Source organism: Aureispira sp. CCB-QB1, assembly GCF_000724545.1.
GTDB lineage: Bacteria > Bacteroidota > Bacteroidia > Chitinophagales > Saprospiraceae > Aureispira.
On sequence record NZ_JHBV01000004.1, the window covers coordinates 57,672 to 115,342 of the forward strand.

40 protein-coding genes (2 of these 40 cut by a window edge) are annotated in these 57,671 nt (G+C 36.3%); 22 read left to right on the forward strand and 18 right to left on the reverse strand.

Going from position 1 to position 57,671, the window contains the following annotated elements; translation table 11 throughout:
* From CG11_RS01150 to CG11_RS01170, 5 genes are all read left to right on the forward strand, one after another.
* On the forward strand, positions 1–3,408 hold the 3' portion of the coding sequence (locus CG11_RS01150) for a T9SS type A sorting domain-containing protein (protein ID WP_052592271.1). 1,815 nt of this gene lie to the left of the window's left edge; only the last 3,408 of its 5,223 coding nucleotides appear in the window; its start codon lies off the left edge, out of view; it ends in the stop codon at positions 3,406–3,408.
* A gap of 293 nt (positions 3,409–3,701) precedes the next feature.
* Positions 3,702–4,451 (forward strand): PrsW family intramembrane metalloprotease, encoded by a 750-nt coding sequence (locus CG11_RS01155; RefSeq protein WP_063832981.1) that lies wholly within the window; start codon positions 3,702–3,704, stop codon positions 4,449–4,451.
* A 202-nt stretch (positions 4,452–4,653) separates the two neighbouring features.
* Complete coding sequence (locus tag CG11_RS01160) at positions 4,654–6,108, forward strand: GH1 family beta-glucosidase (RefSeq protein ID WP_197043754.1); 1,455 nt, start codon at positions 4,654–4,656, stop codon at positions 6,106–6,108.
* The gene (locus CG11_RS01165) at positions 6,109–6,873 is read left to right on the forward strand and encodes an AraC family transcriptional regulator (RefSeq protein ID WP_052592273.1); all 765 of its coding nucleotides are present in this window, start codon (positions 6,109–6,111) and stop codon (positions 6,871–6,873) included.
* Between the two features lie 159 nt (positions 6,874–7,032).
* Positions 7,033–7,770: a transglutaminase family protein gene (locus CG11_RS01170; RefSeq protein WP_081909425.1), complete on the forward strand. Its 738-nt coding sequence runs from the start codon at positions 7,033–7,035 to the stop codon at positions 7,768–7,770.
* Between the two features lie 289 nt (positions 7,771–8,059).
* On the opposite strand, the gene recQ is transcribed toward CG11_RS01170, so the two are convergent.
* The gene (gene recQ, locus CG11_RS01175) at positions 8,060–10,273 is read right to left on the reverse strand and encodes a DNA helicase RecQ (RefSeq protein WP_052592275.1); all 2,214 of its coding nucleotides are present in this window, start codon (positions 10,271–10,273) and stop codon (positions 8,060–8,062) included.
* A 1,014-nt stretch (positions 10,274–11,287) separates the two neighbouring features.
* On the opposite strand from recQ, the gene CG11_RS01180 reads away from it, so the two are divergent.
* From CG11_RS01180 to CG11_RS01195, 4 genes are all read left to right on the forward strand, one after another.
* The gene (locus tag CG11_RS01180; protein ID WP_052592277.1) at positions 11,288–11,584 is read left to right on the forward strand and encodes a putative quinol monooxygenase; all 297 of its coding nucleotides are present in this window, start codon (positions 11,288–11,290) and stop codon (positions 11,582–11,584) included.
* Between the two features lie 406 nt (positions 11,585–11,990).
* The gene (locus CG11_RS01185) at positions 11,991–17,681 is read left to right on the forward strand and encodes a LamG-like jellyroll fold domain-containing protein (RefSeq protein WP_052592278.1); all 5,691 of its coding nucleotides are present in this window, start codon (positions 11,991–11,993) and stop codon (positions 17,679–17,681) included.
* A gap of 304 nt (positions 17,682–17,985) precedes the next feature.
* Positions 17,986–18,990, forward strand: coding sequence for a hypothetical protein (locus CG11_RS01190; protein WP_052592279.1), 1,005 nt, complete (start codon positions 17,986–17,988; stop codon positions 18,988–18,990).
* 84 nt (positions 18,991–19,074) lie between these two features.
* The gene (locus tag CG11_RS01195) at positions 19,075–19,995 is read left to right on the forward strand and encodes a TIGR01777 family oxidoreductase (protein ID WP_052592281.1); all 921 of its coding nucleotides are present in this window, start codon (positions 19,075–19,077) and stop codon (positions 19,993–19,995) included.
* A gap of 2 nt (positions 19,996–19,997) precedes the next feature.
* Here the strand turns inward: CG11_RS01195 and CG11_RS01200 are convergent, their stop codons facing one another.
* The 4 genes from CG11_RS01200 to groES all read right to left on the reverse strand — a co-directional run bounded on the left by CG11_RS01200 (position 19,998) and on the right by groES (position 24,871).
* On the reverse strand, positions 19,998–20,597 hold the full coding sequence (locus CG11_RS01200) for a hypothetical protein (protein ID WP_052592282.1): 600 nt from the start codon (positions 20,595–20,597) through the stop codon (positions 19,998–20,000).
* 147 nt (positions 20,598–20,744) lie between these two features.
* Positions 20,745–22,550 carry an N-acetylmuramidase domain-containing protein gene (locus CG11_RS29635; protein WP_081909426.1) on the reverse strand — a complete coding sequence of 602 codons (1,806 nt, stop codon included), beginning with the start codon at positions 22,548–22,550 and terminating at the stop codon, positions 20,745–20,747.
* A gap of 213 nt (positions 22,551–22,763) precedes the next feature.
* Positions 22,764–24,404, reverse strand: a complete 1,641-nt coding sequence (gene groL / locus CG11_RS01210) for a chaperonin GroEL (protein WP_052592284.1) — start codon at positions 24,402–24,404, stop codon at positions 22,764–22,766.
* A gap of 200 nt (positions 24,405–24,604) precedes the next feature.
* The gene (groES, locus tag CG11_RS01215; RefSeq protein WP_052592286.1) at positions 24,605–24,871 is read right to left on the reverse strand and encodes a co-chaperone GroES; all 267 of its coding nucleotides are present in this window, start codon (positions 24,869–24,871) and stop codon (positions 24,605–24,607) included.
* A gap of 331 nt (positions 24,872–25,202) precedes the next feature.
* Between groES and CG11_RS01220 the strand changes: the two genes are divergently transcribed.
* On the forward strand, positions 25,203–26,537 hold the full coding sequence (locus tag CG11_RS01220) for a leucine-rich repeat domain-containing protein (protein WP_052592289.1): 1,335 nt from the start codon (positions 25,203–25,205) through the stop codon (positions 26,535–26,537).
* A gap of 46 nt (positions 26,538–26,583) precedes the next feature.
* Here CG11_RS01220 and CG11_RS01225 read toward each other — a convergent pair whose 3' ends face one another.
* The 6 genes from CG11_RS01225 to CG11_RS01250 form a co-directional block, all read right to left on the reverse strand.
* Complete coding sequence (locus tag CG11_RS01225) at positions 26,584–27,441, reverse strand: STM4011 family radical SAM protein (protein WP_052592291.1); 858 nt, start codon at positions 27,439–27,441, stop codon at positions 26,584–26,586.
* 193 nt (positions 27,442–27,634) lie between these two features.
* Positions 27,635–28,954: an STM4012 family radical SAM protein gene (locus CG11_RS01230; protein WP_052592293.1), complete on the reverse strand. Its 1,320-nt coding sequence runs from the start codon at positions 28,952–28,954 to the stop codon at positions 27,635–27,637.
* A gap of 41 nt (positions 28,955–28,995) precedes the next feature.
* Positions 28,996–29,796, reverse strand: a complete 801-nt coding sequence (locus tag CG11_RS01235; RefSeq protein WP_052592295.1) for an STM4013/SEN3800 family hydrolase — start codon at positions 29,794–29,796, stop codon at positions 28,996–28,998.
* A gap of 123 nt (positions 29,797–29,919) precedes the next feature.
* Positions 29,920–30,579, reverse strand: a complete 660-nt coding sequence (locus tag CG11_RS01240) for an HAD family hydrolase (RefSeq protein ID WP_052592297.1) — start codon at positions 30,577–30,579, stop codon at positions 29,920–29,922.
* Positions 30,572–31,714: an STM4014 family protein gene (locus CG11_RS01245; RefSeq protein ID WP_052592299.1), complete on the reverse strand. Its 1,143-nt coding sequence runs from the start codon at positions 31,712–31,714 to the stop codon at positions 30,572–30,574. Before CG11_RS01245 ends, CG11_RS01240 begins: the two co-directional genes overlap by 8 nt.
* 17 nt (positions 31,715–31,731) lie before the next feature.
* Positions 31,732–32,664, reverse strand: a complete 933-nt coding sequence (locus tag CG11_RS01250) for an STM4015 family protein (protein WP_052592300.1) — start codon at positions 32,662–32,664, stop codon at positions 31,732–31,734.
* Between the two features lie 560 nt (positions 32,665–33,224).
* On the opposite strand from CG11_RS01250, the gene CG11_RS01255 reads away from it, so the two are divergent.
* From CG11_RS01255 to clpB, 7 genes are all read left to right on the forward strand, one after another.
* On the forward strand, positions 33,225–34,337 hold the full coding sequence (locus CG11_RS01255; RefSeq protein ID WP_052592302.1) for a GNAT family N-acetyltransferase: 1,113 nt from the start codon (positions 33,225–33,227) through the stop codon (positions 34,335–34,337).
* A gap of 115 nt (positions 34,338–34,452) precedes the next feature.
* Positions 34,453–37,104, forward strand: coding sequence for a hypothetical protein (locus CG11_RS01260; RefSeq protein ID WP_052592304.1), 2,652 nt, complete (start codon positions 34,453–34,455; stop codon positions 37,102–37,104).
* Between the two features lie 214 nt (positions 37,105–37,318).
* The gene (locus tag CG11_RS01265; RefSeq protein WP_052592306.1) at positions 37,319–37,849 is read left to right on the forward strand and encodes an STM3941 family protein; all 531 of its coding nucleotides are present in this window, start codon (positions 37,319–37,321) and stop codon (positions 37,847–37,849) included.
* Positions 37,850–37,853: 4 nt separating this feature from the next.
* Positions 37,854–38,033: a hypothetical protein gene (locus CG11_RS01270; RefSeq protein WP_052592307.1), complete on the forward strand. Its 180-nt coding sequence runs from the start codon at positions 37,854–37,856 to the stop codon at positions 38,031–38,033.
* 106 nt (positions 38,034–38,139) lie between these two features.
* Positions 38,140–38,847: an ATP-dependent Clp protease proteolytic subunit gene (locus CG11_RS01275; RefSeq protein ID WP_052592309.1), complete on the forward strand. Its 708-nt coding sequence runs from the start codon at positions 38,140–38,142 to the stop codon at positions 38,845–38,847.
* Between the two features lie 235 nt (positions 38,848–39,082).
* The gene (gene clpX, locus CG11_RS01280; RefSeq protein ID WP_052592310.1) at positions 39,083–40,348 is read left to right on the forward strand and encodes an ATP-dependent Clp protease ATP-binding subunit ClpX; all 1,266 of its coding nucleotides are present in this window, start codon (positions 39,083–39,085) and stop codon (positions 40,346–40,348) included.
* A gap of 418 nt (positions 40,349–40,766) precedes the next feature.
* Positions 40,767–43,391: an ATP-dependent chaperone ClpB gene (gene clpB / locus CG11_RS01285; RefSeq protein ID WP_052592312.1), complete on the forward strand. Its 2,625-nt coding sequence runs from the start codon at positions 40,767–40,769 to the stop codon at positions 43,389–43,391.
* 80 nt (positions 43,392–43,471) lie between these two features.
* Here clpB and CG11_RS01290 read toward each other — a convergent pair whose 3' ends face one another.
* Both CG11_RS01290 and scpB read right to left on the reverse strand, forming a co-directional pair.
* The gene (locus tag CG11_RS01290) at positions 43,472–44,017 is read right to left on the reverse strand and encodes a hypothetical protein (protein WP_052592314.1); all 546 of its coding nucleotides are present in this window, start codon (positions 44,015–44,017) and stop codon (positions 43,472–43,474) included.
* Positions 44,018–44,041: 24 nt separating this feature from the next.
* On the reverse strand, positions 44,042–44,605 hold the full coding sequence (scpB, locus tag CG11_RS01295) for an SMC-Scp complex subunit ScpB (RefSeq protein ID WP_231512746.1): 564 nt from the start codon (positions 44,603–44,605) through the stop codon (positions 44,042–44,044).
* Between the two features lie 482 nt (positions 44,606–45,087).
* Here scpB and CG11_RS01300 point away from each other — a divergent pair, with 482 nt between their 5' ends.
* From CG11_RS01300 to CG11_RS01310, 3 genes are all read left to right on the forward strand, one after another.
* Positions 45,088–45,498: a YbjN domain-containing protein gene (locus tag CG11_RS01300; protein ID WP_231512747.1), complete on the forward strand. Its 411-nt coding sequence runs from the start codon at positions 45,088–45,090 to the stop codon at positions 45,496–45,498.
* A 61-nt stretch (positions 45,499–45,559) separates the two neighbouring features.
* Entirely contained in the window at positions 45,560–46,360 is an 801-nt protein-coding gene (locus CG11_RS01305) for a PspA/IM30 family protein (protein ID WP_052592317.1), read from the forward strand.
* Between the two features lie 357 nt (positions 46,361–46,717).
* Entirely contained in the window at positions 46,718–48,250 is a 1,533-nt protein-coding gene (locus tag CG11_RS01310; protein WP_052592320.1) for a beta-propeller fold lactonase family protein, read from the forward strand.
* Between the two features lie 69 nt (positions 48,251–48,319).
* On the opposite strand, the gene CG11_RS01315 is transcribed toward CG11_RS01310, so the two are convergent.
* The 5 genes from CG11_RS01315 to CG11_RS01335 form a co-directional block, all read right to left on the reverse strand.
* The gene (locus CG11_RS01315) at positions 48,320–51,244 is read right to left on the reverse strand and encodes a CotH kinase family protein (RefSeq protein ID WP_052592322.1); all 2,925 of its coding nucleotides are present in this window, start codon (positions 51,242–51,244) and stop codon (positions 48,320–48,322) included.
* A 188-nt stretch (positions 51,245–51,432) separates the two neighbouring features.
* Positions 51,433–52,065: a polyphosphate polymerase domain-containing protein gene (locus tag CG11_RS01320; RefSeq protein ID WP_052592324.1), complete on the reverse strand. Its 633-nt coding sequence runs from the start codon at positions 52,063–52,065 to the stop codon at positions 51,433–51,435.
* A gap of 59 nt (positions 52,066–52,124) precedes the next feature.
* Positions 52,125–52,799, reverse strand: coding sequence for a DUF4956 domain-containing protein (locus CG11_RS01325; protein ID WP_052592326.1), 675 nt, complete (start codon positions 52,797–52,799; stop codon positions 52,125–52,127).
* Between the two features lie 390 nt (positions 52,800–53,189).
* Positions 53,190–53,702 (reverse strand): OmpH family outer membrane protein, encoded by a 513-nt coding sequence (locus CG11_RS01330; RefSeq protein WP_052592328.1) that lies wholly within the window; start codon positions 53,700–53,702, stop codon positions 53,190–53,192.
* Between the two features lie 111 nt (positions 53,703–53,813).
* The gene (locus CG11_RS01335) at positions 53,814–54,410 is read right to left on the reverse strand and encodes a hypothetical protein (RefSeq protein ID WP_052592330.1); all 597 of its coding nucleotides are present in this window, start codon (positions 54,408–54,410) and stop codon (positions 53,814–53,816) included.
* A gap of 441 nt (positions 54,411–54,851) precedes the next feature.
* Between CG11_RS01335 and CG11_RS01340 the strand changes: the two genes are divergently transcribed.
* On the forward strand, positions 54,852–56,930 hold the full coding sequence (locus CG11_RS01340; protein ID WP_052592332.1) for a T9SS type A sorting domain-containing protein: 2,079 nt from the start codon (positions 54,852–54,854) through the stop codon (positions 56,928–56,930).
* Positions 56,931–57,185: 255 nt separating this feature from the next.
* Positions 57,186–57,671: the 5' portion of a hypothetical protein gene (locus CG11_RS01345; RefSeq protein WP_156039616.1), read on the forward strand. Its footprint extends 858 nt past the window's final position; the window shows 486 of its 1,344 coding nt (coding positions 1–486); it begins with the start codon at positions 57,186–57,188; its stop codon lies beyond the right edge, outside the window.

The window sequence follows — 57,671 nt, forward strand, 5'->3', positions numbered from 1 at the left end:
ATGAATTTAGGACAGTTGTACATTCATCAGCGTCAATTTGATAGTGTGGAATGTCATTTGACTTACCACCGTGCCTATCCTTTTAGAGATTATGGCGGTTACCAACATGGTGTTTCTTATACAGGGACAACTACCTTTCATTTTTGGGGAAATAACAATTATTCGAATTGTAGCAATGTAACCAATGGTGATGGAAGAATCTATCTATATGGATCTTCTTGTGGGAATTGTACTGGTGCACAACCAGCAGCACATTTTCCAAATACAGTTTTTCATAGCCAACTATATGGTTTGGCGCATCATATGACTGTTCATGGTGATTTGACGATGTTGGAGGATGGAAATTTCCACTACTGGAATAGTAATCCTACTTATTATACACAAATAAGAGTATTGGGAGATCAGCCCAATGGACCATACAATGGTGATATGAATTTAACGGCAGGCAAAGAATACGTCTTTGATTCATATCGTTCTAATTATTATGCTCCTACGCATGCAAATGCAGGTTTAAATTCTAAAATAGAGGTCTTGGGAACATTAAATGCAGTTGGTGATTGTAGAGAACCGATTACGATTCGAACATTTAATGGAAACCCAATGACATTGAGTGTGGGAAGTTCCAATGTAGAGTATGCTTTTATCCAAGGAATGGACAATTCGGGTAACCCTGTTATCAATGCAGTGAATTCTGTTGATGGAGGTGGAAATTCTGCGATTAATTTTACGACTTCTCCGACAGCTACAACGCTATATTGGAGGGCACATTATGGTGATCCTGCTAATTTTGAAGGAGATTGGAGTGATCCAGGGCATTGGACCAGTAATCCTGCTAGTTTGGTAGGGGATAGTGTTTGTATCCCTTCTAGTGCTGATACCGTTGTTTTTGATGCGTTATCATTTTCTGGAACAAGCAATAGTTGTTTTATAGAAGGAGCTGCATTTTGTAAAACCATTTGGGTTAAAGCCGATATTCGATTGGCGAGTCGTAGTTTTACCGCACCAACAGGCAATCTGTTTATCAATGAAAGTTTATTGATTGATCTACCAATGACGCAGTATGATTATACGGGCAAAATAACGTTTATTGGAAGTGGAGGTATTGTTAAAACAAGTAATACAACGTTGATTAATAGCTATCTTACGTTTAGAGGAACAAATGGTGTTTGGGATTTGGTAGATGATTTTACACTGCAGAATGTTCACCGAGCTTGGCATGGTATCTTAGAGTTAAAAGAAGGAACCTTGAGAACCAACAATCACACGCTTAATTTGTATAATGCATTTTACTCTTATGGACAATCAGAGCGAGAATTAGACTTGGGAACATCTACTGTAAATATGCACTGTTTGGGACGTAATCCTGATAATGGTTATACCAATGTTTGGTTTATTCCCAATGGCCACCGCAATATAGATGTGAAAGGAGCCAATAGTACGATTAATTTTTATGATAATAATATAACCGCTTACAACTTGCGTATGTACATGGGGTACGACTCTTTAACTTGGCGTACGGTAAGAAACAGTGGTAGCTACGATGCCAATAGAATTCAATATGGGGTAGTTAACTTTATGGGAGCTAATGAGATTTCTAATATTACAAGTTATGCAGATTATCAACACCTCAATTTTTTAGGGACTGTTTACTTGAGAGGAGATAATTTGATGGATAGCATCGAGTTTGCAGGAGGGCATTTTTATTATTTATATCAAAATACAGAGCAACACCTCAAAGCCCCTCATGGACGAATTATATCCAATGGTTCAGGAACTAATTTTGTTAATATAGAAACCTATCCAAGTAGCCGAAAATCTTATTTCCACAAGGAGTGGGGCGATCATTCGTGCTTGGATTTTGTAAAAATAAAAGACAACGAAGCGACACGAGGAATCAACCCTAATACAGGTACGGCAGATAATGATCTGTTTTTCTATACAGGAACCAATAGTGACAATATCAATGGAACGGCTACAGGTATTTGGAACTTCTCGTTGTTATTTTCTACGCATACTGCACAAGCACCAATTGTAACGGTGTGTGATGGACAAGATAGTGTTGATATTACAGTTGCTATTACAGGAAATGATTTTTATGATATTCGTTACAATTGGTACGATAGCTTAGGCAATACAGGAGCCGATACCATTCAAGTAAACGATGATGACAATGACCCCAGCACACCTTATATCTTTAGCCTTCGTCGTCCTGTCGTTGCTTCTGGATTTTATGCCTTTGATATTGCGACTTATCGTTGTGACAACCGAACTGCTCCAGCGATAGATACAGCTTGGGTGTACAAAAATGTACCGAATACTTTAGTAGAGGTAGACCGAACTGCAAGTTGTTATCTAACCAATGCAGGAACATGGGTTGATTTTTACGATGATATTGATGCCAAACCAATTTTATCCATACAAGATTCTTTAAATGCTGGTGATGCAGACTCGTTACAAAATGTAGATGTATCTGTATTTTTTGAATCATCGGTACAGTACTATGCTGGTCGCCCTTATCTGCCTCGCCATTGGAAAATTACTCCTTCTAACAATGTGGGAGCTAAAGTACGCTTGTATTTTACTCAGGCAGAGTTGGATTCGTTGTATGTCAAAACGTTTCATGGAGTTAATGGGATGGCATTTGGTCCGAGCGATGCTTATTTGGAACTTTGGAAATTTGATGCAGTGCCACATATTAATGCGGCGATAGGATCTAGTGCACCAACTATTGTTCCGCATACGGTTATTCCATTGACAGGAGCCAACCGAAAAGCATTGACTTCTACAGCAGCTGTTTTAGCAATAGAGTTTGAAGTAGCTTCTTTTTCTCATTTTATTTTAACTGTTCGAGAACCTGTTTTATTACCCATAGATTTATTGAGCTTTGATGCCATTGCTAACGATCAAAAACAAGTCGATTTAACATGGGAAGTAGGAACAATTCAAGACTTAGATTATTTTGAGGTATTAAAAAGTACTGATGGTCAAGAGTTTGAATTTTTAGAAACAGTGTTGGCAAGCAATGCGTTGCATTATCAAACAACAGACAAAGCACCACAAGGAGGTTATAATTACTACAGGTTGCGTATTTATGAAACAGATGGAAGTTCTTACTTATCATCTATCCGAGTTGTTGACCTTCCTTCAACTCAAATTTTAGAGGTTTATCCGAATCCAATAAGAGAAGAGAACTTAACCATTCGTTTGTCTTCAGAAACAAGTCAACCGTTAATGGTAGAGTTGATTAATCCTCTAGGACAAATTGTACAAACGAGCCTACAAACAGTAGATAAAGGACAGAATATCTTCACATTAAATACTCAACCATTAGAGCAAGGTATTTATATTCTTAGAATTCGTCAAGGGCAAGTTTTAGTCGGGCAACGAAAAATATCTAAATTAGAATAACATTTCTACCGAATAGTAAACCTTATACCAATTGTTCTTTGACGATTTTATTAGAATGCCAACAAAATTCTAAGAATTGTCAAAGAACAATTTTATCGAAGAGCACCCTAAATGGGGCTCTTTTTGTGTTTTAGAGATAAAGAGTAGTGCAAAAAGAAATATAGTTTACTTGTTATTTTTTTGAACGATTACTTATATTAGCTAACAACGTACTAAGGCGTTTCTAAGTGATAACTGACACACAATCTTATATTGTGCACTCAAACTATACATTGTCCTAAAACAAGAAATCAATGAAAGCATTACTGTTGTTATTATCTATACTGCCAGGATTATTAATTGTATTGTATATCTATTGGCGAGATAGACACGATAGAGAGCCGATTATATACCTAACAATTTGCTTTGTTTTTGGGATGTTTAGTACTTATCCTGCCATCAAGATGGAAGAGTTTGGTATGCGAGATTTAGGAATCTACAATGCTATCAACGATCCGTTTATGACCTTTACTTTTACGTTTGCAGTAGTAGCCTTTAGTGAGGAGTTTGTGAAGTATATCTTTTTGCGATATTATATTTTCCCCAAAAAAGAATTTGACGAACCCATGGATGGAATTGTCTATTCTGTGATGATTAGTATGGGATTTGCAACCCTTGAAAATATTCTCTACGTAGTTGTGCGAGCTGCGAATATAGAAGTTGCCTTTCAGATTGGTTTGTTGAGAATGATCACCGCCGTACCAGGACATGCTATTTTTGCGATACTAATGGGATATTTTGTTGGTTTGGCAAAATTCTCAGAAGAAAAAGGCAATTTGTATTTGGTAATTGGTTTGGTGAGTGCCATTTTGCTACATGGAACCTATGATTTTTTTATTTTTATGCAAATGAAAGAATTCCTAGTTTGGTTTACCTTAATCTTTGGAGTTTTATCTTCTTTAATTTTTCTTCGCAGACACTCTAATAATTCTCCTTATGCAACAGGGAATAGCACCGAAATTGATTTAGATGCTTTTGACAAAGAGGAAGATGGAGGCATTTGAGGAACGAAGAACAAAGGCTTTTTACATTTCTAGTTAATGAGGCATAGCATTTGCATGGATATATTGTATAGAAAAAAATAGTACGCCTAATTTTTTTCTTATAGGCAGAAAATCAATATTTTATTAGACCCCAATCGGGGATCTAACTGCCCCCAAATATTATCATATCAATCAATAACAAAGAAGTAATATCCCCTTATATATGAATCGTAGAAATTTTCTTAAATTGTCTTCAACAGCCTTGAGTGCTGCTTTATTCTCTAATCCTTTAGACTTGTTAGGAATGCCAATGAATACCCCTAGTTTTACCAAAGCAGATTTTGGACCTGATTTTAAATGGGGAGTGGCAGCTTCTGCTTATCAAATAGAAGGCGCTTGGAACGAGGATGGGAAAGGTCCTTCTATTTGGGATACCTTTACACACAACAAACCCCATAAAATACGAAACAAACATAATTCGGATACTTCGTACAACTTTTATCATAATTATAAAGAAGATATTGCACTAATCAAAGCACTCAATTTTGATGTTTTTCGATTTTCATTTTCTTGGTCTCGAATATTTCCAGAAGGTATCGGACGTGTAAATCAAAAAGGAATCGACTTTTATCATCGAGTGATTGATCGTTGTTTAGAAAAAGGAATTGAGCCTTGGGCGTTGATGTATCATTTTGATCTGCCCCAAGCTTTAGAAGACAAAGGAGGTTGGGCAAATCGAGATATCATCAATTGGTTTGATGAATACGCTCAAAAAGTAACCACAGAATATGGGGATAAGGTAAAAACTTGGTTTGGACAGAATGAACCAATTGGCTTTACATTAGGAGGCTATTTGGCGATGTATCATGCCCCAGGTTATTTTGCCCCTCAAAAATTTTTGAAGGCTATTCATCATGCCTTGATGTGCCAAGCATCCTCTGGACGGATTATGCGAGAGAATGTAAAGGATGGTCAGGTTGGAGCAGCGCTTTCTTGTGCATATGTAAGCCCTAAAAACCAAAAAAAGAAACACGTAGAAGCGGCACATCGAATGGATATTCTCCTTAATAGATTGTGCATTGAACCTCATTTGGGGTTGGGTTACCCAACGGAACGCTTCCCGTTTTTAGATAAAATTCACCGTTATGTTCAAGAGGGCGATTTAGAAAAGTTGAAATTTGATTTTGACTTTATAGGCTTACAAAACTATACACAATTTGTTGCTAGGCATGCTTTGCTGCCTTGTGTTTGGGCCTTTGAGCAAAAGCCAGAAAATAGAGGGGTGCCACCAGAAATGATTACAGAAATGGGGTGGGAGGTTTGCCCAGAAGGTATTTACAAAATTATTAAGCAGTATGCTGCTTATGAAAATCTTCCTCCTATTATGATTACAGAAAATGGCTGTGCCATGCCCGATAAATTGGAAAATGGGCGGGTACACGATACACGTAGAATTGAGTTTTATAAGAGCTATCTAGAACAAGTGTTAAAGGCTAAAAATGAAGGGGTAGATATAAGAGGATATTTTGCGTGGACGATTATGGATAATTTTGAATGGGCAGAAGGTTTTGATCCTCGGTTTGGGTTGGTTCATGTCGATTGGGATACTCAAAAGAGAACGATAAAAGATTCTGGACTTTGGTTTCAGGAGTTTTTAAAAGATGAACTGTACGACTAGATGTTTGAGGAGGAACCTAAATTTTACATAGAGCAAAATTGGGGCGTGTTTTGGGGGCGTTTTATCAACAATGCGTTTCATAAGCATTATGCTATTCAATTGAGCTTTGCCGAAGAAATGCCAGTACAAGTGATGACAACAGATGGGCATAAGCATATTTATGATTGTACATTGGTCAAAAGTAACGTGACGCATCAGCTGGTTTGTAATGGGCGACATTTAATCCTTTTATTTAGTCCAATTACTTCTATGGGACAATTTCTTTCTCAATTGAGTGCTGATGACGTAATTTTATTAAAACACTCTATTGCAGAGGAAGTTCAATTACTTTTGTCCCAATTAGTTCGCCGTCAAATTGATTTTAAAAAATTTATAGAATTAATTAAGATTCGTTTAGAGCAATTTAATGGTGCTTGTTTGACGCAACGACATTTAGTAGATGAGCGGATAGAGCGTGCTTTATCGTATCTCGAAGCGAATAAGAATAGAGTCGTTCCTCTTGCCGAAATTGCCAAAGAAAACTTTTTGTCTCCGAGTAGGTTTCTACACCTGTTCAAAGATGTCTTGGGAATTACTTATCGTAGGGCGCAGCTATGGATTAAAATTTGCCATTCATTCGCCTACCTTCAAAAACATAGTATTACAGATACTGCTTATCAATACGGCTTTGCGGATAGTGCCCATTATTCCAAAGTATTTAAACAAAACTTTGGCTTTTCGCCTAAGTTTTTAAAAACAGCCCTTCGCGAAGAAATACCCAAATAGAGAATAGCCATTTTGTACATGTTTTCTCTTTTTATTCATCGGATATTTGTGTAAGAATTATAGTTTGATAACACAAGTTACACGATTGTCATAGTGATAATATCCCAACGAATTCTATTCTGTTGATATGGCGAATAAGTAGCAACAAATGAATAAAAAATGAAATACACAGTTGTACTGACACCTCAAATGCAAAATACGTTATTGCGCCCTACTCGTATTTTGGATTATAATCACCCATCTATACAAGCATTAATTGCTCAACAAAATTGGAATGCATTGGATACGATCAACAAAGTAAAGTCTATTTATAACTACGTGCGAGATGAAATTCTGTTTGGGTATAATACCAGTGACGATATTAAAGCCTCTGAAGTTCTGAAAGATGGCTATGGGCAATGCAATACCAAATCAAGCTTGCTAATGGCTTTGTTGAGAGGTGTTGGAGTGCCGAATCGAATTCATGGCTTTACAATTGATAAAGCTTTGCAAAAAGGAGCCGTTCAAGGCTTGTGGTATTGGTTAACCCCACAAAATATTCTGCATAGTTGGGTAGAAGTGTATATCGATGGAAGCTGGTATTTTTTGGAAGGCGTTATTTTGGATAAAACCTATTTAGGAGCTTTGCAAGAGCAAAATCGGGATTGTTCAACTACTTTTTGTGGTTATGGAGCTTATACAGATTCGTTTCAAAACCCTCCTATTGACTGGAATTTAAATCACACCTACATTCAGAAAAAAGGCATCAACCAAGATTTTGGTCGCTTTGATACACCCGATGCGTTTTATGCCAAGCACCAACAAAAACTAGGAAAATTGAAAGAATTGGTCTTTCAACACGTAGTTCGGCATACTATGAATAAAAATGTACAGAATATACGGAAAAGGAAAAAGTAGTTGTTTTTTGGGGAATTGAATTTGATGGAGTAAGGAGCAATCAAGTTACTACATTTCCAAATCCATTTAGCTACGAAACCACCATCAAAGTAGAGAGTCTACGAATTAAGAGATGATGGCGAATTGTTGAATAACTTCTACAAGAAAAGTGATGGTTCGATAAATCTTTGTAAGCATTTTTTGCTCTAAGAGGATAAAAGAGTAAAAAAGCACCCTAATGTTTTATAAAAAAGAAGCTGTCAGGATACGTTTCCTGGCAGCTTCTAATAGATTTATTTTTGCTTAGATATTAATTGGCTTTCTCCGATAAGAAGGTCAAACGAACCAAAGCAATTTCTTCCATTGAAATGTCATCCTCTTCCAGCTCTTTTAATGCTTCGTCAAGCGAATCAGAAGTGGCCGTTGACATGAAATAATCCATAATATCCTCAAAAATCTCTTCGTCGAGCATTTCTTCTGTATAATAGTTAATATCTAGTTTGGTTCCAGAATTAACAATCATATACATTTCATGCAATAAGTCTTCCATAGACAAGCCCAACGTCTCGGCAATGTCCTCAAAAGGAATTTTTTTATCAATACTTTGAATGATCGTGACTTTGTTTTTAGATTTTTTAGCAACGGACTTAATGACAAAATCAACAGGGCGTATAATATCGTTGTCATCTACATATTTCTGAATTGCTTTGATAAACTCACGACCGTATCGGCGAGCTTTTCCTTCACTTACACCAGAGATATTTTTCATTTCTTCAATAGAAAGAGGGTAACGTGTCGCCATTTCCTCGATAGAGGGCTCTTGAAAAACAACAAAAGGAGGTACATCTTTTTGTTGCGCTACTTTTTTGCGAACAGCCATCAAGATATTAAACAATGCTTTGTCCAAAACAGATGTATTGGCTTCAGCAGCAGCAGCTTCTTCTTCCTCTGCTTCTTTGATAAAATCATGATTCAACGCAATTTTGAAAGAGGTAGGTTGTTCTATAAACGTTCGACCAGCAGGAGTTAGTTTTATAATGCCATACGTTTCAATATCTTTGACAAGTAAGTTATTAAGCAATGCTTGTCTCAATATAGAGTTCCAATAATGCGCATCTTTATCTTTTCCAGTACCAAAAAGAGATAATTTGTCGTATTTGAAATCTAAAATATTTTTGGTTTTATTAGCAACGATAAAATCAACAATCTCTTTGATATGGCAATTTTCTAAAAGTTGCTCTACTACTCTTAGGGCTAGTTGAACATCTTGTTTGGCTTCGATGGTTTCGCGAGGATACTTGCAATTATCACACATTTTTTCTTCACTACAACTACTATCGGTATATTCTTCCCCAAAGTAATGTAACAAGAATCGACGTCTGCAAGAAGACGTTTCGGAGTAGGCTATAATTTCAGATAGCAACTGACTACCCATTTCTCGTTCAGAAACAGGTTTGTCTCGCAAGAATTTTTCTAGTCGCAAAATATCTTTGTGCGAATAATAGGCAATGCATTTGCCTTCTAAACCATCTCGACCAGCACGACCTGTTTCTTGATAATAATTTTCAATACTTTTAGGAATGTCATAATGGACAACAAATCGAACATCAGGTTTGTCAATTCCCATTCCAAAAGCGATGGTAGCACAAATGACGTCAATTTTTTCCATCAAAAAAGCGTCTTGCGTATCACTTCTTACTTTGGCATCTAAACCAGCGTGATAAGGAGCAGCATTAATGTCATTGACATTAAGTAGTTGAGCAATTTCTTCTGTTGCCTTTCTACTTTGAACATAAATGATTCCCGATTTGCCATTCATACTTTTGACAAATTGAACAATATTTTTTAGAACATCTTCTTTTTTTGCTTTCGGGCGGACTTCGTAGTATAAATTGTCACGATTAAAAGAAGAGACAAATTCGTTGTGATTGCTCATTCTAAGGGTTTTGATAATATCCATGCGAACCTTAGGAGTAGCAGTAGCTGTTAGGGCAATAATAGGAATTTGTTTTTCCATGGTTTCAATCATCGAACGAATGCGACGATACTCAGGACGAAAATCATGTCCCCACTCTGAGATACAATGCGCTTCATCAATAGCGATAAATGAAATATTGGTATTGGCAAAGAAAGTTAAGTTTTCTTCCTTGGTTAATGTTTCAGGAGCAACATATAATAATTTGGTACGTCCTTCTGTAATATCTTTTTTGACCGCTTTGATTTGTGTGCGTGTCAAAGAAGAATTTAAAAAGTGTGCAATAGAATCTGAATCGGCAAAAGATCGGATAGAATCTACTTGATTTTTCATTAACGCAATCAATGGAGAGATAACAAGCGCTGTTCCCTCTACCATCAATGCTGGAAGTTGATAGCACAATGATTTTCCACCACCAGTAGGCATTATAACAAAGGTGTCGTGCCCACTCAAGATACTTTCTATAACTTCCTGTTGAGTGCCTTTAAATTTGCTAAAACCAAAGAATTTTTTCAGCGAATCGTGCAAGCTTATATTTTCTGTTTCCATACTCGAAAAGAGTTTCTTATTTGTTTTTCTCCATAAAGAGAAGGTAATCTATATCTTAAATATATAGAAAAAATGTTTGGCATGCTAGCGTGGGGAATTTTGCATTATTACATCTTTTAGCGCCCAAAACTGGGGTATTGAAAGTACAAAAAAATAACTAGCAATTCAAAATTAAATGTATAATTTTCAACTTAATAAAACTCAAAAAAATAGCTTCATAGGCACACTCATAAACTGATTTAAGACCTTTAAGGAATAGGACAGGCTTCAAAGATACCAACAATTCTATGGAATAAGGACAGTTTCTAAACCAGGTAATAAAGGACTATCATAGTGTAGCCAAAGCATCACTACAGCTTTTTTTGAGTTCAAAAAATCACTGATTTGCTATCAAAAATTATTCCTAAGTGGATAAGTGTCTAATCTAAATAAATAATAAGTTATTGATGATTTAATTTTGCCCTCAATTTCTTTGAGTAATCGCGTTATATAGGTTATAATTAAGTTGTTCCAGTTGGATGTATAGTCACGTTATTTTTGTTTATACTATTCCTTTTTGGTACCACATGGGTTCCATTCCATTTTATGGCAAGGATTAACATCTCAAAAGTTAAAAAAAATAAGTAAGTGGACAGAAAAAAGTATAGTTAAAAATGTAATTGTTTTTAGTGCTGTTCAAAGAAAAAAATTGAAGTTTTAGCGGGCTAAAACGAGATTTTTTGATGAAGAACAGTGCAAAAAGAATTCTATTTTGCCTATAAATTTTTATGAACGATTACTTAGCACCTAATAGATAAAAGCAGGGCAATACTCGGTATTCGACATATATTCAAAAATAAAAAGTATAAGCTTAAGTTGTTATTTTATACATAGCTTATAGTTTTATTATAATCATTTTATTATTTTTATAATGAAAATTAGCGTTCTTTAGACTTAAAGAGAGTGAGTTATGTCTTTTTTATAAGCCCTAGAATGGGTTGAAGGATACGAAACAATTAAAAAATAAGAAATATAATGATTATTAGATTTGTAAAAATGACTTTTCAAGAACAATATGTAGAAGGTTTTTTAAAAGCTGTTGACGAACGAAAAGAACGGATTCGAAATTTTGAAGGCTGTACCTATCTTCAAATTGTTCAAGATATTCACCAGCCCAATGTTATTTTTTCTCATAGTTATTGGGATAGTGAGGAAGATTTGAATAATTACCGACACTCTGATTTTTTTGGTGAAATATGGAAAGAAACAAAACCAAAATTTGCTGCAAAAGCAGAAGCTTGGAGCGTACAGAATGTTTACGAATTGCCTTAAAGTTTATGGCATTAGTTTGAATCTTATTTTATATGAAAATAGTACCACATTGGTTGTTCATAAGATGTTTTTGAAATTATAGGTTTTTTAAGCTTTAATAACCAATGTAGTATAAGGTGCTTTTTTTGTGTTTTTACCAGCCAAGCTTTTGCCAATTGAGCTTGTTGAGTAGCCCTGTCTAAGTCACACAAAAGCTAAAGGACAGGTCTACTTAGTAGTAATGTAGCTAAATATCACTTGAACAGAACAACTTTTTTTTTGTTTAATAGACATCAACCCTTTCTGTTGATTTGTTCTGAAAAAGCATTTTGGGAATGTTCCTTATTCGCCTTATTCTTATTAAAAGTAGCTCTTAAGCAACGACACTTATAGACCAACAAATTAACACAAATTAAAACTAAATGTTATGAAGCAAATTTTATTTACACTATTACTACTTTGTAGTTTTTGGAACTATGGAAGTGGACAGATTATTTTTCGAGGATGTGAGGCAAGTTTATTAGGGGCTCAGGATTATACTTTTACACAAAATGGTACTACAAATGATGGAGGGACTATTAGAAATACATTTGAAACATTACCAGCGGATTTTACTCAAAGCTGCCCCGCAGGTGTATGTGAACTTCGGATTATTTGGTCTATAGCAAATACAAGGTGGGAAATACAACTAGATAATGATGGACCTATAAATACACCAGATTATACAACTGCTGTTTTATATACTAATACAACTGCTTCTTTTCCTAATCCTCCAGATTTGTCATTAGGAACATGGGTAGATGCGGGCTCTTGTGGTGGAAGCGCAATTACTACATTATCAGGAAATGTTCAAAGCACAGTTTCTTCGGGGGCACCAGAAATAGATGTCTTAGGAAATGGTTTATCTATTGTAGATGGTGACGTGACACCTAGTGCTGGCGACGATACCGACTTTGGAAACGTTACTGTCGGAGGAAATACAGCGCGAACATTCACTATTTCAAACACAGGTGGTACTGCAGCCTTGGATGTAAGTAGTATTAATTTGAGCGGAGCAAATGCAGGCGATTTTGCAGTGAGCGGTATTACATTGCCAGCCAATATAGCTGCTGGAGCGACTACAACATTTACACTAACATTTACGCCTGGAGCAGCTGGCGTTCGGAATGCAACGGTAACGATTAATAACAATGATGCCGATGAAGGAACGTATGCATACGCTGTTCAAGGTACTGGCGTTGCAAACCCAGAGATAGATATATTAGGAAATGGTTTGTCTATTGTCAATGGAGATATTACACCTAGTGTTGGTGACGATACCGATTTTGGGAGCGTTAATGCTGGTGCAAATACAGTAAGAACATTTACCATTTCTAATGCAGCAGGAACGGGGGTATTGAATGTGTCTAGTATTGTGGTAAGTGGAGCGAATGCAGGGGACTTTGTAATTGGTGGAATTACATTGCCTGCTAGTGTGGCAGCAGGGGCTACAACTACTTTTACAGCAACATTTACGCCATCAGCAGGTGGGGTGCGAAATGCAACAGTTACTGTCAATAATGATGATGCAGACGAAGGAACATATAGTTTTGCAATACGTGGAACGGGCATATTACCATCCGTTGCAATTACAGAATGGATCGCCGACCCTTTGGCCAATGATTTGACAGATGAGTGGGTAGAGCTGCATAACTTTGGAGCTACTCCAATTGATATTCAGAATTGGGAAATTGAAGATGAAGGCGTAGACGATGATGTTATTACAACGACTAGTTTTATTATTCCCGCAGGAGGTTATGTTATTCTAGCTAGAAATAAAGCAATTTTTGAAGCACAGTGGTTGAATGGTTGCCCTTCTGCGAATGTAATTGAGGTAGCCGGTTTGACTTTAGGAAATGGTGCGGATGAAATTATTATAAAAGACAATAACGATATTGTTATTTGGTCTGTTGCTTATCAAAATGATGATGTAACGGGAATTGCAGCACATTATACCGAAGCACCAACTTTTACGAATAGAATCTGGGGATCTGCTGCTAGTCCAGGAGTAGATCGAACAGGAAATGATCCTGCAACGGGAACATTAGGCTATGAAAATAATAACGCAACAGCCGACCCCAACGTAATGACTTCGACAACAGGAGATATGGGAAGTCCTTTTAATGGTACGTATACACCACCTACAAAAGATCTTGTTCGTGGCGATGTACTAGATTTTGATGGTACCGATGATTTGGTGAGCGTTGCTGATAATGCTTCTCTGGACATAACAGGAGATGTTACGTTTGAAGCATGGGTATTGATAAAAGGAAATGCAGCTACTGGATTCCATACTATTTTGGATAAAACAGAAATAGCTGACAATGCCAACTACAGACCCTACATCAACAGTCCTGCTAACACAATGGGTTTTTATAATGGAACAACTGCCATTAATGCTTCTGCGGCTATTACTGCCAATGAATGGACGCATGTTTGTTGGGCTTATGACAATGGAACAGGGTTAATGACTTTTTATATGAATGGTGCTTCTGTTTTTACAGCAGCCACTAGTATGGGGGCAACCAATGATGGAATTTTGAGAATAGGTACAGATATTTTAGGACGATTTAGCAATGTCTTATTGGATGAAGTTCGCATATGGAATACTACCCGTACGGCAACAGAAGTTCGTGAAAATATGCACCTAACTTTAGAAGATTGTCCAACGGGCTTGGTGGCTTATTATCAAATGAATGATGGAACAGGTTCAAGTGCTTTGACAGATCATTCTGGAAACTCTAATACTGGTACATTAACAAACATGGACCCTGCGACAGATTGGGTCAATTCAGGAGTTAATATAGGGAATGATGCAGGAAATGTTTCTAACAGTCAAACACTTGCTGTAGGAGCTGGTGTGAGTACGCAAAATTTTGCTACAGCTAATTTGAGCATTGATTTTACAGCACATTCTGTACCAGAGGATTTTACCGTAACTTACCACAGGTTTACCCCCAATGCAACAACAGGTATTGTGGGATCGAATATCATTCAAAACCCAATGTGGACGATAGATAAAGCAACAACTTTTTCTACTCAAACGATGGACTTAACATTTAATTTCCCTGTTACAACAATTACAACCGTTGATATTTGTCAACTCAATCTTTATAATCGACCAACAGGGAGTGATGGGGCTTGGACATTGGTACGAAAAGCATCAACCGTTAGTGGAACATCAGTTACCTTTAACGATATTAGTTTGACAGGACAGTTTATGGTTGTAGAGGACAACACAGCTATTCCTGCGGATATTGTTCGGGGCGATGTGCTAGATTTTGATGGAATTGATGATTATGTAGCTATTGGTAATTTAGGAAATGTTACAGATTGGACGATTGAAACGTGGTTCCGTCCAAATGGTCTAAATAATTATGAGAATATATTCCATACCGCTTTTCCTGGAGCAGGAACTTCAGATGATGGCGTAAGGTTAGAGCTTAGTAATAATTTTGCCAATGGATTGCTTTATGTTTCGGTTTCTGGTAATGGTACTTTTAATCCATATACGATTGTACCATTAGGCGGTAATTTACCTGATGAATGGCACCACATTGCTATTGTTGGAGATCAAACGAATGGTAGAGTTATTGTTTATCTAAATGGAATAGAGGTGGTCAATAGTGTCAATGCGAACTGGCCTGCGAGCTTCTCTAATATGGTATTGGGGAGAGGTTTTGACGCTAATAATTTGGACAGAGAATTTTCGGGGCAACTGGATGAAGTTCGTATCTGGACAACGACACGTAGTGCAAATGAAATCCGTGAAAATATGCATTTAACTTTGGATGCTTGTGCAAACGGCTTGTTGACTTATTATCAAATGAATGATGGAGTAGGCTCTGCTACCTTAGCCGATAAAACAGGGAATGGAAATACTGGGACATTAACGAATATGGATCCAGCTACAGATTGGGCAGCATCGGATGTCAATGTTGGAAACGATGCTTTGAGAAGTTCCAATAGCCAAACGATTAACGTTCCTTCGGGAGTAAGTACTCAGACTTTTGTAGCGGCTAATGCTACCATGAGATTCTTTCAGCATTCTGCAACAGAAGAGATCACTGTTACTTATCAAGCGTTTATCCCAAATAGTATTGTAGGGGTGAATGCCACTAATTTGATTCAAAACCCAATGTGGACGGTGAACCGATCGAATAATACTTCTAACTTGGTCGTAGATTATACGTTTAATTTTGCCCCAAATACATTTATTAGTTTGAATCCTGCAAAATATGGTTTGTATTATCGCCCTATGAATTCTGGTGGAGCATGGACTAAAATTGCAGTTGCAAATACTGTAACTAATAATTCGGTAACGTTTGGAAAAATAAGTTTAACAGGACAGTTTATGGTCGTACGGGAGTCCGAAATTCTAGTTTCAGATGTACGTGGTAATATGTACGAGTTTGATGGTACGAATTTTATAGATCACTCTGCTACGGCTACCAACTTGCCAACAGGAAATGCTCCTAGAACAATAGAGGCTTGGATTAAAACTACCCAGTTAGGTTTGGGGAATATTGTTAGTTGGGGAAGAAGAAGCAATAATCAAAGAAATAGTATGGCGGTTCGTGGCAATGTATTGGGCTTTGTAGGAGAACTTAATGATTACAATGGTACGACTGTTATTAATGATGGAGCATGGCATCATGTTGCCATTACTTATGATGGAACAACCATGCGTTTTTATGTAGATGGGGTCTTAGATTTGGCTGTACCAACGGCTACGAACTTAAATACAACCGATCAAAACCTTAGAATTGGAACAATTGCTTTGCCTTCTTCTGGTGAAAATTATCAAGGAAGTATCGACGAAGTACGTATATGGAATGTTGCTCGTACGCAAGAAGAACTTCGTGAAAATCGCCATTTAACCCTAAAAGGTAGTGAAATTGGATTAGTTTCTTATTATCAGTTTAACACAGATGACCCTATAGGAACAGCTGGTGGAGTAAAAGATGGTGTAGGAACAAATGATGGTACAACTGTAAATATGACAGGAGCCTCTTATGTTCCTTCAGAGGTAGCAGTAGCAGGAGGTGCATTTGATCGTATTCTTATTCCAGGACCAGGAGTGTACAATTTGCCGAATACTGATATTACCATACAGTTTGATGCCAATACACCTAATGGAGAGATTGTTGTTTCTCGATTAGAAACTGAAAAACCACATGGCTGGGAAACTATTGGAGGAGATGTCGATGATGAGTATTTTGTGGTGAATAACTATGGTTCTAATGCCTCTTTTGATCCTTTGATTGATTTAACATTTGGTCGAATGAGTTATATTTCTGCGGCTGATGCAGCAGAACCGCAAGGCAATTCACCTTTGCAATTGTTTAAACGTTCAGATAATGCTTTTGGAGCTACTTGGGGAGCTACTCTAGGTGGTGCCAATAATGCAACATCAGGAACGAATGCAAGTGTAAGCTATAATGCTACAAACAATGTCAACTCATTTTCACAACTCGTGATTGCCAATGTTGGTGGAACATCCGATCTACCCGTAGAATTGACAAAGTTTGAGGCAAAACGTCTGAATGCAGATAAGGTGGCATTAAATTGGGTCACAGAGACGGAGATTAATAATCAAGGGTTCTTTATCGAACGTATGTTAGAGACTGAAAGTGAATTCAAATCTGTAACATTTGTAGATGGAAAAGGGCAGACTACTTCTGTTACCAATTATCAGCTTTTGGATGAAAATAGTTTTACAGGGGTGTCTTATTACCGTTTGAGACAAGTAGACTTTGATGGAACAACGACCTACTCACAAATCAAAGCAGTTGAAGGGGGTTCTACTAGAGACGAATACATGGATGTGTCTATATATCCAAATCCTGTACAAAACGAACTACAAGTTCGATTTAATACTTTGCCTATCGGAGTAACATCCGCACAAATCACAATTACAGCAGCGAGTGGCAATGTATTACATAATTTTACAGCAGATATACAGTCGTATCAATTGCTAGAAATTAATGAAGTAGCACAGCTGCCAGCAGGTTTGTACTTACTTTCTATTGAATTTGATAATAAGGAACGTGTAGCTCAAAAGTTTATAAAAGAATAGTTGCATGGCGTAGCTTAGGTTAAGTGAATAAAATAGCAGTACTATCAATTAATTGGTGCTGCTATTTTTTTTAGCCCAAAGAAATGGATTTAGAGCAAAACTTTGGACTGCTTGCATTGTGAAAGCTATGTTTAGAATTAAATGTTAAGATACTTTGATATTGAGCTTCAAATTTTTATAGAAAGATTGAAAAAAAAATGGTGAAATTTTAAACCTTTTTTGCTTTTTTAGGTTTATCTTAAATGCGAATAGATTGTAGTGTTTACCCCCAAAACTCTTTGTATTATTCTTCAAACCATAGGTAATGAAAGTAAAAGAATTGAGAGATATTTTATCTAAAATGCCCAAGGATAAATTATTGAATTTGTCTATTGAATTTTATAAACTGATACCTAAAGCACAAAAGGAAGTGATGGCTTTGGATGACTATATAGAGACATCGGGGCGTAAAAAAAACAAGAAACCTATTGTTTCCATCTCTCTCGCAGAATTAGAGCAGCAAATCAATCAATTTATCATTGATGTTCGAAACCAAGATTACCTATATCCCAATAAAACAATTGTTCGGAAAGAACGTTTAGCATGGCGGTCTAAAGTAAAGCGTTGGGGCAAAGCGTTGACAAAGAAAAATAGAACAGAGTTAAACTTTCCTAAACAAGCAGAGTTGTTGATCCAATTGTATCAAATTATTTGTGAATCTTGTGTTTACGAGTATTTTTCTGCTTACGATGCTTTTCAATCTATCGGAGTTAAACAAGTCGTTTTTTATAAGAATATTCTAAAATTACTGCAAAATATAGGAGACGACGAACAGATGCTTAACAAAGGTATTTCTCTAATTATCGAAAATCCCTTAAATACATATACGTTGTATTCTGATTTGATTATTCAGTTTGTTAAGAGCATCAAAACAGAACGAAACTACATAAAAGCTCTCGAAGTGGCTACTCATTTGTTACAAACAAATGGGTTTAATCGAAGTGATAGTCCAATTGAGCAAAAATGGACAGAAGAAGAAGAATACGAACAAGAACAGAGACACAACAACTTGGTAGAATTGATTTATCGTTTGCATGCCAATTTTTCTGATTATTCCAAAGCTATCCAGTTTTATAAAAAACATTATTATTGTCTCAACGATGAGATAAAACTATATGTTTTGGTGCGTTTGTTATTTGAAAAGGGAAAGAAAAAATTGATCAAACAAGAAATTGAATTGGCGATCAAACAAGGCATTAAACCGCGTGAAAATCTGCTTAAATTGTTGGCGATGATTAATGACGAAAATTTATTGCCACAATATTTATAATCGACTATTAAGTTGTAGTAGCAGCGCAGCCAACTATTGAAGTTGTTGATTAGTAGTTTTTTTGTAAACGATAAAGTCTAACAAATGCCCCAATTAATTATACCTGGAGGATCTGGTTTTTTAGGTTTGGAATTAGCACGACATTTTGATGCTAAAGGTTGGGACGTGTGTGTGCTCTCTCGTCAAAAAAAAGCAGCTATAGGACGTATTCAATTTGAACAATGGGATGGAAAGACATTGGGAGATTGGACAAAGGTAATAGATGGAGCTGATGCCGTTGTAAATATGGCTGGTCGGACAGTTAATTGTCGTTACAATGCGCTTAACAGAAAACAGATTTTAGACTCTCGAATAAATTCTACAAGAATTTTAGGAGAAGCCATTGCACAAGCTCAAACAAAACCAAAAGTATGGATTAACTCTAGCTCTGCTACGATTTATGAAGATACGAGAGGGCAGGCACCTGCCAACGATGAGTACAATGGAACGATTGGAACCGATTTTTCTATGAATATCTGTAAGGCTTGGGAAAAAGAGTTTAGAGCAGCACCAGTTGATTCGGTGCGAAGAATTGCACTTCGAACAGCTATTGTTATAGGAAAAGAGCCAGGAGGAGCCATGGAATATTTAATAAATCTTTCCAAGTTCTGGTTAGGAGGGACCCAAGGAGGTGGTAACCAGTTTATTAGTTGGGTACATCTATATGATTTTAGTCGTGTGGTAGAATTTTTAATTGAACAAGCGCATATTGATGGAGTGATTAATTGTGCTGCCCCAAATCCTGTAACAAACAAGTCCTTCATGAAAGAATTGCGTCAACAGCTGGGGCGTTCGTGGGGACTTCCTATCCCCAAAACGTTGTTGGAGATTGGCGCTGTATTTTTACAAACTCAAACGGAGTTGGTGCTTAAAAGTCGAAAAGTTGTCTCCAAACGTTTAGAAGACGAAGGATTTCAATTTGAATATCCGACCATTCAAGCTGCATTTAAAGAAATTTGTTCTTAATTTTATTGATAAATATTAAAAGAGTCCAAAGGCGTATTAAAATAATTTTTATCAGATAAGTTTGACGTATCTACAGGCGTTGAGGCATTGAATGTTTCTTCCGCATCTTTATAAAGAAACCACTGCTTTTTTTCACGGTCATATTTGAAGGTAAGGTGTCTAGCCCAACGGTTTTGACTACCTCCATAATGCTGTATAGAGACATATTGTTCATGTGCTATTAAGGCACTAAAAGGATCTCCCATTTGCCCTCCACAGTCAACGCAATAGACAGCTTTGTCATTTCTTGCAATGAGATGGAAGGAACCCGTGGAGTCTGCTGCCAAAAGTAATAAAGGGCGCAATGTTGGTTTGTTGTTGGCATAGTCAGATGTTTCTTCTTCTTTGTTTTTTTTCAAAATAAGAACAGCATCCTCAAATCCATCCGCATTAAAGTCGGTTGTTGCTTGACTAAGGATACTATGATTATCCAAAACAAATGAATCAATAGTCAAAACGACAGGTGTTTTAGTTGCTGTTGGCAATGCTGTAGGAGGGGAAGATGTATTACTCTTGTTATTACAGGAAATAATTAAAATACAGAGTAAAAATAATAAAGGCATATTTGAAGTAATTAAAGATGAAGAAACGAAGTAGAGTTCCTAATTGACTAAGGAAAGAAGGAGTTTAGTGACTTGTTAGTTACTAACTAAAGCCCGCCTAATATCATTAAAGATTTAGGCAGGCTTTGAATTTTTTAAGAGAGCAATTTAAACGATTTGAGAAAAACGTTTGTAAGCATTGGCTAGTTTTATGTCGTATTTATTTTTGGCATAAGCAGGCCCATTGTAACCTTTAGCTAAAGCAGCCCAATTTTTAGACGGACCTTGAACGTGTCTGATTAAGTTGTTATCTTTCAAGAATCCCATTAAACCACCCAATTGATTAATGCCAGGTTGGTACATTGCTTCTACAAATGACTCCACATTTGAGTAGCCAGCACTAGCATAATTAAAGCCCATGATTTGGAACTCTCCCCAAGAAGTAGATTTTAGAGCAGCCGTTTTATCAATTTTCTTAGCCAATTCTAGGCGGTCATATTCTCTCTCGTTCCATTTATAGTTTGTTTTTACCCATTTTGGATAAATGATATTCTCGTTGCCTTTTTGGAGAGCAGCAGGATTCTTACCTGCTTTTTTTAGTTCTCGCCAAAAGATATGCCCTTCAAACAAAATCTTAGGACGTCCATCGGGCAAAAATCCATTCCCCCCAGATTCTACAGCCTGAATTGCTAAGATAACCGCTACCTCAATACCATATTTTTTAGCAACATCATAGATACCTCCTCTGATACGACCGATGCCTAATAGTGTATTCCATGTTTTGCCATTGGCATCAATGCGACCATCAGGTTTAGAGCTACCCACAAACTCCTTTTGGAATCGTTTGATAGCACTTACTAGAGGAATATCTATAGTGGTATCTTCTTTTAAGTTGTAATTAAATTTAATCAATAGTTTTCTGACAAGAAGAACATCTTCTGGAAGGTTTGTACCTTTGTGTCCAACAGATTTTTTTATTTTACTGGTAACACTTAATTCTTCTGGAAGTGGAGCATCACCTGTCGTAACAACCATTTTTTCATCATGAGGATTGTCATGAGGAGTTACTTTATTTAATTCTTTCCAAGTAAAACCATTAGGATCAACTCGACCATCAGGATTAGCGATACCTAGTTTAGCTTGAAAAGCTTCAATCGCTTCAATAGTTCCAGGACCAGCATCGCCATCAATATCGAGATGAGCTCCTTTTTCGTGCAATAATTGTTGTACTAATTTCACATCATTAACGTGGTTGTCTCCATTCTTTCCAACAGAGCCTGTTAATGACTTAGCAGAGCCAGAGGTTGTTTGGTCTGGTGGTACGGATTGAGCATTTAACTTTTTCCAAGTAAAACCATTGGGATCAATTCGACCATCAGGTTTTGGGAGACCAATACTTTGTTGAAATTCTTTGATGGCACGGATTGTTTTAAGACCACATTTACCATCTGGTGTTAACTTCAGTAACTGTTGAACGAGGATAACATCGTCCAGTTGATTGGTTCCTTTTTTACCAACTGAAGCTTTAATTTCGGTTGCTTTAGATGCTAGAGCTGTATTGGAATCAGTATCTGTTGTAGTTTCTTCAGAAGGGTTAGAAGTAATTCTCTTACTCAAGTTTTGCCAAGTAATTCCCTTGGGATCAATGCGACCATCTGTTTTTTTGAAACCTAAGCTACGTTGAAATTTTCGTATGGCTAAATTGGTTTTAGGTCCTGCATGTCCATCGGCTTTGATGCCTAATAGTTCTTGTACAAGTTTAACATCATTGTATTCGTTTTTGCCATTTTTACCTACCGAGTTATTAATTGTCTTTCGGGGAGGAGGGGGAGCTGCTTTTTCTAAAACAGGATTCGCTGCAATTAGCTTTTTGGCATAAGGATCATGTTTGGATGTGTCATGGGGGTTGTTGTGAATGGTTAAATACTTTGCAATATCTTTTTGCAATTGACCAAGTTCCTCAATGAAATTCATATTAATAATGGTTTTTATAGTGTGTGTAACAGTAAGTTGGACATAACGGGGATATGCATTGATAGAAAAAATCAAATCAAATTACAATTAATTTTTGAGATATACAAGCAAAAACAATAATGACTAATTAGAAAGAACAACACAATACAAAAAAAAGCCCCTTCAGCAGAGCTGAAAGGGCATATTTTGAATGAATTTCCGAAGAAATCAATTTTACATCATTCCTGGCATTCCACCTGGCATCCCACCTGGCATTCCAGCAGGAGCAGCATTTTCAGAAGGGATATCATTAACAACACACTCTGTCGTTAAAATCAAGCTAGCAATAGAACCTGCATTTTCGATCGCTACACGAGATACTTTAGTAGGATCAATAACACCAGCTTCTTTCAAGTCTTCAAATTTTTCTGTACGAGCATTGAAACCAAAAGAACCTTCTCCTTCACGAACTTTCATGACAACAACAGAACCTTCTAATCCTGCATTGTTAACGATTGTTCTTAGTGGTAATTCTAGAGACATACGTACAATGTTGATACCAGTATTTTCATCATCATTAGCACCACTAAAGCTTTCCAATGTTTTGATGGCACGAACCATCGCAACACCACCACCTGCAACAATACCTTCTTCAACAGCCGCACGAGTAGCATGTAATGCATCGTCTACACGGTCCTTCTTTTCTTTCATCTCTACTTCAGTAGAAGCACCAACATAAAGAACAGCAACACCACCTGACAATTTAGCCAAACGCTCTTGAAGCTTTTCTTTATCGTAATCAGAAGAAGTTGTTTTAATTTGGTTGGTAATCTCTGCAATGCGAGAATCTACTTTTTCTTTTGCACCAATACCATTTACAATAATCGTATTGTCTTTGTCGATTGTGACACGCTCACAGCTTCCTAAGTGCTCCAACTCGACAGCTTCTAGGCTATGTCCTGTTTCTTCTGCAATTAGAGTACCACCTGTTAGGATAGCAATATCTTGAAGCATTGCTTTGCGACGATCACCAAAACCAGGAGCTTTAACAGCAGCTACTTTTAAGCCCAAACGCAAACGGTTAACAACCAATGTGCTCAATGCTTGGCTATCTACATCTTCTGCGATAATCAACAATGGGCGACCTGCTTGATGTGCTTTTTCAAGAACAGGAACAATAGATTGAATGTTAGATATTTTTTTATCGTGAATCAAGATATATGGACTTTCAAATTCTACATCCATAGACTCAGGATTGGTAACAAAGTAAGGAGACAAATAGCCTCTATCGAATTGCATACCAATTACTTTTTCTACATAAGTTTCACGACCTTTTGCCTCTTCTACTGTGATAACACCGTTGATCGTTACAGCTTCCATTGCTTCTGCGATCAATGATCCAATTTCAGCATCACCATTAGCAGAAATAGTAGCTACTTGTTTGATTTTTTCAATATCACTACCAATAATCTCAGAACTTTCTTTTAAGTGCTCGATTACTTTATTGACAGCTTTGTCAATACCACGTTTCAAATCCATTGGGTTGGCACCCGCAGCAACACTTTTTAATCCAGCATTAACAATAGCTTGAGCCAAAACAGTAGCTGTAGTCGTACCGTCTCCTGCCAAATCAGCAGTTTTAGCAGCTACCTCTTTTACCATTTGAGCGCCCATGTTGGCAATAGGATCCTCCAATTCGATTTCTCTAGCAACAGAAACACCATCTTTAGTGATGTGTGGTGCGCCAAAGCTTTTTTGAAGAACAACGTTACGACCTTTAGGTCCCAAAGTTACTTTTACGGCATCTGCAAGAGCATTTACTCCTTCTTGTAATTTGTTGCGAGCGTCTGTGCTGAAGCTAATATTTTTAGCCATTTTTATATGAAGTTTTTTTATTTAAAGAATAATACTTCGTTGATAATTTTGAACTTAAATCAAAATTGTAAAATAAATATCAAATGGATTATCAGTTTTAAGTTTTGGGTGTTAATAATTTAGCTGATAAGCAATTTGATGACGTTATTACGAAGTAATGAAATAATTGAATGTTAAATTATAAAGTGATTCGAGAGGCATTAATCTAGAATCAAAAGGATGTCATCTTCTTTCATAATCAAGAAATCTTCTCCTTGGTGAGAAACCTCTTGACCTGCATATTTGCCATAAAGTACAACATCGTTTACCTTTACAGTCATTGCTCGGTCTTCTTTACCAGGTCCAACAGCTATCACAGTTCCACGTTGTGGCTTTTCTTTAGCAGTATCTGGTATAATGATACCACCTTTAGTTGTTTCTTCTGCTGCTGCAGGTTTTACCAAGACTCTATCATTAATTGGTCTCATAATAAATGTTTTGTTTTATTTAGATTAATAAGATTAAAAGTTATAGCACACTATAATCATGTCTTGTGCCAAGTCTATATTTGTGTCGTTCTGTCATATTTGTGCAGTTTGTTAGACTCGGCTTGTGTTATTTTGACAGGAGAGGTCTGGTTTTTGTCATCAGAATGGAACAAATTGTCATAAAAAGAGTATAAGAATATCTTATCCTATACTCTATAAACTGCTTTGAAAAGAGCAAAACTAGTTCATCATTCTCAATTATAATGAATTGGCTTCTATTCAAAAAAAATACCTAGAGTATTGACCTAATTAAAAACTAAAAAAAATCATTTTGACTGACGAATTTAAACAAGAGAAAGCAAGCTTATTTGCATTAATTCAATCTGGAGATGAAAACAACGTAGATATTGCTATTCAAATTATGAAAGGCGATGTTGCTTTGCAGCGAGCTTTTGTTCAAGATGCTTATATGATTATAGAACAATCGTGGCATTTGAGAACAATCCAAGGCGTTCTGAGGGCTGCGGAAGATACTCCTGCGGCAAAAGCTACTTTAAAAAAACGCTATGCTTCTTTGCTGCATTTGGTAAGTACATTGACTCATAACAGCAACAAGTTGACAACGCTGGTTTCTGTGGTAGATGCTTTTCAGAGTTATTACTTATACAGACCTTCTGGTTGGCAACCAACCGCAAATGACAAGGAAATTATGGCAACACTTCCTGTTCAAACCTTAAATTTGCGAGATCGTTGCTTTAGTCGTTTACCTGACTGGATGGGTTATTTAACCCAATTAAAAACATTAATCCTCAGTAGAAATGTATTGAAGGTACTGCCCGATTCTATTTGTAATTTGACTCGTTTGGAGCATCTAGATTTGCAAGAAAATGTTCTAGAAACATTACCTCAAAATATCGGGAACTTGACGGCTCTAAAAACACTAGAATTGCGGAAGAATAGTTTTCAGGTATTGCCCGATTCTATAGGGCAATTAATAGGCTTAGAGGAATTGAGTTTGGAGTACAATCAATTGACCGCTATCCCAGTTTCAATAGGTCAAATTCAGCGATTGGTAAAACTAGATATTTCGGATAATAATCTTACACATTTACCTGAAGAAATTGGTGCTTTTAGCAATTTGGTTGAATTGGATGCTAGGAATAATCAGTTGGAAAGTTTGCCTTCAAGTTTGCAACAGTTGACCAAACTCGAAATTTTGTGGTTGTCCAACAATCAACTGGCAGATTTGCCGAATTGGGTGAGTGCCTTTAAAAAATTGAGAAAATTGCATCTGTCCAACAATCAACTCAAGCATTTACCTTCGGTAATTACGGCTTTATCCAACCTAAAACGCTTGTATTTGCACAACAATCACCTTACCACATTACCCGATGATATTGGACAATTATCAAGTTTAAATTATATTGATTTAGATGAAAATAATATTCAGTTGTTGCCAGAATCGTTAGGGGACTTGATCGCTCTACGAGAAATACGCTTGTTTAATAATCCGATTGAAAAATTACCTGCTCGGTTGATCGAATTGCCAAACTTCAAAGAAATTGGACTAGGAGATACGCCTATTGGTCGCCAGTATGGAATTGAAGTTGTGCGTGGTCGAAAAGAAGTCGTAACCTTACTACGACAGGTTTCGGTTGTGTTCTAATAATAGAATAACTTTGTAGCAGCCCACCTAACTATTGAAGAATAGTTTACTCTCGATATGTTGATGGAATTCGTTCAAGAATTCCATCAGCATATGTATGATATAGATTCAACTCATCCAAATGCACATAACCAATATGGCAGCCACAAGTTGCATTGATACAAGATTTAGGAGTTAGGCAATCTCTTATTTCATGTGTATAAATATTTCCTAAGACAGTATCAATAAAATGGCAACTGCGAACATCTCCATTTCCATCTACTGTAAAAGAAGTGTACCCTGCTTGGCAAGATTTTCCTAAACTTTGGTGATGCATAGTATTGTAGCGAAACAGTGGGTCTGTTCTTTCGATTCTAAGAATATCTTCTTCTGTATAATAGTTAGGAATTCGTTTGTAGGCATTGGCCCAAACATAACGATTAGGGTTAATACTCGCTCTCAAGCGTTCCAAAATATCAATATCCTCTTTAAAAGCAACAAAACCAACACTATATTGAATGTTTAAAGCATCTAGTTGTTTGCATTTGTTAACAAATTTTTCTAGGCTAATTTGAGTTGGGTGGAAAGTCGTCCATAAGGCAAAAGAGTCTCTATGAACAGCATCCATCCAATTGGTCGTACAAGATAAATTGGTTTGAATACTTACTTTTTTTACGTGTGGTAAATGACTTAGTTCGGTCATTGCCTCTTGGTAATATTTTCGAATCAAACCTTCTCCCCAAGGAGTAAATAAGATGCTTATTTGTTCCGAACGCCCTTTGACCCACTGGACAAAATTTTGTAAACGTTGCGCATCATCTGCTAGTTCTGCTCTAGTGTTTTTAGTTTTTGCAAATGGGCAGTAGGTGCACCCATAGTTGCAGCTCGATAGGAGACCACGGTATAAAATCGACCAATGATTCATAATAATAATAATAATAATAATAATTAAGGCAAGAGTTTAGTAAGTAGTCTAATATATATTAAGTAATCGTTCAGAAAAAAAATCTATAAAAATAAGGCTATTTTTTTGCTATAACTTTTTATGCCCACTTACTTAGATAAAAAAGCAGCGTTCGTTTTAATTATAGAACCAAATGTAGGGCTTTTGCTTAAGATTAAGCCAATTCAAATCCTTGCATCATCGTACAAACTTGATCAGAATACAGCCAAGGACCAATGACATCAGAGAGTTCTAAGCCAGTTTGGTTGAGTTGCAGTTTATGGTTTTCTTTTGGAGCCAAATTAAGCGCATACAATTCCTGTAACTCTGGCAAATCATCCAAGGCATTGGTTCCAAAAAATTGATAGTATGCTGCAAAATCTAAGTGTTGCCCTTCTAAAATGGATTTGATCACATATCGTCGCTGTTGTTCTTCTAAAGAGAGACGAGTGCCATAAAGTACCTTTTGAAAATCTTCTGTTGTTTTTTCGTTGTAATTATGGATAATATTTTTGATCCCTTTTCGTCCAACAGCATATTCCGAGCTATAATGTAACTTTTTGGTGTAAGAACGGGCACCAACTCCCAAACCTACCATGCCATCTTCAGGACTATTGTAAGGAGGAGCGGGCATCGTAGGGGCTTTCGTATTTCTAAAAATACGCATGGTCACTTGTTCGTATCCTTTTGACAATAAAAAATCCCGACCAAAACGATACAAGTTTAAACGGTGATCGTTCCAAGCTTTTTCTTTGAGTCCTAAACCTGTCAAAGGGCGCACATATAAAGGGTATAAGAAAATTTCCTCAGGCTGAAAAGCAATGCTTTGTTCCAGAGAATATTGCCACGAAGAAAGTGTTTGTCCTGCCATCCCGTAAATTAAATCAATATTCATTTCAGGTATTCCCGAATCTTTGATGGTTTGTAGTGCTTGTTGTACTTCAGCCGTTTGTTGTGGGCGACCCAATGCTTTTGTTTCTTCTAGCAAAAAACTTTGAACACCAATACTAGCTCTAGTAGTCCCTTTTTCTTTTAATAAAGCTAATTTTTCGACACTGGCAGTTTTGGGAGACATTTCCACAGAACTAGGAATAGAAAGTAGATCTGCTCCCATGATGTCTTCAAGGATAAAAAACAAACGCTCTAAGTCTGTTGTACTCAAAAAGGTAGGTGTGCCCCCACCAATAGCCAATCGATTAAAATTGGCATCTCCCAAGGCTGCCTTTACTTCTGTAGCTTGGCGTTCTAAGCTTTGTATAAAAGGACTTTCGTGGGTCTCTTTGGGATTGGCAATAGTGAACAAGTTGCAAAAACCACAACGCATTTCACAAAATGGAACGTGCACATACAAAAAAAGTCGCTCTTTGTTTTCTTCACTCCAAACCTCCTTTAAAGAAAGTGGATTCTCAAAAGGTCTATAACTAGATTTGTGAGGGTAGGAATAAGCATAACCTTGAAAAAAATTATCATTTATGATAGATTGTAATTTTGCCATTGTGTGGTATGAATATATAGGTGATAATGTCTAATGAAGTATTATTTTTTTAACAAAACCTCTAAGTAAGGAACAGTCCAAACGTTAGAGTGCCCAATTCGATGCCCTGTGTAGCCGTCTTCTCCATAAGTAGTGCCATGATCCGCAGAACAAATGACAAAACTTTGTTGGCGGCGTTTATGGAGTGCGTTCATTAATATTGGTAATTGGCTATCTACATATTCCAAAGCAGCCGCATGACTTTCAATGGTGTCTTGCAAGTTATCATCCAAATAAAAGCAATTGGGCTGATGAATGGCAGAAATATTAATAAATAAGAAAACAGGGCTAGCCGTCTGGTTAAGCAAGTCAGCTGCTTTTTCAAATTGAACTTGCGTAGAATCCTTGTTGGTTACTCCGAATGATTCTTCCCAATAGCTCTCTTCAAATAAGTCTGGAAAAACATTACTTAATGGAGTTTGTTTGTTGAAAAAGCCAACGCCACCTATGCAAATCGTCTTAAATCCTTTTTGTTGTAGTCCTTTAACAATATTAGGGGCATCAAAGGTGCAAGTCCCTGCAACAGCCGTTTCGCTACCTTCAAATCTTGTTGCAAAAAGACGCGGTTGCTTAGGAGCTTCAATAGGAGTTGGTAAAAAACCAGCAAAAAAGGCATGGTGAGCAGCATAAGTAAAACTGCCTGGCGTATGCCGTTGTTCCCAGCCTTTGGGAGAAAGCCACTTAGAAAAATTAGGTAATTTGCCTTGTACCCAAAGCGTTTGAGCAACATCATAGCGTAGAGTATCTAAAGTTATAAAAACGAGATCACTGTCGGTGATAATTTCGTTCATATTATGCAGCATGCAGGAAAAATTTTAAGATTAAACTTTGGAAATTTATGCCAATGCACATTACTTTATGTGTATTGTACAATTGATTGTTAGTGTACTGTTTTTTAGTAGTAACTAGCGGATAATTAATTGGGTTTACAGAGTATTAAACTCAAGAATATGCTCTATCGTTATATCTGGTTTTATCTTGTATATCCATTCTCTTTTGTGACTGACCCAAGCCGTTTTGATGCCTACTTTTGCGGCACCCTTTATATCATTAATAGGATCATCACCTACATATAATAGATGTTGCGGTTCCAGTTTCCATTGTTCTAATATTAATTCAAATAACTGTGTATCTGGTTTAGATAAATGATATTGTTGAGCAATGTGAATGGTTTCTGTAGAAAAAATAGAATCTAATTGAGCATTGCGAATTTTTCGGCTTTGATTACTGATGGAGCCATTGGTTAAGATTCCGATTCTATACTGTTGCTTTAACTTGTATAGCAATTCTCTTAAAGCTGGAGTTATTGGTGGCACATAACTACTGATATTAGCGTGTACATAGTTCCAAAAACTTGTTTCGTCCCAACCTTGAGGCTGGTAATAATGAATGAACCATTCAACGAATTCTTCTCGAGGTGTATATCCAGATTGATCGACATTTTCTATTTCAAAAGCTTCATTATTGAAATAGTAGTTGGGCATGTTTTCATCAAAAAACTGTTGCATACAAGCCAAAAAAGCAGCATTTCGATCAATTAAAGTATTGTCTAGATCAAAGTATATTGTGCTTATCCCATCAAGCATACTCTTTTTCTTTTATATAGTTTATAGTACTTGTGTAGGTATCCATATTGTTGATCAATACATTGGGTAATAAATCTCCAAATGCATTGGCTTCTAAGATATAACTTTTTTTTAAGGTATTAGAAATCATGACATCCATTCCTGCATAAGTTGTGTTGGGTAAAGTAGCAACCGCTTTCTCTGCTAAATGGCTCATTTGTTGCCATTTATCGAAGCCAATAATGCGCTTGACTTCTTGAATGCTGCCTCTCTGATTGCCCAAATGTAAATTGGTCATAGGAGATTGACTTTGTCGCACTACTACTTGTTTGGTTTTCCCACCGATAACAACCATTCTTAAATCAAAGGTGCCTCCTTCTACAGATGCTTTGGGAATCCATTGTTCAACGAGTATCCCTTCTTTGGCTAAAGTATTGACCAAATAGGCAATTTCTTTAGAGTTGTTGTAGGTGCGAATTTTTAGTGAATTAAATAATTTGGCAGAAGTGGCATTTTGAACCAGCTCTACAGAAGTAATTGCTTGTACTTTACTTCCTTTAATTCTAAAGGCAATGACTCCTGATGCAGAAGAACCATGAATCGGTTTGATAAACACGCTTCTCCATTGTTGTTGTCGCATTTGAGTAAGCAAATCATCATAATTTTTAATATGGTATAAAGCTGGCGCAACAGTAATGTTATGTTCTACAAAATGTTGGTGACAACTTGTTTTATCAAACATCAGTTGAATGCCTTCAATGCTGTTAATTAATTGAACCGTAGGATATAGATCAATTTTTTGTTGCAATTGATTTAGAAAAGTGACAAAACCAAGATGGTGTTGTTTCAAAAACTGTATGCGTCCTTTTTCAAAAGGCAATTGATCAACAGATTCCAAATCAATAGAATCGGCATTTCTTAAATCAGGATGATGGGCACCTAGCTTTAAAAAAGCACAGTGAACCGCCCAATTTTCACCAGGGGATTCAATTCTCAAATAGTTGGTTTGAGCGAGTATAGGATGTAAATCTACCTTTTGTTGTAAAACATCTAAATAAGAGACAACAAAAGGGGCAGTAAAACCTTGGGATTTTACTGCCTCTATGAAGTATTGACAACGTCTATTTTCAGGATTCCCGATTAGCGTAAATTGCATGTGTATAATGGATCCAATTACTCTGATACAGAAATATAACGGTCGTCCTCGTCTGCGTCAGGTTCCCTTTCTTTTAGATCTACCTTAATTCCCAAATCTTCTAATTTTTCTGCCCATTCATCCGAAATAAAGTTGTGATGCAAATCTAGTTTTTTTAGGTTTTTGATAGCAGGATTATCCACCAATGCTTCTGCACCTCTATCATCAATTATTCCTCTAGAAAAATCCAATGTCTCAATACGATCTAAAATAGGATCTCCTTTCATGAGTTGAGCCAATTCGTTCGCAATTTCACTATTTCTAAGACCTAGATATTTTAGAGAAGGTAGGTGGTTGGTTTTGCCTTCAGCTCCTCGGTAAGCAATTGCAACTTCTTCGGGAGTAGCATTAAAGCCATAATAATCAGAACCTAGCCATAATTCTAAATGTTCTAAAGCCGGCAAATTAGCTTTTGATAACTCAGCATAAACAGATTTGTCTAATCCCCCTGTTTGAATGACTAATTTCTTTAAGTTGGGATGATTGATGTCTCCAAAACTCAAGCCGTTGCCACCACGAACTTGATAAAACTCTAAGTTAGGTAAGGCAGCTAAAAGAGGACCATGATTACAGTTTTCAATCCAAGAAACTTCATTTTCTTCATAGGTAATGTCTCCTGTAAAGATGCCTTTGATGTGCTGCAATTTATCTTTATTGTCAACCAATAATTGAAGAATAGATTTGGGAGAGTCATCGTGCTCAGGTCCCCAATATCCAATGACAAAGCTGTCTATTTCTCCCAGTTTAGGGTCATTCAAAAAAGCGGTTAGCATATTTTTGACCTCATCTTCTGGACCATCATATTCTGTACGAAAACGATACGCTAAATCTGGATTTTCGATACCTTTTTCTATATCAAAATCCACTACTTTTTTCTTGTTAAAGTAAAATGCATTTCTTGAAAATGTCATGATGTGTTTAATTAGGTGATGAATATATTTTTAGTATGCGTTTAATTTTTGTCAAATGTATCAAAAAAGTTATATTAAGTCAAGTCTTTTAACAAATTATTTACAAAATGAATTTAGTTGTATTCTTATTACTTATAATCGCCCACTTATTTTTAATTTTTTAGTAAAAAAATGTCTTTCATTTATTTGATAATCATTGTTTTGTGATTAGTTGTGTTTTGGGGGTGTACTGTTGATTATCAACAGTATTGTTAAAGCAGGTTAATAAAAAATAAGGCTTAGTATATTGATGTTCAGAGTGTCAATAGCTCAATGGAATAGGGAATAACTTAAAGAAAAATTAATCGATCAATAAGCTAAATAAAGTTAAAAAATCTCTTTGAATAATTGCTTGCAAATAAGACTAAGTTTTAGTTGTAAACTAAAAAAAAAGTACTTGCCACGAAAATCATATCTCAAAGGGGCATCTTTGGTTTTCAAAAACTAAAATAAACATTTAAATACTTGATTTTTGTAAGTTATAGTTTATATTTGAACAAACCATTTGGAGGTAAAAAACTATGGAAATACGAGAAATTCGACAACATCAATTGCAAAGCTATATAGATTCACCAGAATATAAAGCAGCAAAATATATTGCGATTAGCAAACACAGAGCGCTATCGCATATCCGAAATCCTCGTGTTAAGCCCAATGATTTGGTGTTGGTTTTGATTTATGAGAAAGGTGAAATGGTCGCTTACTTGGGCGTTTTTGCAGATGATTTGCATTTTTCTACAGGTATAGAACATGTAGGCTGGTTGAGTTGTATGTGGGTGAACCCAATCATGAGGGGAAAGGGCATTGCTAAAAAATTAATTCAAACTGTTTTTGAAGCTTGGGATTACAAGATATTGGTGACAGAGTTTACGCCAGCAGCACATGGGTTGTACAATCGAACAGAACAGTTCTTAGATTTGGCAAAGCCTCAAGGAGTACGGGGCTATCTTCGTCTAAATTTAGCCTACCTTCTTCCAAAAAAAGAGCACAAATGGAACAAATGGAAGCCTTTTTTGAGTTGTATGGATGGTGTGTTTAATCTGTTTAATGCTTTGCGTTTAAAGTGGTATCAAAATACTACTTTAACATCTCAAGGAATTTCGTTTGAATATCTATCAGAAATAGATGATGAAGCTTGGGCGTTTATTCAAAAAAATAAAGCCAATGAATTAATGAATCGAAGTCGAACCGATTTGACATGGTTGGTTAAGAACCCTTGGTTGTTATCGTCTAACTTAAAGGATCACAACGCCAAACGGTATCACTTTTCTGCGACAGATAGTTCCTTTACATTTTTAAACATAAAGGTATATGATCGAGCTTTTAATATGCTTGGTTTTTTGATTGTAAGTATTCGGGGTGGAAATATGAAGATACCTTATGCTTACTTGCTAAATGGCGCAGAGGAACAAGTTTTAAGCGTTGTTTATGAGCATATGTTGGCAGCCAAGTTGGATATGTTAACCGTTTTTCATCCTGCTTTGGTTAAGGCGATTCAAGAAAAGCAATCTCCCTTTTTTAAGAAAAGAACTTTCAAGCGACATTATATTATAGGCAAAGTTCTGGGAGAGCAATTGGCGGCAACTCCAGATTTTGTAATTCAAGATGGTGATGCGGATGCTGCTTTTACATAGAAGTTGCTGGTTCCTTATCGAGTAATGTTGTTTTTACAATGTGTATTCTGAACGATTACCTAGCGACCGCTAACTCATGCAACAAACGATCATTATTAATTAATTTCTTTTTTTTGTGGCAAAACGATATAAATTAGAAAAAAGCGGTGTTTGGATTACTCTTTCGACAAAACCTTTTGCAGGAGGAGGAGAGGGGAATTTATACAATATAACAGCGCCCAAAGAATTCAGAAAGTATGTTGCCAAGCTGTACCATCCACACAAACTAACGTCCATACGAGAGGAAAAAATTAATTACTTAGCAACCTATCCCCCAATACAATCCAAAGAGAATGCAGGAGCGCACAATTCGGTTATTTGGGTTAAAGATGCTTTGTACGATAAAAAAAAGTTTGTAGGTTTTATAATGCCCTACACCGAGGGAGAAAAATTAGAAATACTTTGTACTCCTAAGATACCTCGAAAATTGCGGCAAGAGTGGAAGCGTTTTGACTTTAAACAATCGCCCAAAGCTTTGGAAATGCGCTTGAAATTATCCTTTAATATCTGTGCTGCTATTCATCAAGTGCATTCTATAGAACGCTATGTTTTGGTAGATATGAAACCTGATAACATCGTTATTCAAACGAATGGTTTGGTTTCTATTGTGGATACCGATTCGGTAGAGGTAGTAGAGTCAGGCAAAAGTCTGTTTGATGCTCCTGTCGCCACGCCAGAATATACACCCCCTGAGCATTATAAATTATTGGATTATGATGCCACAGAAAGAGAAGCATGGGATCGATTTGGGTTGGGAGTAATTTTATATAAATTGCTTTTTGGGATTCATCCTTTTGCAGCAAGTTCTGGCGCACCTTATGAGCAATTAACAACCTTGCACGACAAAATTAAGCATGGCTTATTTGTCCATCATCCTGCTAAAAAGTCTTCGTTTAAAATCATTCCACCTCCACATAAGGCTTTTTACAAATTAGATCAAAGCTTGCAAGACTTGTTTTTCCGTTGTTTTGTTGATGGGCATGAGAATCCAGAAATGCGTCCTAGTGCAGAGGAGTGGTGCGCTGCTATTTTGTTGTCTTTGGACGATGAAACGGCTTACAAGCGCTATGGGCATATTTTAGGAGGAGGTTTTTATGCTTCCAAACCAAGATTTCCTTTGCCTTCTTCGAGAATCGATGTGCCTGGATATGCAACACCAGCAGCGAAACTAGTGGAGTTGCATAAAAATAATAGATTGCCCAATCCTAAAGTGCGAACTCCTCAGCAACATGAATTGAAAGATTTTCAAGTGCAGAGCCTTAAAAAAGGAGAAAAGATAGCATTTATGATTGCGATTGTAATGATTTCAATTATTACAACTCCTTTTGGAGGGTTTCTATTTTGTTTTTATTTGTTGCATCGAACTAAGAAAAATTTCAAAACGGATGGTGCTTTTCGTCAGGCACAACGCATCAAGGAGAATTTAGCGCAAGTACAACGTAAATACTATCGACAAAATCTGCGATTGCGTCAAAGTCGGAAAAAATTTAAGAAAAGTGTGCGTTGGGTTATTCCTAAGATAGAGCGTTTGGTAGAAGAGGTCAAAACAAAAATAGAGGGTTTAAAAACTTATTTAAAAGAAAAAGATACCCAAGTAAAGGAATTAGAACAAAAAGCATTAGAGCAGTATCATTATTTAAATGAAAAATATGTCTCTAAAGCCAAAGAACATCGTGCCATTGCTCGAGTAGACGATGGACATTATAATAATTTGGCTAAAATTAGAATCGCTATTCATAATGCGCACAAAAAGGCAGTCGATGAATTGGTGAAGGATCAACCTATTCAAGAGAATCATCCTTTTATGAAAGAAGGAAAAATAGCTGTGGATAATTTGGTAAAGGATAAGAAGTTGAAAATTAGTGATTTGATTGGCGCTAAATTAACGGCTTTGTACAATGAACAAGAGGCAAAAATAAAATTATTGTATCAAGACATTCGGGAAGATACTTTTATTGAAAATCATTGGTCTCGATTGTGGAAAGGCAAACGAAATGTTGCAGAAGGGGTTAAGGATGAATTGAAAGAAGAATTTGAAGAACTTAAGCTATCTTCTATTTTGCAAATTTATAACATCAATTCTAGGACAGGTGAAATAACACTCAAAAATGGTCAGAAATTTAATATTAAATATTTTAGAGATTCTAAATTGATTTTAAATAATTTGAAGCATTGGCATGATGAAACGAAGCATCAGTTGAGCATCTTAGACCAAGAAAAAGCGCTTTTGAAAAAAGAGTACCGACAAAAGGTAAAAGCTTTGGAAGAAAAAAAACGAATAGAGTTAAAAAACTTAGATCGTTTTAAACGGGGTGAGTTAGAAAAAGTGAAAATTGAAACTCAAAAGATCGTGTTGGGACAGCCCTTTGCCAATCTACAAGAGCAATATGAAACGGTTACTGAATATGTGACCGAATTGGAGACAGCTTATGAACAAGAAGAGGAAGAGGTGTTAAAAGATTATAAGGCTTTGTATGAGTCTATTATCAAAGATTGTGAATATAGAGCGGATAAAGTTACTAGAGATATAAAGGATTTGGAAGCTAAATTGCATACTTATAATAAGAAGAGCAAACACCCCAAAGTTCAAAAAGCTTATCGAGAACTAGAGCAGGATTTAAAAGAATTAAAACAAATAATCCCTGAATATAAGACCAAGGCATTTGAGATGAAGAAATATGAGCAGATCACGTTTAAAAATTACTTGCGCAAATTGCTTCGAGAGTAAAATCGCTATACTATATAATAGTAGTTAGCTATCTGTGGTGCTACTTCGTGGTAGCTCCCTACGGTCGTGAGCTCACATCGCTCGGTTCGCTGCTACTGCGTGGTTTGAAAGGGCTAATGTTATCAGTAACTGCCAGAATTACCTGTTTTGCGCTATATTGGCATTTTAGATAGACTGGCATAAAATTGACTGTTGTTAAACTACTATAAACAAAATGGAAACAATTACTGTTAACTTTGGCAAATGGCGTTCAGGTCTGGTAGTTTTTATTAACCTGTTTTACTTAATAATTATCAGTAGTTGGCCCTTTTGGTTGGATGCAAGCATCTCAATCATATCATTACCAATTGGAATTGTATTGTTAATCAATGCTCGAAGGGGATGGCAAGAACTAACGGGAAAAAGACCTGCTCTAATTATTGACAAAAGTGGAATCGTAGATAATATTCATTGGTATAGTCTAGGGCGTGTTACTTGGGATGAGATAGATTCTATTAAAACCAAACGGTTGTTGTTGGTGAAGACAATTGCTATCTTTTTAAAAAATCCTCATGCAGTTGTTCAAAAAGAAAAAAGATTGATAAAGAGAGCTTTTCAGCGCCTCAAAACAATACTACAAGGAACACCTATGGTACTTCAAACCAAAAACTTGGCAATCTCATACAATGAATTGGCTACCTTGTTGAGAGATATTGATTTTGACAAGCCTGATTTTATAGATATGTCCAAGCATTTGATTGATTAGAAGCATGAAAGTATTAAAAATTGCGTTTGATAAAAGAAGACTGTGGAGCTTAGTTGGTGCATATTGCTTGAATCACCGATTGACAAAACTAGGGCATTTAGAGTTGGTAACTCTTTTGGAAAATTATCAAAATGAAAATGGTTTTTCTAATGATTTTTTAAGGCACTTGCTTGGTGAAAATTGATGTAAAATACAAGCTTTAAAAATTAGGAAACCAAAATAAAACCGTATATATTAGAGCAGCCTTGTGCCTACTCTTATACAATTAATAAAACCAAAATAAAACGAACATGTTTAATAAAAGTGAATTTAGAAAGTATGCTGTTAAGCATATGGGAATGACGGGAATGCACGTAGATACATATGCTGAGAAAACAGCACAGCAAGCAATGAATATGGGAATGCCTAACATAACTGGTTTAACACCTTATATCATTGAAGAGCGTCAGTTGAATGTAGCCTCTATGGATGTATTTTCTCGCTTGATGATGGATAGAATTATTTTCTTGGGACAAGGAATTAATGATTACGTAGCTAATATTGTACAAGCTCAATTGTTGTTCTTAGAGTCTACAGATCCTAAGCGTGATATTCAAATTTTTGTTAATAGTCCTGGTGGTTCTGTTATTGCTGGTCAAGGTATTTATGATACAATGCAATACGTTACGCCTGATGTTGGAACTATTTGTACTGGTTTGGCTGCTTCTATGGGAGCGGTATTGCTTTGTGCAGGAGCAGAAGGAAAACGTAGCTGTTTGCCACATAGCCGCGTTATGATTCACCAGCCATTGGGTGGAATGCAAGGGCAAGTGACAGATATGGAAATCTCTTACAAGTTGATCAAAAAACTTCAAAAAGAGTTGTACGATATTTTGGCACATCACACTGGACAACCTTATGATAAAATTCAAGAAGATTGTGAGCGTGACAACTGGATGACTTCTGAAGAAGCAAAAGCCTATGGGCTAGTCGATGAGGTTTTGGCTCGCAAAAAATAAAACTTTGTTGCTCTCTTTTTTTACATTTTTCATATAAAATGTAAAAAAAAGAACCAAAATAACTTAAGATGATCAGTATACGACCAAGTTGAATGGGTTTTGCTCGTTCAACTTGGTTCTTTTTTAGAATAAATGTATATTTGCAGCTCAATTGAAAATTAGAATGGATTAGACAGATTGTTAAAAAGGTGCAATTGTAAGTCCATCATTACAAGTAGAATAAAACCAATTAAGAATGACGAAGCCAGGAGCAAAATGTTCTTTTTGTCACAAGCCCAAAGACCAAGCACTAATTTTAATTTCGGGTGTAGATGCCTATATTTGTGAATCTTGTGTAGAACAAGCAAAGGCAATCATTGAGGATGAAATTATGCCGTTTGAACAAGATGGAGATTTGGCACAAGTGAATCCTATTGATGGCAAAGACATTACGATGCTGAAGCCAATGCAAATTAAAGAGCGTTTAGACGAGTATGTTATTGGTCAGGACGATAGCAAAAAGATTTTAGCTGTTGCTGTTTATAATCATTATAAACGAATTATGCAGCAAATAGAAGAAAAAGAAGAGGACGATGTAGAGATTGAAAAATCAAATGTAGTAATGGTTGGACGAACAGGAACGGGAAAGACGTTGTTGGCTCGCACCATAGCCCGTTTATTAAACGTTCCTTTTACGATTGTAGATGCTACTGTATTTACAGAGGCTGGTTACGTTGGTGAAGATGTAGAGAGTATGCTGACTCGCCTTTTGCAAGCTTGTGACTATGATGTTGCCGCAGCAGAACGAGGTATTGTGTATATTGACGAAATTGATAAAGTTGCTCGTAAAAATGACAATCCTTCGATTACCAGAGATGTTTCTGGAGAAGGAGTACAGCAAGCTTTGCTTAAAATGTTGGAAGGAACCGATATTTTAGTACCGCCACAAGGGGGACGCAAACACCCCGAACAAAAATTAGTAAAAGTAAATACCAAAAATATTCTGTTTATTTGTGGAGGAGCTTTTGCTGGTATCGAAAAACAAATTGCAAAGCGTATTAACACGCAAGTAATTGGATTTAGAGGTAATGCAGAAGAGGAAGTCGATACAGAGAATCTATTGCAATATGTGTCTCATCAAGATTTGAAATCTTTTGGTTTGATCCCAGAATTGTTGGGTCGTATGCCTGTGTTGACACATTTAGATCCTTTGGATAAATCGGCATTGCGTCGAATTTTGACAGAACCTAAAAATGCGTTGATGAAGCAATATAAGCGACTGTTTGATATGGAAGGCATTGATTTGGTGTTCTCGGATGAAGCGTTGGACTTGATTGTCAACAAAACAGTAGAATATAGTTTAGGAGCAAGAGGGTTGCGTTCTATATGCGAGGCAATTATGACGGATGCAATGTTTGAAATGCCTTCTCAAGAAGGAGTGGAGACCTTTGAGATAACAGAGGATTATGCTGCGTCTAAATTAGGGAAAACCAAGTTATCTATCTTAGAACAGGCACTATAAGAATTGATTAAAGCAATCATTTTATAATAATAGACATCGTCAATGGACGATTTGTATGGCAATAGCTCACTAAAGTATTTAGTGGGCTATTGCTGTTTTACAATCGTTAGCAGCGTAGCTAACTCCTATGTTTTATAGACTAGCTAGAAAGTGGGATTTATTAGGAAATATAGTAGCATGAGACAGTAAATGTAATTTTTTAGACAAAATGTCATTATTTGTTTGTGCTTTTGTGACAAAATGTCTGTTGTTTTTGAGTGGCACACGACTTGAATAGTCTAAGGCGAAGGTTAATGTATCAATACTCATGAAAAAAATTTTCGATCAACCTTCTCAAGATTTTTAATGTTAATAACATAGAGCCAACACATTAATAAAATACTTGAAGCAATAACTTTAAAATGAAAATTAGAAAACAATGAATCTAGAAAAATTCACTATAAAGTCTCAGGAAGCTATACAACGAGCACAACAACTTGCTACAGAGTATGAACATCAGGCAATTGAGCCTGCTCACTTGATGAAAGCAATCTTGGAGACTGACGAAAACGTTACGCCTTATGTTTTTAATAAATTAGGGAGTAATCTAAACTTAATTAAGCAAGCAATAGGAAGCGTTATACAATCGTATCCAAAAGTTAGTGGTGGGAACCAGTATTTATCTCGTGGGGCAAGTGAGGTGCTTCAAAAAGCGCATTCATTTCTCAAAGAATTTGGAGATGAATATGTCTCTATAGAGCATATTTTACTGAGTATTTTAAAAACTAAAGATCAAGTATCTCAATTGCTCAAAGATAATGGTGTCACCGAAAAAGGTATGATTGCTGCTATCAAAGATTTGAGAAAAGGAAGCAAGGTAACAACTTCTAGTGCTGAAAATAGTTATAATGCCTTGGGCAAATATGCGATTAATTTGAATGAACGAGCTCGGGGTGGCAAGCTAGATCCAGTCATTGGTCGAGATGAAGAAATTCGTAGAGTTTTGCATATTTTAGCTCGCCGAACCAAAAATAATCCCATTTTAGTTGGGGCACCTGGAGTTGGTAAGACGGCTATTATAGAAGGATTGGCGCATAGAATTGTAGAAGGTGATGTTCCTGAAGATTTGCGCAGCAAAGAAATATATGCACTGGATATGGGAGCTTTGATTGCTGGTGCGAAGTACCAAGGAGAGTTTGAAGAAAGGCTTAAAGCCGTTGTTAACGAGGTAATTAGTGCCGAAGGAGATATCTTTTTATTCATTGATGAAATTCACACATTAATTGGTGCTGGTAAAACTCAGGGGGCTATGGATGCCGCCAATATTTTGAAACCTGCATTGGCACGAGGGGAGTTGAGAGCTATCGGAGCAACTACTTTGGATGAATATCAAAAGTATTTTGAGAAAGATAAAGCACTAGAGCGTCGTTTCCAAATGGTGGTGGTGGATGAGCCTAGCGAGGAAAATGCTATATCAATTCTTCGTGGGTTGAAAGAGCGTTACGAAACGTACCACAAAATCAATATTACGGATGGGGCAATTGTATCGGCGGTTCAGTTATCTAACCGATATATTACCGATCGTCATTTGCCTGATAAGGCGATTGATTTGATTGATGAGGCGGCAGCAAGATTGCGTTTAGAAATGAACTCTATGCCAGAAGAATTGGATGAAGCCGAACGAAAAATTCGCCAATTGGAAATTGAACGAGAGGCGATGAAGAGAGAAAAAGATAAGGAAAAAGTCAAACTCATCAATGAGCAATTGGCAAACTTGGAAGATCAACGTAATCAAATAAAGGCGCAGTGGGAAGCTGAAAAAGAAGTGGTATTGGGTGTCCAAAAGTTGAAGGAGGAAATTGAGGAGCTCAAACTAGCTGGTAGTCGTGCAGAGCGAGAAAGTGATTATGGTAAGGCTGCGGAAATTCGATACGGGCGTATTCCTGAATTGGAACAACAATTGGGAGCTATGAATGAGCAAATGCAAAAAATGCAAGAAAAAGGCAATCTCCTTGTCAAGGAAGAAGTAGATGCAGAAGACATTGCTGCCATTGTAGCAAAATGGACAGGAATCCCTGTGACGAGAATGTTGCAAAGTGAAAAAGAGAAATTAATTCATTTGGAGAAAGAACTGCACCAACGTGTCGTTGGGCAAGATGAAGCGGTAGAGGCTGTGGCTTATGCTATTCGCAGAAGCCGCACAGGATTGTCTAATAAGAATCGCCCAATTGGTTCGTTTCTTTTCCTTGGTACAACAGGGGTCGGAAAAACGGAGTTGGCCAAAGCATTGGCAGAGTATCTATTTGATGATGAAAACCTAATGACGCGTATTGATATGAGTGAATATCAAGAAAGACACTCTGTTAGTCGTCTAGTTGGTGCGCCTCCAGGATATGTAGGTTATGATGAAGGGGGGCAATTGACAGAAGCCGTACGCCGCAAGCCTTATTCTGTTGTTTTGTTGGATGAAATTGAAAAAGCTCATCCCGACGTGTTTAACATCTTGTTGCAGGTGTTGGAAGATGGTCGATTGACAGATAATAAAGGACGGGTTGTCAATTTTAAAAATTCGATTATCATTATGACTTCCAACATTGGATCGGATATTATTCAAGAGAATTTTGAAAAAATGACGGAAGAGAATAAGGAGGAAAACATTGAAAAAACTCAAAATATGGTTTTTGAAGTGTTAAAGCAATCTGTTCGCCCAGAGTTTCTTAACCGAATTGATGAAGTGGTCATGTTCCGACCATTGTCTAGAAAAGATATTCTGACCATCACTAAATTACAATTGAATCATTTGCGAGAATTGATGGTAGAACAAGGAATTCAATTGGACTTTACAGAACATGTAATGGATTGGTTGGCAAAAGAAGGTTTCCATCCCGAATTTGGAGCTCGTCCTCTAAAAAGAGTCATTCAACGTAGGGTATTAAACAAGCTTTCTGACGCCTTGTTGTTAGGAGATATAACGCCCAATAGCAAAGCGATCTTAGATGTATTTGATGGTACGGTTGTTTTTCGTAAGCCTAAAGTTGAGGAAATAGAATACACTATAGAGTAAAATAAAATTCTATTATAAATAAGAAGTGCGTTCAGTGTCTAAAAGGGACTGGAGGCACTTCTTGCTTGTAACCAATTCGCTTAAATGGGGTGTTTCAAGTGCAATAAGCTGAATAAGAAAGCCCCCCAACCTAAGTAGCAGCCCTGCACAATCCATACAGGATACTTATCTCCAAAAATAAGCATACTAACAACAACGGTTGTTGTAGCAAAGGCAGCATAAACTAGGAATTTTTTCTTGCCAGCTAAGGAGCTATACCAGTTGTATAAAATGGAGGCAACGATAAAAAATGGAACATTTTCAATGATTAAAGCCAAGGCATCGCTGACACTATCTTTTTCCCAACCTAAATAAGCCATCAAAATAGGTCCCAAAACAATTCCGAAGCCACTTAACGCATAAACAGGAGGCAGTAAGATAAGTGCCAATTTAGATAATGGTTTGAAATTGAGTAAGCTAATCATAACACCTACAGCTGCATATGGAAACAAAACATCAAAATCATGTTTAATCTTGCCTTCGTAAATCAGGTAGCCAATTAATAAAGCGAGTATGCCACAAACAAGACCAACAACAATAGCATTAACAATGCTATAATGTCGTGTAGGAGAAGTTTCTTTTGCCATGATTTTATAATTGTTTTTGATTATTTATTCCTCAACAACATCTCCAATTTCATTGTCTTCATGTTTAAATTCTTTGAGTTTTGGAAGCTCTTTGATGGACTTAAGACCAAAGTGCTGCATAAACTTTTCGCTGGTAGCATAGAGCAAGGGGCGCCCTACATCAGTAGAACGACCTGTTATGGTAATGAGTTCTTTTTCTAGCAATTTTCGGATAGCATAATCACAGTTTACACCTCTTATCTTTTCCATTTCTCCTCTAGTAATAGGCTGGCGATAAGCGATAACAGAAAGCGTTTCTAAGGCAGATTTACTCAACTTTTTGTTGCTTCTTTGTTGAATGAGTACGCTGAGAGTGTCGTTAAATGCTGGTTTGCTTAGAAATTGATATCCATTGGCAATTTCTATGATACTAAAAGAAAAATTGTTGGTCATGTATTTTTGCTGTAAAGCAGTAATTTTATTTTGCAAGACCGTTTTGTCTAGCTCTTCGTCCAAAACAGATTCCAAGCACTGTTTGATTTCTTTTAAGGACATAGGGCTATCGCTAGCAAAAATCAAGGCTTCTATATGCAATGTTATATTATCCAAAATAAGGTATACTTTTTTCTACTTTTTATTAAAACAATGGAACAAAGCCAAGCAAATAAATGTTAGTTGACTGTTCTATGAAGGCGAAATTAGCAGTTTTATTACCTATTAACAAGTTCACAACAATAAGTTTTTATAGTGGAATAAAAAAAGAGGTCTTATCCTATCTATTAATAATAAAAAAATTGTAAATTTCGGGAGTATGTATTTTGAGACAACAAAAATTGGTTTGGACCTAATTAATCATCTAAATACATTTGTAGACTTTTATTGCAACACTTCTCAACAAAATTACTAGCCATTCATTTTGCGTGCGATAAGAAAACGTTAGCAGTTTTATAAAATAAATGGTGTCTCTAAAGTAGATAAAACTACTAGCGAAGTGTTGTCATTCAATAGTCCGATATTTAATTACTCCGTAAACAAATCAACGGAGTATTAATATTTATTATAATAAAATAAACAAAAATCCAATTAAAATTATGATGTTGAACTACTTTGAAAAAGTAAAAGGCTATCTGTTAGATTTGGGACACGAAATCGTAGATGAAAATGCTCAAGATGGCATGTTGGTGGTGACAGATGAAAGCAAAGGATTAATGAACACAATGTTAGATTGTGAGGGCGAAATTTTAGTAATTGAGCAACATATTATTAACCTAGATTCTAACCAAACAGAAGCTTACAAACGCTTACTTCAAATTAATAGAGAGGTTGTTCATGGAGCATTTGTGTTAAATGAAGATGCAACCAAACTTTTGTTTAGAGATACTTTGCAGTTGGCCAATTTAGACTCTAATGAGTTAGAAGGTTCTCTAAATGCGTTGACCATTGCATTGGTCGAAAATACAGACGAGCTTTTAGGGTGGGCTGCGCATGAGCCAGTAGCTTAATTGCTTTTTTATTTAGAACTCAATCATTCATTTGTAAACAAGTAAACTCTTAATATAAATTATGTGGGAATTTATCAAACGATTATTTAGAATAGGAAAAGCAGAAGCAAATTCTGCGGTAGATAAATTAGAACGTCCAATTACTATGACCAAACAAGGTATTCGTGATTTGAAAAAAGATTTGGACGAAAGCTTAAAAAGTTTGGCAGAAGTAAAGGCAACTGCTATCCGCTCTAAGCGAGAGGCAAATAACCACAAGGAAGCTGCTGAGGATTATAAGAAAAAAGCAAAAGCTTTGCTTCAAATGGCTTTAGATGGTCGAAAAGATGAAGCAGAAGCAAACCGCTTGGCAGCAGAGGCAATGGCTCGTAGAGAGGAATCTCTAAAATTGTATCAAGTGGCTAAAACCAATCAAGATAAATTTGAAGGTTTGGTAGCTAAAATGGAAAATAAAATCCGTATGCTGAAAGGTCAAGTTGCTAAGTGGGAAAATGAATTGAAAACATTAATTGCTCGTGATAAAGTGAGTAAAGCAACTGGTAAATTGAACAAACAATTGGCCAACATCGATTCTAGTGGAACATTATCAATGCTAGAAAAAATGAAAGAAAAAGTAGAGGAGCAAGAAGCTTTATCTGATGCTTATGGCGATATGGCTGCTGAAAGCAAAACAATCGATGAGGAAATTGATGCTGCTTTGGGAGATACATCTTACACTTCAAGTGCTGCATTGGACGATTTAAAACGTGAAATGGGGTTGTTGCCAGCAGAAGAAAAAATTGAAATTAAAGAAAAAGCAGAAGAAACGATTAAGATTGAAGTAGATAAACCAGATACTACAGATTCTGATACTCCAGCTTAATACGTTGAATGTATAGTGCGTTACTTTACGCTCAAAAAGGTTCTCAGCATTTTGTTGAGAACCTTTTTTTGTAGATAGGCAAGCTAAATGATGAATTGTGTGAGTTGCCTAATTTGTTTTTTAATAAGTTGGTTTTTAGTGTGGTAGGAAATGACATTGAAAAAATATGCCCTTGGTAGGGTAAATATGAAACTTCTGTAAATTTATAGGAGACCAACTCGGATTATTTTTTGTATTTCTTGGTGCGATAGCTTTTGGTCTTTTTGGTTCAACAAATCAAAAAATGAGAAAGCCTGTATTTATTCATAGAAGCAGTTGGAGATGTATCCGCCGCTTCTTGTTTTAAAACCAAGATTTATGAGATTATTTTTTTTTATATTATTTCTGATAGGAACAATAGATAGTAGTTCTGCTCAATTTAAAATCAAAGCAACAAAGTATATTAGTAGTCCTAGCGCTTCTGTTATTAGTGATGATGGAAAATACTTTTATCTTAGAAATGGGAAAGGCGTTGGAGTATATCGTATAAATCCTACCACCAAGTTGTTAGAAAATATTCAAGAGCTAAAAATATCGGGCAGCTCCAGTGAATTACTTTTGACGAAGGATAATCGGTTTGTTATCACAACCAATTTTTCAGATGGAGTATTATTAATATACAAACGAGATCCTTCCAATGGAAAATTATCATTACATAAAAAATATGAACAAACCATTGACGGAAAAGGATCTATCAACAAGCCGATGGATATTGCTTTGTCACCAAGTGGACGCTATTTATTTTTAGCGGGTAATAAAACCCTAATGACACTTCGTTTCCAAGATGGTACGGCAACTTATCTGAGGCAACATGATTCGAAAGGTAGTCCTCATGGGACAATCTATTTTAGTACAGATGGAGAGTATGCTTTTATCGCATATTATGGCGATAATAGTTACTTTGGTCGAACAATACTGAAATTCAATGACGAAACTGGAGAATTGTATGTTGTGGGAGACTTAAGAGAAGATTATCCTATTCCTGGTTCTTACTATTATTTTGGGAGAAAACAAAAACAATATACGGTGTCCGCAAATTTGGAATATATGAATTTTTCTCCTGATGGAAAAGATGTTTATATGGATGGCACGGAAAGTTATTCTAATGGCGGACGTGGTGCCATAATGCATTATAGATGGGTAAATGGAAAACTAGTTTTGCAAAATGCTTATTATGAGTTGGCTGTAAAATACCAATTGGAAAATATCAAAAATATTTGTTTGGATGGTAGTGGGGGATATCTATATGTATTAACAGGTGGAGATGACTCTGGTATTCATATTTTTAAGCGAGACGCTCATACAGGTGCACTAACTTTTATTCAAACATTTCATAAGAAAAATTATCCTCAAATTGCTACGCCTTATAGGGCTAGTTTTAGTGCCGATAACAAATATATTTATGTCTCTAATTATTTTGGAGGGAATGTTGTTGTATTAGAAAACTCCAATGCTAAGCCTAGTCCTCGTCAACAACAACAACTTAATGTAGATAATAAAGAGACTCCCCAACCAATTGTACAAGACATCCCTACGAATAATGTAAGTGATCATGATTGTCCTTATACATCGATTACGGAGGTGGAAATGAAAAGAATTGAAAATCAATTGAATGGCTTGGAAACCGAGCAAGCTCGTTATGACTTTGCTATGAAAACAGTGCAAAATCGTTGCTTAAAAACAATGCAAGTGTTGAAACTGGCACGTGTGTTTGAAGTGGAGTATATTCGATTGGAATGGGTGAAGTTTGCTTATTATTATACCTCTGATATAGAGAATTTCTATTTGTTAGATACTTTATTTACCAACAAGAGGCTCAAGCAAGCATTTAAAGCATCTCTGGAAGGATAGAGCAAAATAAAAAACGATAATGAATCCACTTCATTATCGTTTTTTGAGTACGTATTAGTCAACCTAACATTAATCACCCAAAATTTCTTGGTCAATTAGAATAAGTTTAGAACCAGGGAGAATTTTATGCAAAGTGCCTAAGTTTTCGCTAGTATAAGAATGCACACGGATAAATCCATGACCGTACTCAGGTTTCTTTTGATAGGCAGAAAAACCTGTTTTGCAGTTTTTGAGCGAAACGTTGCTAATAATTGTTTTAGACAAATCTTTGGAGGCAATCCCTATCACAGCATCTTCTATGGTTGTATTGATAACTCGTGCTGTTCCTTGCTCTCCCATAGAAATTCCTTTATCTCCTGCCTTTTTAATGGTACAATCTCGAATGGTGACAATACTGGTAGAAAAATCAATGGCATCGTTTCCTGTATTATTAAAATGACAATGAGCAACCGTTCCTTGACAAAAATCAGCATCAAAACCATCTCCAAAAGTATTGCTAATCGTGTTATATTGAAAATCAAAGTCAGAGCGCACAATGTTTAAAATATCCTCGCAACTATTTTGAGTAAATGTAGTGTGATAAATATCGACATTAGACTCATAAAAATTAACTGCGCCAGGCAAGTTCCAGCCTTTGTAAGAGAATGCTCCTAATTTAGAGAATAGCGTATGGTTAACCTGAGATTGCCCACCTGCTTGTATGACAGAAAAAGCACGAGCAGATTTATCACTCGACTTAACCACAATAGGAGCTGACTCTGTTCCTAAGAACTGTACTGGGGAATAGGAGAGGATAAAAGCGCTATTGACAATATCAATCTTAATACCAGGCTTAAATGTGATGTTATGACCAGCAGGAATAACAATGGGCTCATCAATGACAACACTCTTGTTAAAGATGATGTGAGGTTGCCCTGGTGTATAAACATAAGCTGGATGATTTTCTCTCAAGGTACTTTTTAGTTCTTGTACTGGACTCAAGCCCTCAGGAATAGGCCAAGGATTGATGCTAACATAAAAGTCTTTATCAAGACCAAGCACTCGGTATACGAAAAATTTAGCATTGTCAGGAACCTTGATTCGAACGCTATAGTCTGGCAAATCTCTAAATCTAGTCGTATAAAGAATTTGAGCTGTATCCAAGTAATTAATAACACCTCCTGATTGACTCATAGTACCTACTATTTCAATAGGAATTTGATGGCGATTGCAGACAGCAATTAGCCCTGGAGCTACTGTTTTGCTTTGAAGAGAGGCGCTATTGGGGTATAAGGCATTTAAAATATTGCTAGCTCGTTTATACATATAGTCAATAGAAAACGTATAATCTGGTTTCTCTTGTTGAACGACTTTTAAACGAGCATAAAGAGGCGTAGCAATAGATTTTGTGAATCCCTTTAAGTAAGTCTCTTCGGCAAATTTTTCTAAATATTGATGGTATTTTCTTAAAAAACCATTGTCTCTAAATAACTTGCGATGCAATTCTTTATTCCCTTTGATGGCAGATAAATCAATGCCCAAAAATGGCTTTTCTGGTGTGTGATCCAAGCCAATTTCTGTAAAGCCATCAAAGCCTACAGGCTCTAGTTTTCCTGTAACTGGATTGTAGTAATAACGTTGGTTGTGCCATGCAATACCATGATAGCCTGCCGTAATATCCATAATAGCATAATACTTGGCAAGTAAATCTATATCAAAAATTTCCTCTGCTGGCTTTAAACCGTATTGATATTGGTAAAGTAATTTTTGTGCAATTTTGTATTGTTCTGCCAATACGGGCGTTTTGAACGTTTTTCCTTCTGAAAATGGTTTGATATCAGGGCTACCAACAACAAGTTCGCCATCCAAATCCGCATCTAAATTGAATTGTTGTAATTGAGCTTCCCAAAAACCACTTTCTACAAATCGAATAATGGGTCCTTCTTTTTTCTTCGAAAATTCAGGCAATTGTTTCAAAAAATGTTCTTCATAAACATACAACCCCAAATCTTTGTGATTGAGTTTCATGTTGACAAAGTCGTAACGAGTGGTTAAGATGTCCTCATATTTGAAAAACTCATGCAAAACCCATTCAAACAAATAGCCCCTTGTAGAAGGGTTTTGTAGAGAAAATGTTTTTAAGCGATTCCAAGATTTATCGGTTTGAGTGGACACCCGAAATGACCATTTGTCTCCCATTAGGTGATCTGTCCAATCCCCTTTTAAACGCATTTTGATGCTAATTTTTGCATCCTTTTGCTCTTTGGGAAAGATTGCTCCTTTTACCCAAGAATCATCAGAACTAATCAGCATACCCTGCTCTATGGCTTCATGGCGTTTTTGCTTTAGTTTGTTGTATTCTCCTTCTTTGACAAAAATATGGATATCGTCAGGCTGCCAACTTTTGACAATAGACGCTTCATAAGAACTGTTTTTAGAATACGAAAGGTTGTCAAAATAGACAGGATCTTCATTAAAGTTAAAACAGTAAATTTTGAGTGTGTTTTCTTGCAATGGTTCTGTAACATCCAAAAACACTTCTACTTGTTGCCATTGATCTGTAAATTCGAATTGCTCACTTTGAAGATAAACTGCCTTGCCGTCAAGACTGGTTAGTACTAATCGACCAGCTTGTTTAGAAGGAGAACGCATCCAGACTTTTACTGTAATTTCATCGCCAACATAGACATCATTCAGCTGGGTCGAAAAACCATATGTAATTTTGTTTTTACTCAATTCAATAGAATAACTGCCTTCGTATGCTTCTGCCTTAGTTTGTGCAGCCGCACCACCTACTTTGTACCCATCCAAAACAAAAAAATCTCCTTCCTTTTTTTCTGCATTTGCTAGAAGGGTTCCTTTGATTTCTTTTTTGTTAAATGCATTCCACGCATAAGGAGCAACCACTACTATTCCAAGTATCAATAAAACGACTATTGATAAAGAGACTAGTTTTCTGAGTAGAATGCTTTGTTTTTGCTGTCTTTTTTTAGCAGAATTTGTTTTTATAATCATAGCTATAGTGGTTAATAGTCCGCTAATTTTTTAGTTTTTTGCTAAAAAGTATCTTAGATTAAGTTGATAATTAGGTTTTAGTGTGTTTGTAGGCTGTAGTATTGATTATCAACTGCGAAGCACTCACAACGTAATCTAATACGATTTTTGACAGACTAGTACTGGTAATACAACTGTAATACGTTATCTTATTGTGTTAATAAAATACCATTGACGTACTTGCTATTTTTGGACAAGCGAAATGGCAAGAAACGTGTAATACGTCGTAAATCTTTTTCATCTTCTCGTTCGTACTTGAGTTCTACAATAACAACGTGATCTCTATGCAAGTACTGTTTAAAATTGGGAGAGTGTAGCAAAGAGTGGAATCGCAAATTAGAATCAATTGTAATCCTAAATTTACCATCTTTGGTTCCCCAATACGAGCGTTCGTAAGAATTTAATAAAGTAGCTTGTAGTGCGAATTGTTGCGGAACCAAGTTGTTAACCTCTTTTTGCAATCCTTTGATACCAGATAATTCAAAAGGAGAAAGTGGAAAGGTAGTTTTACCTCCCAGCTCATTTTCCTTGTATTTTATTTCTAGTTTAGGAGCAATGATGGTTCTAATATCATCTCCATACCAACGGGCACGGTATTTTTTGCGAACATTAATCCCCATTAAATTTTCATTTAGACAAACCATATTAGGAGTGTCAAAATAAATGTTGTTAACGGTTCTATTGGGATACAGTTTATAAAAAGAAGCGGGATGCGATTTTATAATCTGTCTAATGTGTGGCATGGATAAGTTTTCCACCCTATATTTTCGTTCAAAACGCATAACTGTATGAATTCGTAAGCCAACCTAAAATACTTTACAACACAGGTATGTTGATGTGTTTAGACAATTAAGTCTGGTTGATCAACAATAGAAACGGTTGTATTGGGTGTAGAAGTAATAATTTGTTCTTGCATAGCAGTAATAGACTCTAAGCTAGAAGCTTTACAAATAAATGTAATATCTACTCCAGTAGACATACGATCCATTCTTTTTAATTCTACATAATCCATTTTTTCTTTTAACACACTTACAAAAGCGTCAATATTGGTTGTTTCAGAGGCAATATTAACATACAGCATATTTTCTTTAGAGTATCGGCTGCGATCTTGAATTTTGTAATTAATAAATAATAAAACCAAAATGAATAAGACTGCAATACTAGCCAAAATAGGGTAGTTAGCTCCTGTTGCCAACCCAATACCAATCACTAGAAATAAATAAATTAACTCTTCTGGATCTTTGATGGCAGCTCTAAAACGAACGATAGATAATGCTCCAACCAATCCCAGCGAAAGGGCAATAGATGTTTTGATAATTGTGATGATAAGTACAGTGGTCAATGCCAAAGGAATAAAGTTGGTAGCAAATTTTTTACGATTAGCCACAGCGTTACCAAATCGCATGTAAAATTGACCTAGTAATATACTTAAAATAGTTGCAACAATTAGGTTGAGCAAAAATGCATAAATGTTAATAGAATTGTTGAAGTTCTCTACAAGTTGTTCTATGTTCATGTTTGAATAACTGAGCTATTAGTTAAGTTAAATGGCAAAGGTTTTAAGCTCCATGGACCTATTTTTTAGGATTAAATAATAGTATGATTGGAGTTGTTTAAAAAACCGATAAGATTATAAAGGATAGTAATAAAATATTACTATTGATATTTTCACGGCAAATATACTCAAATTGTCCTAAGCTCAATAAGAAAACAGAAGTAATGTTAAGTTAAAGTAAACCAAGTGTACTATGAACTTAAATTTTGAATAATGTTAGGTTAGGTTTTGATGGATTTTTCATCTATTCTTGAAATTAGATGAACGATAACGTTAAGGTATAAACAAAAAAAAGCCATGTTCGTCTAAGATGATATAAACAAACATGGCTTTTTTAGAATAGTTGTAGTTTTATTGGAGACCCAATTCAGTTTTCATCAAGTCCAAGATATTTCTAGATTCATCAATGTACAAAAGAAATTGTCCCCCTGTATCTAAATCTATAATAGCGGTAAATTTGTGCTTTTCGGCTACTTTTTTTATACCAGCATTTACCTTTTCGAACACAGGCTTTAATAATTCTTGTCGTTTGCCATCAATCTCTTTGCGAGCCGTTGCATAGTAATTTTGGATTTTTGCTTCAAGATTTCTAATTTCTTCGACTCTGGTTTCTTGCAGAATTTGAGCCATCCCAGCTTTTTCCTTCTCAAATGCGGCAACTTTAGCTTTGAGTTCATTTTCTAAAGCAGTGCCGACACCTTGTTTTTCGGTACTCATCTTTTCGATTTCAGCTTGGATGGTCTTTGCTTCAGGAAAAAGAGAAACTAATTTAGAAGAACTAAAAAAGCCAATTTTTTCTTGTTGCGCGAAAGCAGATGAAGTGATTAAAAAACTAGAGATTAGGAATAAAAATAAATATTTCATTGTGTGAGGATTGATTTTTGGTAAAATGATGGCTATTAAAATTTCAAAGATAACAGAATTTTGCTTTAACAGACGAATAGTTTACGGTATCAATATAACTGAAAAGGTGTTTTAATCATAAAAATCATCAATAGGCATATTACCAATGATAATATCTCCGTACAAGGCTTGAACCTCCTTGGTATCAGTAGGTACTTTGGTTTTAGAAGAATTTTGAACAGCTCCCAGCTTACTAGATGTTTTAGGTGCCGTAGCTGCAACGTGCTTACGTGGATAAACAAACTGAACGTTGACTTGAATGGTTTGGTTGATAGCTTTTAACTGTTCTCCTTTTAAAATGACATTACCTTTTGATGTAAGGCTAGTTGGTATTTTTACGGTCACTTTAATGGTTTCCTTTAGTGCGTTACCGCCAATTGTGACCCCTTGTTTTAAGTTAGGAGCTTCAAGAACAAAGGTTCCCTCTTGTGATTTTGTAGTCAACTGATAGCGATTTACTTTTTGAAGCTGCTCTATAACGGTTTTGGGGTAATTGACACTAATTTCTACATCAACTACAATGTTTTTGGTTTTGCTTTGCTGAATAGAAAAGTTGCTATTTGGAATGTCAATTTGAATGGCATTTTTGTCTTTTACATTAAAAACCTGTTGTGCAAAACTGCTATTGGCAAACAATAGCACAGTCATTGCTAAAAATAATTGTTTCATTAAATGGAATGTTTTGATTTGATAATAGTTAGCTGCGCTGCTACTTCGTGGTCGTTGCAACTGAAAGTTATGAACAAACTACTAGTTGTGATAGATAAGTATGTTTTAAATGAATGCTAATTTATAAAGTACTAAGTCTACCAACGCCTATTTAGATGATTGGCTTAAGGTAGAAGTATACGCTTTCGTTGGTCAAAATTTGTGCCATGATATTTGAGTGAAATATGGTCGCATAAAAACTTATAGAGTATAAAAAGGAGGAAAAATGGGCTTCCAAAACGGACTAAAATAGCTCAAAATAGCCTTAAACAGCCATTTGTCCGTTTTGAATGTAAAATTGTCCGTTTTGAATGTTTGAAGTACTGTTACTTTGTGAGTATGAAAATAATATCCGTTTTCGTCCCAAATATTTATTATTTCAAATAACACAAATTTACTCCAATGAAATATTTATTTACATTCCCCATTGTGTGTTTAAGCTTCTTGATAAGCACCCATTTAGTAGGGCAAACAATAGACGATTTAGCAGAAAAAAACTACAATCAACAAGCAACAGATTTATCCATTCTTCAGCAAGTCAATACGCATCAACCTAATCATGCAAGAACAGCACCTCCCGCCCCTGCTGCTACGGGGGATAATTTATGTGCCCCAGGAATGACGGCAACCTTAACAGCAACGGCATCTTCGGGCGGTACTCTTGATTGGTATAACGTTGCTTCTGGTGGCACTTCTATAGGAACAGGGGCAACATTTAATCCTGTGGTTACGTCAACTTCTAACTATTGGGTAGAAGAAGTTGTTGGAGGAGGGGCAGGAGGAAGCAATAACTTGGTTGCTCCTTACAACTCCAACAATGGGCAGCGAGGCTGTATGTTTGATTTGACAGCTGCCAATACGGTTACCATCAATAGCTTTGATGCTAATTTATATGCAGGCACGACCGCCAATTATGAAATATATTATAGAGCAGGCACACATGTAGGTTCCGAGAATAACGCAGGCGCTTGGACATTGCTTGGTGGAGCAACAGGAATTACATCTGTTGGAAATAATCTACCTACATCCTTGCCAATTCCTGTTGGGGTGACTATCCCCGCAGGGCAAACGTACTCTTTTTATATTACGAATGATTTTGGAGGAGGTACATCTTATACAGATGGGACTGCTGTGGGCAATTTTTTAGCATCAGATGCCAATTTGACAATTTATGAGGGTGTTGGCAAATCGTATCCTTTTGGATTAACATTTGCAGTTCGAAATTTTAATGGAACCATTCATTACTCAACAGGCGGAGGTTCTTGTTCTAGCCCTCGGACATTGGTTACTGCAAATGTGAAAGAGCCCACATACGCTCCAACAAATATGTTGACTAGTTCTAATGCGAGCTGTACTGTAACGGAGTCGGGCGTTGATTGGACCTATTATTACAATACAGCCAATCCTAATGATTTATTATTTGCGATTGCGCATGATCCTATGAATTTAGGGAATAATAATTTTACAGCACAAGCGCATATCCAAGTACGAAACAACTCGACAACCAATTGTTATACAAGAGAAAATATTCCTCAACAACTTGCTCGTTTTGTAATGGGGCGTTATTGGAATGTAGATGTGTTGTCTGGAAATATTGTGGATCCTGTTTGGGTTCGTTTTTATTACCAAGCAGCAGAGCGTACAGCTATGAATGCGGCGGCGGCAGCTTGGCAGGGAACCAATGGAGGTGTTCAAAGTCCAGTTTACTTCTTTAAAACCAATGGCGCACCATTTAGTATTGCTTCATCTTTGCATTCAGAAGGTGTATACAATAGTTTGGAATTGACGAATTTTGTAGATAATCAAGCTGCTAGTAATGGAACTAACTATGTTGAAATTCATGATATCAATAGTTTTTCGGGAGGTGGTTTAATTACAGGAGTAGTGCCAGTAGGAGGGACAACGACAGGAACAGCAATTCTATTGGATTTAAAATTATTGGATTTTTCGGCTAAACGAGTTGCGCAGAGTGTGGATTTAACTTGGCAGACCAAAGATGAATACAATATGAGTCATTTTGAGCTGCAACGTAGCCTTGATGGAGTTCATTTTGAAACAATTGCGCATACTTCTGCTCAAGCAAAAGGACAAGCCAATCATTATACATGGAAAGATGAAGTGCCTTATTTAGGACGAAATTACTATCGTCTAGGAATGGTTGAAATAGGAGGGGAGGTAAGATATTCGGACGTAAGAGTCGTATCCCTAGAGGATGTAACACCTTATACGATGCGTGTGGCACCGAACCCTTTTGGAGATGCCTTAACAATAGAGGTATATACCAATTCGTCAGAAGTGACACCAACTTCTATTCTAGTTTACAACGCCCTAGGGCAGCAGGTGTATGCCGCTGAAAAAGTATTGCAAGGAGGGCAAGAACGCATTCAAGTTGCAACAGCAGACGATTGGCAAACTGGATGTTATACCGTAGTGTTGCGTAGCAATCAATTTACACAACAAAAACAGGTTATTAAACAGTAAATGCAGAAAGACAAAATGTTATATCATCAAGCATTACTATACAATATAGAAAGATAGAGATAGCTTTCGGGGGAAAGCTAGATTTGTTGCACACCACAGCTAAATTTTAGTTGTGGTTTTTTATTTTTAGAAACAGAAAAAGAAAGCTTACTTTTAAACATGCTCTTATATTATTCAGTTATGTATTGGTAAGTGGATAGAAAAAATCATAAGTAGCAGCCTCATATCGCAACTCAAATCTAAAACAACAACTCTATGTTCTTCTTTCGATTGATGATTGGATTTTTTTTAGCTATAAATTGTTCTTTTGCGCAAACTGTTGATGAAAATTTAGAAAAATATTGGCATTATCGAGCTCGCTTAATTGGTACAAACAATGAATGTGGTTTTTTGGACATTGGTTTAGGTCGAGGAATGAGCTTGGCAGCTTCTGAGCGGTTTCCTGATGCCGATTGTGCGACGAACCATCATCTCAAAAACAATGATTGCCACCTTTCAAAAGGATCAGGGCGAATGCATTGGGGAGATGCAAGTCTTTATCATGGACTTTATTTGGCAATATTGGCATTAGAATATAAGAACTTAGAAATTGCGAAACAAAATACAGATGCTGTGGCTCAGGAATTGTGGTATGCTTTAGAAGCTTTTGAACGACTGGACTCGATGGCAGAAGTAGTCCTAGGGTTGCCTGGTAAAAAAGATGGTTTTTTTGTGCGAGATGATATAGACGGTGATTTTTAT

What these genes read in the sequence shown, in the direction of transcription:
- CG11_RS01155 (WP_063832981.1), top strand. Translation starts at nt 3,702, where the DNA reads ATGAAAGCATTACTGTTGTTATTATCTATACTGCCAGGATTATTAATT.
- CG11_RS01160 (WP_197043754.1), top strand. Translation starts at nt 4,654, where the DNA reads ATGAATCGTAGAAATTTTCTTAAATTGTCTTCAACAGCCTTGAGTGCT.
- CG11_RS01165 (WP_052592273.1), top strand. Translation starts at nt 6,109, where the DNA reads ATGTTTGAGGAGGAACCTAAATTTTACATAGAGCAAAATTGGGGCGTG.
- CG11_RS01170 (WP_081909425.1), top strand. Translation starts at nt 7,033, where the DNA reads ATGAAATACACAGTTGTACTGACACCTCAAATGCAAAATACGTTATTG.
- recQ (WP_052592275.1), bottom strand. Translation starts at nt 10,273, where the DNA reads ATGGAAACAGAAAATATAAGCTTGCACGATTCGCTGAAAAAATTCTTT.
- CG11_RS01180 (WP_052592277.1), top strand. Translation starts at nt 11,288, where the DNA reads ATGATTATTAGATTTGTAAAAATGACTTTTCAAGAACAATATGTAGAA.
- CG11_RS01185 (WP_052592278.1), top strand. Translation starts at nt 11,991, where the DNA reads ATGAAGCAAATTTTATTTACACTATTACTACTTTGTAGTTTTTGGAAC.
- CG11_RS01190 (WP_052592279.1), top strand. Translation starts at nt 17,986, where the DNA reads ATGAAAGTAAAAGAATTGAGAGATATTTTATCTAAAATGCCCAAGGAT.
- CG11_RS01195 (WP_052592281.1), top strand. Translation starts at nt 19,075, where the DNA reads ATGCCCCAATTAATTATACCTGGAGGATCTGGTTTTTTAGGTTTGGAA.
- CG11_RS01200 (WP_052592282.1), bottom strand. Translation starts at nt 20,597, where the DNA reads ATGCCTTTATTATTTTTACTCTGTATTTTAATTATTTCCTGTAATAAC.
- CG11_RS29635 (WP_081909426.1), bottom strand. Translation starts at nt 22,550, where the DNA reads ATGAATTTCATTGAGGAACTTGGTCAATTGCAAAAAGATATTGCAAAG.
- groL (WP_052592284.1), bottom strand. Translation starts at nt 24,404, where the DNA reads ATGGCTAAAAATATTAGCTTCAGCACAGACGCTCGCAACAAATTACAA.
- groES (WP_052592286.1), bottom strand. Translation starts at nt 24,871, where the DNA reads ATGAGACCAATTAATGATAGAGTCTTGGTAAAACCTGCAGCAGCAGAA.
- CG11_RS01225 (WP_052592291.1), bottom strand. Translation starts at nt 27,441, where the DNA reads ATGAATCATTGGTCGATTTTATACCGTGGTCTCCTATCGAGCTGCAAC.
- CG11_RS01230 (WP_052592293.1), bottom strand. Translation starts at nt 28,954, where the DNA reads ATGGCAAAATTACAATCTATCATAAATGATAATTTTTTTCAAGGTTAT.
- CG11_RS01235 (WP_052592295.1), bottom strand. Translation starts at nt 29,796, where the DNA reads ATGCTGCATAATATGAACGAAATTATCACCGACAGTGATCTCGTTTTT.
- CG11_RS01240 (WP_052592297.1), bottom strand. Translation starts at nt 30,579, where the DNA reads ATGCTTGATGGGATAAGCACAATATACTTTGATCTAGACAATACTTTA.
- CG11_RS01245 (WP_052592299.1), bottom strand. Translation starts at nt 31,714, where the DNA reads ATGCAATTTACGCTAATCGGGAATCCTGAAAATAGACGTTGTCAATAC.
- CG11_RS01250 (WP_052592300.1), bottom strand. Translation starts at nt 32,664, where the DNA reads ATGACATTTTCAAGAAATGCATTTTACTTTAACAAGAAAAAAGTAGTG.
- CG11_RS01255 (WP_052592302.1), top strand. Translation starts at nt 33,225, where the DNA reads ATGGAAATACGAGAAATTCGACAACATCAATTGCAAAGCTATATAGAT.
- CG11_RS01265 (WP_052592306.1), top strand. Translation starts at nt 37,319, where the DNA reads ATGGAAACAATTACTGTTAACTTTGGCAAATGGCGTTCAGGTCTGGTA.
- CG11_RS01270 (WP_052592307.1), top strand. Translation starts at nt 37,854, where the DNA reads ATGAAAGTATTAAAAATTGCGTTTGATAAAAGAAGACTGTGGAGCTTA.
- CG11_RS01275 (WP_052592309.1), top strand. Translation starts at nt 38,140, where the DNA reads ATGTTTAATAAAAGTGAATTTAGAAAGTATGCTGTTAAGCATATGGGA.
- clpX (WP_052592310.1), top strand. Translation starts at nt 39,083, where the DNA reads ATGACGAAGCCAGGAGCAAAATGTTCTTTTTGTCACAAGCCCAAAGAC.
- clpB (WP_052592312.1), top strand. Translation starts at nt 40,767, where the DNA reads ATGAATCTAGAAAAATTCACTATAAAGTCTCAGGAAGCTATACAACGA.
- CG11_RS01290 (WP_052592314.1), bottom strand. Translation starts at nt 44,017, where the DNA reads ATGGCAAAAGAAACTTCTCCTACACGACATTATAGCATTGTTAATGCT.
- CG11_RS01300 (WP_231512747.1), top strand. Translation starts at nt 45,088, where the DNA reads ATGATGTTGAACTACTTTGAAAAAGTAAAAGGCTATCTGTTAGATTTG.
- CG11_RS01305 (WP_052592317.1), top strand. Translation starts at nt 45,560, where the DNA reads ATGTGGGAATTTATCAAACGATTATTTAGAATAGGAAAAGCAGAAGCA.
- CG11_RS01310 (WP_052592320.1), top strand. Translation starts at nt 46,718, where the DNA reads ATGAGATTATTTTTTTTTATATTATTTCTGATAGGAACAATAGATAGT.
- CG11_RS01315 (WP_052592322.1), bottom strand. Translation starts at nt 51,244, where the DNA reads ATGATTATAAAAACAAATTCTGCTAAAAAAAGACAGCAAAAACAAAGC.
- CG11_RS01320 (WP_052592324.1), bottom strand. Translation starts at nt 52,065, where the DNA reads ATGCGTTTTGAACGAAAATATAGGGTGGAAAACTTATCCATGCCACAC.
- CG11_RS01325 (WP_052592326.1), bottom strand. Translation starts at nt 52,799, where the DNA reads ATGAACATAGAACAACTTGTAGAGAACTTCAACAATTCTATTAACATT.
- CG11_RS01330 (WP_052592328.1), bottom strand. Translation starts at nt 53,702, where the DNA reads ATGAAATATTTATTTTTATTCCTAATCTCTAGTTTTTTAATCACTTCA.
- CG11_RS01335 (WP_052592330.1), bottom strand. Translation starts at nt 54,410, where the DNA reads ATGAAACAATTATTTTTAGCAATGACTGTGCTATTGTTTGCCAATAGC.
- CG11_RS01340 (WP_052592332.1), top strand. Translation starts at nt 54,852, where the DNA reads ATGAAATATTTATTTACATTCCCCATTGTGTGTTTAAGCTTCTTGATA.